Here is a 57,671-nt window from a genome sequence, read left to right as displayed (position 1 = left end):
CGCCGTTGCACTACCGGATCATCCCGGAACTGGCTTACGACCGCAGTTGCACGGTCCTCTTCGGCACCTCGACCTTCCTTGGCAACTACGCCAAATTCGCTCACCCCTACGATTTCTACCGACTGCGTTACGTCGTGGCCGGTGCCGAAAAACTCTCCGAGGCGGTGCGCGGGCTATGGTTCGAGAAATTCGGCGTGCGCATCTTCGAAGGCTACGGAGCGACCGAAACGGCGCCGGTCCTCGCGGTCAACACGCCGATGGCCTACAAGACCGGCACCGTCGGCAACCTGCTGCCGGGCATCGAACATCGCCTGCAAGCAGTGCCCGGCATCGCCAACGGCGGCCTGTTGCACGTCCGGGGGCCGAACGTGATGGCCGGTTACCTCAAGGCTGATCGACCCGGCGTGTTGCAGCCGCCGGTGTCGGAGGTCGGTGACGGCTGGTACGAGACGGGCGATATCGTCGAGTGCGATGACGAGGGCTTTATCAAAATCGTCGGCCGGGTCAAACGCTTCGCCAAGATTGCCGGCGAAATGGTCAGCCTGGAAGTCGTCGAAAAACTGGCGACCGCCACCTCGCCCGCCCTGGCCCATGCCGCTTCGAGTCAGCCGGACGCCGGCAAGGGCGAGGCGCTGGTGCTGTTCACCACCGATGGCGCCTTGTCTCGCGAGCTGCTGGCCGCCAAGGCGCGTGACCTCGGCATGCCCGAACTGGCAGTGCCGCGCAAGATCCAGCGGGTCGACGCCTTGCCGCTGCTCGGTACCGGCAAGATCGATTACGTCACCTTGAAACGTCTGGCCGAGGTGGCCTGATGCGCGCCAATCTTTCCCGTCATCGCTTTTTTCGCCAGCTCGGCGGAACAGCCGCCCTGAAGCGCCTGCTGGCCTGGCAGGGGCATTCCTTTTCACCGGCGGTTTTCCACACCCGTCGCCTTTTCGCTGCGAGCCAAGCATGAGCGGTCAATTCGGACTCCTGAAAACCCGGCGTTTCGCGCCGTTCTTCGCCACCCAGTTTCTCGGCGCCTTCAACGACAACCTGTTCAAGAACGCGCTGATCGTGCTGCTGACCTTCCAGGCGGCAAGCTGGACGACGCTGCCGCCGGAGCTGCTGGCGAATCTGGCGGCCGGCATCTTCATCCTGCCGTTCTTCCTGTTCTCGGCCACCGCCGGGCAACTGGCCGACAAGTACGACAAGGCGATGCTGGCCCGCCTGGTCAAGGTGCTGGAGATGGCGATCATGGGCATCGCGGCGGCCGGCTTCGCGCTGCACAGCCTGGCGGTGCTGATGGGCGCGCTGTTCCTGCTCGGCCTGCATTCGACGCTGTTCGGGCCGGTCAAATACGCCATCCTGCCGCAACACCTGCACGAGGAGGAATTGGTCGGCGGCAATGCGCTGATCGAGGCCGGTACTTTCGTCGCCATCCTGATCGGTACGCTGGCCGGCGGCCTGCTCGCCGGTTCGGTCGCGCATCCGGCCTGGATCGCCTTGGGCGGCTTGCTCGTCGCGCTGGCCGGCTACCTGACCAGCCGGGGCATTCCCGGCGCCCCGGCCCCGGCGCCGGAACTGCGGATCAACCTGAACCCGATCAGCGAAACCTGGCGCAATATCAATTTCGCGCGCCAGAACCGCGTCGTGTTCCTCTCGATTCTCGGCATTTCGTGGTTCTGGCTGTATGGCGCGCTGTTCCTCGCCCAGTTCCCGGCCTACGCCAAGAACGTGCTGGGCGGTGGCGAGAATGCGGTGACGCTGCTGCTCGCCACCTTCACCGTCGGCATCGGCCTCGGTTCGCTGCTCTGCGAACGGATGTCGGGCAAGCACGTGGAAATCGGCCTGGTGCCGTTCGGCTCGATCGGCCTGACGTTGTTCGGCCTCGATCTCTACTTCGCCTCGCCGGTCGGTCTGGTCGGTCACGGCGCGCATCAACTGCTCGCTCTGCTCAGTCTGCCGGCGATCTGGCGCGTGCTGTTCGACCTGATGATGCTCGGCGTCTTCGGCGGCTTTTTCATCGTCCCGCTCTACGCCTTGGTCCAGATTCGCAGCGCCCCGGAACAGCGAGCCCGGATCATCGCCGCCAACAACATCCTGAATGCGCTGTTCATGGTCGTCGGCGCGCTGTCGGCCGCGGCCCTGCTCGGCGGCGGCCTGTCGATCCCGACGCTGTTCGGCATCGCGGCGCTGCTCAATGCGCTGGTCGCCGTTTACATCTACCGGCTGGTCCCGGAATTCCTGATCCGCTTCATGGCCTGGCTGCTGATCAAAGCGGCTTACCGGTTACGCAGCACCGGCGTCGAGCACATCCCGCACGAGGGGGCGGCGGTACTGGTCTGCAACCACGTCAGCCTGGTCGATGCGGTGGTCATCATGGGGGCCGCGCCGCGGCCGGTGCGCTTCGTAATGGATCACCGGATTTTCCGGACGCCGCTGCTCAGCTACATCTTCCGGCACGGCCGGGCGATCCCCATCGCCTCGGCCAAGGATGATCCGGTATTGATGGAAAAGGCCTTCGCCGAGGTGTCCGCCGCGCTGAGCGATGGCGAACTGGTCGCCATCTTCCCGGAAGGCCACATTACCCGCGACGGCGAACTGCAGCCCTTCCGCCCCGGCATCAGCCGCATCCTTGCGGCCAATCCGGTGCCGGTGATTCCGATGGCGCTGAGTGGCCTGTGGGGCAGCTTCTTCTCGCAGATCGACGGCGCGCTGATGAAGAAACCGTTCCGGCGCGGCATGTTTTCGCGCATCGCCTTGCATGTCGCTCCGCCGGTGCCGCCCGAGGCGGCTACGCCGGCGCATTTGCAGGCCATCGTCGGGCGCCTGCGCGGGGCGACGAAATAATGCGCCGGTCGGCCCGGCCTGGCGCTTTCCGCTTTCCTTGCCGATGGCGGGCGAGTAGGCTGGGTACTAGCCAATAACAACCAGGGAGCGATCATGCATCGAGAACCTCCAGCACGAGATGACGACATTCTTCCCGAGGAAAATGCGATCTTCCGTGGCCTGACCCGTTATGAACAGCAACTGCCGGTCCGCCAGGTGTCCTATTACCTCTGCGGCGACATCCGCGAGCCGCAGTACTACACCGAGTTGTTCTATACCCTGCGCACGGCCAGCGAGACGGATCTGGTCTACCTGCACCTCAATTCTTCGGGCGGCGATTTCAATACCGGTCTGCAGATCATCAATAACGTCCTGGCGTCGAATGCCCGGGTGGTCACCATCCTCGAAGCGCGCGCCTATTCGATGGCCGCGCTGATCTTCCTGAGCGGCGACGAGTTGATCGTTCACGACAATTGCCAGTTGATGTTCCATATCTATTCGGGGATCTTCGCCGGCAAGGGCAACGAGCAGCAGGCTGAGGTTGCGGCGATCGGCAAATGGTTTGAAAAGGTGATGAGCCGCCTCTGTTCGCCGTTCCTTTCCGAAACGGAAATCGGCACCATCCTGAAAGGCTCCGATGTCTGGATGGATTCCGACGAAATCCGTCGCCGCCTGATGCGCATGCAACGCGCTCGAAAGGCACCGCGCAAATCGAGCCCGGCGAAGGGCAAGAAGGTTGCCAAGGCCGATTGACCCGGCTGTCTTTCGGTGCGGGCATTTTTGCCCGGGCCTGCAGTCGGCCTCGTGCTCCGAGGTAAAATCGCCGGATGAACTGGCCCGCGCTCAAAGAAAGAATTGATCTCTACGAAAAGCTGATGCGGCTCGACAAGCCGAATCATGTATATGATTATAAATAATTTTATTGTGTTAATTGTAGTTGATTCAATGGATTAAATTTCAATTCGTTACTTCGGATTGCTTTCGATTTCTTAGGGTTGTCACGGATTGGTGTGACATGGCTGTGACAAGTTAGGTTGGAAAATAAAACCAAGAAAACCTATGTCACACCGCTGCTTGCATTCATGTTCGGCTACTGATAACCTTTCCTTTGGTCGAGCTATAGTCCTTCCCTTTTGGGTAAAACGAAGCCACAAAAAAACTCCCAAGCAGTTACGCTGGCATATTAGCCGGTGGTCATTTTGCGACGCATATTGGCGGAAAAGCGTCCCCGCCACACGCTCGCCGCGCTTGGCGGCATGGGGCCCTCCATGTTCGAAAATATTAGTCCTGCATTTCCTCCGGTCATCGGTGTTGATGGCCTATCTGTGCTTCTCGGTAAGGCACCGGCCAGTATTTTGGCTGATCGTTGTCGTGCTCCGCATCGGTTGCCGTGCGCTTGTACTCCTCCCGGATGCAAATCGCCACGGTGGATTACCGCCGATGTCCTGAATTGGCTGGCGGCTTTCCGTGAGCCGGCGGTCCTCATGGAGAAACCGGTCGCAGTACTTCGTCGTCCTGGTCGCCCACGGAAAACTGAACAAGTCGCTGCTCGTGTCAATAAAGCTAAATATGAATAGGTCACTCTATCCCGTCGAGCTGCTTGATCGCGCTGGGGTGGCTGACCTACCGGCCGAACATAAGCTGGTCACCGTTGCTGCAGCAGTACATCCACGCTTGTCGTGTTGTGCTGTGCTAGTGCTCACACCGTACGTGATGCGCAGCCTGCCGCTCCCCGCCGATGTTTACCTTGGCATCGTGGAAGACCTCTATCGCCGCGGAATTGTCACCTTCGATATAGAAACATCCGAGGTCTACCTTCATGGCTCGTTTACTTGGCATCGGGTGCCGGGCAACGATGAAATGGACCCGTGGTCGCGCCAGGTGCGTGCGGCCGTCAGAAATATACAGTCGGCCCGGGTTCGCAATGCTGTTGAGACAGATCTGTTGGAGCCTCCTCTTGCCCGGGTGCCTGCTGTGGTTGTGCACAGCAATCTATTGACAGCCTTACCTTCACGCGGGGGTCGAAGTGCTTGGTCGGCAAGCGAAATGCTTGTTGCATTTGCGCTGGCAATCAATCCCGAGCAGACCCCCGCTGGAGTTTTCCGTCCGTCCTCAATGGACAGCTTGGCAGCTTTTGCCAGCCTACCGCCGGCAACGCTTATTGAGTGTGTAAACAGTCTGGCAGCTTTAGGTGCAGTAGCTTACGACCCGGATACCGGAGAGATTTTTTCCGCAGCTCGATTGCGATGCGCTTCAGGAAGAGAACATAGCCGAATCGCAGCCATAGGAAACTTGATAGATAGCCACCTTGTTTTTCATGCATTTGCGGCTTGGTGCGCAAGGCTGAGAATCAAAATAAATAAAAATCAGTGGCTTATCTCCCAGGTTAAGGCAGTTGATTCAATTTTAGGAGATGTCATTCCCAACCTTGATGCGGCAAGGAAATTCCACCTGCGCCACGGACTGTTCAAGGAGGGCCATGGAGTCTGAGGGGCGACAACTTTGGTTGCTTCCAGCCAAGAGATGAAGGGAGGCGATTCACCTCGCCTTCATCTCTAGAATTCTTACCCTTAGATTCCTAAAGGCAGCTAAGGCCGGAGGCTGTGTGGAAACGTTCGGAAATTTTGGCTGCTACAGGTTGGGTGCAGAAATTCTGCCTACTAATTTCGGGTTTTCCGGTTGGCATTCCGAATAAGAAGGGCAAAAAGGCCCGGTTAGGCCTGCATGGCTGCCTTTAGGTCTGCAATGCCGATGATCTTCATGACTCGTTTCAGATTGTAGGCAAGGACATGCAGGCTCATTTCGGTACTGACCCGTTCCAGGGTCCGAGTCAGGAAATGTGTGGCCCCCATCCAGTCCTTCAGCGTGCCGAATGGATGCTCAACGGTTTGTCGTCGCGTGCGCATGGCTTCGGGTTTCTTATCGAGGCGTTTCTGCATCGCTTCCAGGCTGGATTCATATTCCCCGCGAGCAACGCGCCGATAGGGGCTTGGCGTACATTTCTCCTTCATCGCGCAGCGTGGGCAATCGGAGCTCCAGTATTTATGGATCAGCGCGCCACGTTCAACGGTTGAGAAACGCCAGATCAGTCGGCTGCCGGCCGGACACTGATACTCGCCAGTCTTTGGCTCGAAGACGAAATCCTCCTTGTCGAATCGGCCATTTGCTTTGGCTAAGGAGGTCATGGGCTTCGAAACAAACGGGGTGATGCCCGATTCCTCACAGGCGTGAATTTCCTCGCCGTGGTAATAGCCACGGTCCGCAATGACCTGGAGATCGGGCGCAGCCATCGCAACCTTGGCTTGCCTGGCCATCTTTGCCAGCTGGCGCCGGTCGCTACCGATATTGGTGACCTCGTGAGCAACAATGAGATGGTGCTGGGTATCGACGGCTGTTTGAACGTTATAGCCCACTAACCCTCGACTGGTACTGGTTGCCATGGCACGAGCATCCGGATCGGTGAGCGAGATTTGCCCGGTGGGCGACTGGTCCAATTGAGACTGAATTTCCTTCAGTTGCTCCATCCTGGCCTTCAGCGTTGCCATCTTCTCTTTGAGTCGCGTCGTTCTCGCTTGGGCAATCTCGGCAGGCTGGCGATCGGCGGTATCCATCTCGGTCAGATAGCGCTCGATGCAACGGTCGATTTCCTGCATCCGCTTTTCGAGTTTGCCTCGTGTGAAGTTGCGGTCATGGGCGTTGACCGCTTTGAACTTGCTGCCATCGATGGCCACGACCGCCTGGGCAAAGAGATTCAGTTGGCGGCACAGCACGACAAACTGACGACAGGCGTTGCGAATGCCTTCGCCGTTGTCCCGCCTGAAGTCTGCAATGGTCTTGAAATCCGGAGATAGCCGCCCGAGCAGCCACATCAATTCGACATTCCGTTGCGCCTCCCGCTCTAGCCGGCGGCTTGATTGAATGCGATTGAGATAGCCGTAGACATAGAGCTTCAGCAACGTCGACGGGTGATATGAAGGCCGTCCCGTAGCGGCGGGCTCGACAGAGAAACCCAAGCCGCCAAGATCGAGTTGGTCGACAAACAGATCAACAACGCGGACCGGATTCTCCGCATTGATGTACTCGTCGAGTGATTCCGGCAGGAGCGTAATCTGCTGCCGATTGTCACCCTCAATGAAGCGCTTCATGCCAGCCTCCAGACATCCATCGTCATAGAGGATTTAACGCATCAACCACCTGTTTGGAGTACACAGTCCGGGTGTTTTCACACAGCCTCGCCGATCAACAGCCTCATGCCACTAACAACAGGCAGAAAATCGGCCAATATAGTTAGTCCATGCAGTCTCCCATGCGAAGACGCTCTTCACCTTCCTTGGTATGAGGTCGGAACGAAATGTATCCTTTGGTTTCAGGGTCGGGCAATCAGTGTGTAGGGTTATCCACGGTTGGCCGCCAGCGCGCCTCTAACGCTGGCGGGCGGCCAGCGGTGGATAACCCGTCGGTACAACCTGAGAAATTTAGAACCGACCTGCTGGCTGTTCGGCAGCATGGCCCCAAAGGGAGCATTCCGTTCCGCTTTCCGTGATACTGACCACAGCCGGCAGGTAGCTGCTGGTGAAAGCGGGATATGCACCTGCGGATTACGAATTACTCGGCCAAAACATCCGATGTTCACGGCTTTGGTTTCGAATTCGCAGGTGTGCTTGAGCGCGACAACGAATACTCAGGGCTTGCCGTTGCACCGGCTCTCTATATTGCCTTCGCAGCGCCCAAGCAGGCACATCCCGTACCGCTACCTTAGCACTTCGGAGGTCAGCCATGATGACGCACACGACCGAACATTCTGAGCCGGAATTTGCCGCTTATATCGGCATCGATTGGGCGGACACGAAACACGACATTTGTTTGCAGGCTGCCGAGAGCAGTCAGCGTGAATTTGCAGTCTTGCCGCATCGCCCAAGAGACATCGACGAATGGGCTGGCTCGCTGAGACGGCGTTTCCACGGCAGACGGGTGGCCGTCTGTATTGAAACATCCCGCGGCGCGTTGGTTTATGCGCTCCAGAAGTATGATTTCGTGGTCCTGTTTCCCATCAATCCGGCCACGCTGGCGAAATACCGTCAGGCCTTCAAGCCCAGTCGCGCCAAGGCCGATCCCACCGATGCGCAAATCGCCCTCGAGATTCTTCTAGGCCACCGTGACAAGTTAAAAGCCTTGCAGCCGCAAAGCCCGGCCGTCCGTGAATTGGCCATGCTGCTTGAGGAGCGGCGCCAGATCGTTGATGATCAAAGGCGCATCATCAATCGCCTGATCAGCAATCTGAAGCATTACTACCCGCTGGCCCATGATTGGTTCGAGGACAAAGGGACGGTCCTGTTCTGCGATTTCCTGACCCGTTGGCCAACGTTCAAACAGTTACACCAGGCCCGCAGAACAACCCTGGAGACCTTCTTCCGAACCCACAATTGCCATCACCCAAAATTGATCGAAGAGCGACTGGCGACGGTCAGAAATGCGGCGCCACTCACGGAAGATCCAGCCATCATCAGACCAAAACAACTGCTGGTTGAAGGCTTGGTAGAGCAATTGCGAGCGACCTTGAAGACCATTGCCCGCTTTGATGCCGAGATCGCCCGTTTGGCGCCGACGCTACCGGACTACGAACTATTCCATGCATTGCCTGGCGCAGGTCCTACCTTGGCGCCGCGCTTGCTCGTTGCCTTTGGTGAGCAACGCGACCGTTACGCCAGTGCCGCCGAACTCCAGATGTATGCAGGAATCGCTCCGGTGACCGAGAGCAGCGGCAAGCAGCACTGGGTGCACTGGCGAATGCAGTGTCCCACTTTCCTGCGTCAGACGTTTATCGAGTGGGCGGCCTTGACGATTCCGCGCTCCTTCTGGGCCAAGGCCTACTATCGCCAGCAACGGGCAAGAGGTTGTGCGCATCAGGCCGCTATCCGAGCCTTGGCCTTCAAGTGGGTCAGAATCCTGTACCGGTGCTGGCTGACCCACACACCCTACGACGAATCAACATACCTGAATGCCTTAAAGCGTCGTGGATCACCTTTGCTTGCAACTCTCACGGCGTGATCAAAAATTGCTTGACGACAATCTCAGGGCACAAAGCCGCAGGTGCCGCTGGCTCGGTTGAATGACCGGTGTCGAGCAAGTTGCCGACGTAGAGTCGGTCCACATACTAAATGGCCGCGTTTGTCAGCAGCGAAAGACCGTAGCGTTCCTAAAGCTAAGGTTTTTGCTGTCAAAAGCTGTCATTCAATGTCTTGCGAATAAGGGGCACAAGATAGACGAGGCCCAACCAAGAGTTACCGCCAGTTATATCGGCTTGTTGGTCAGCACTTTACCTCTCAGCGCGCTCAAGAATGAATGCTCGTGCTTCCTCGGGAAGGGTCCAGAGATGCTCAGAGGGGCGCAGGTACCGCACTACATCGCCGGCAGACCAAAGATCATATAGCTTGAACGCCTTGTAAAGTTGGGTGAGACCATCAACGGCATCGATGCCGTCTTGTTCTCTCTTGAAGCTGCTGCTGGCGGCGAATTCCTCCGGGTAAACCTCCGCAAGGGCGGCAGCAGCAAGCCAATCTGGGAGCGTGAAGTGTGGATGAGTCTTTCCTTTGCGCCATTCCCTGTTGGTGCGTGCTTTCCACCAGTCGAGAGCACCTAGCTTGGTTTTAAGGCCGATCGAAGTGTTCTCTTTCTCAATGTGGATTCCGATTGCTGAACGATATCGGACGAATTCAAGAAACTTGGAGCCTTGTGACGCAGGGAGAGGCTTACCCGGGACTGCGCAATCAGGACTCTTGCCGGGAAACCGATCCATAGCAACGAAGAGCCGCCTATGCTCGGGTTCGAGACAATAACCGGCTCGGAGAAGCCCAAAGTTAATGGCTAAAAAGTAGTACTCCAGCGCTACTGCCTGCGCGAGATCGATGTGCTGATCCCCGAAATGCAGACGCCAAGTGCCATAGTGGGATTGCACATGCGTGTTGGGTAGCTCTTCGAGAAACGACAGGCCCATGTTTGCGGCATTCAATTGAGTGTCAGCCAGGAAGAACCCCGAGAGAACGAGTCCTCTGTTCTTCTGTTTGGCCAGCCAATCGGCAAGCTGCCGTGCGCGAGTACCCTTCAGATTTGACTGATAGTCTTTGTACTGCTTGATGGGGAGATCAAGCATCGGGCTACCGCGCTTCCATGGAAAAATTACAGCGACCGCCAGGCCTGGAAGGTCATCTTTCTGTATCGATTCCGAAGGCTTCGCATCGGCGTATCCGTGCCACACGGGTGGTAAGTATTCCATCGAAATCCATGTATGTTGCAGGCTGATCGTGTTATTAAATCAGGCTCCCACAGGTATGTAACCGCCATGCGAACTGCAATGCTAGAACTCTCCGCGATAGTTACGCACAGCTAACGTTGCGAGGCGCACGAAACTGAGGAATTGAGCCTCAAGATGAACCACCGTGCCAACCAAGGAAACTCCGGGTATGTTCGCCTCGGAAACGATAGAAACGCTTTGTTGGTTTCTATTCTTTGCGAGGTCTCCATCATGGTGGACAGCAGCATTTCTGATGCAAGCGAGTGCGTCCATTGCTGCTTTGCTTATTCCTCGCGCACTGAAGGATGCTTGGGGAGGTGCTGGATAACAAGCGACAAAGCTATCAAAGTCTGGATAGCTGGCTGATGGACTGCTCCAGGAAAACGAGCCATCTTCCCCTTCAAGGAATGCCATGCACCCTGCAAGGTAAAAAGCGTTACCGTGATGAACAAAAACTGGATGTTCAGCGGCGAACTTTCCTTCGAGCGTGCCATCAGGGCCATTCCTAAATGCGCTCTCCAGTAAACCGCTTAAACGTCGAAGGTGTACTAGTAGTTTGATGCGATCAGCCATTTAGATTCATCGGTGCTTAAAAGGACGGCTAACGACCTATAGATTGAAAAACAGGATGTTGAAAGAATAGTTGTTCGCATTATTTTGATGGCTACTTCCAAGTGGTGCCATCAAGTTCATAAACTGAATCCGCTCTCTCCTTGAGCGCCTGATTGAAGCCATCAGAAAAGGCTGAAACGTAGACGAGAACGCCTGCTCGCCTAACTTCATCTAGTAAGGGCGCGTAGTCGCCGTCGCCACTCAGAAGCAGCACTGAGTCTACGTTGCCCCGAAAGACATGGCTAAGCATATCGACCGAAAGTTGGATGTCGACGCCCTTGCCGCTTCTTGAGCGGTTGTCCTTCTTGAAAATGCATGGCGTCAGCGTGGTCGGAAGCAGTGACGCCATATGCTTGGCAAAAATTTGGAGCTGCATTGCGTTGCGTACTGTAGCAACACGCTGATCATCACCTACGACATACGTGTAATAGGTGACCCTTAAGATTTCATGCTGAAGTGCTAACTGCGTGAAACTGGCGTTCCAGACATATGTATCTGGATCATGCACAAGATCGTCCCGAGGGATGAAGCCACGCTTCAGGGCGTGTCCGGAATTTTGTGTAAACGGGGTTTGAATTAAAGGTTGTTCATCCGGTCTTCAAACTGGATAGTAAATCGGGTCAGCGCGGCCTTCCAATCCCGAATCGGCATGGTCCATTTCTGGCTGATGTTGCGTAGCGCCAGGTAGAACAGTTTCATCAGCGCCTCATCGCTCGGAAATGAGCCGCGGTTCTTGGTGATTTTGCGCAAGCTCATATTCACTGATTCAATTGCGTTGGTCGTATAGATGACTTTCCGTATCTCGGGCGGGTAGTCAAAGAACGGCGTGATGCGCGGCCAATTCCTGCGCCAGGACTGGCTGATGGGCAGGTAGGCATCGTCCCATTTATCTTCGAACTCACCGAGCATCTGCTCGGCTTCGTCGGCGGTGGCGCTGGTGTATATCCGCCGCAGGTCAGCGGCAACCGCCTTGCGCATTTTCCACGAGACGTAGTTCAGGCTGTGCCGGACCATATGAACGACACACAGTTGAACGGCAGCGTGGGGATAAACGGCCTCAATGGCTTCTGGAAATCCCTTCAAGCCATCGACGCAGGCGATGAAGACATCCTGAATGCCTCGATTCTTCAATTCCGTGACTACTTGCAGCCAGAATTTCGCGCCTTCCGTCTGTGCAATCCACAGGCCAAGCACTTCCTTCTCTCCGGCCAGGTTGAGTCCAATCGCCAGATAGACGGCTTTGACGCGCACGCTGCCATCCCTGACTTTGACATGGATGCAGTCCAGATAGACGATAGGGTAGATGCTGTCCAGCGGCCGTGACTGCCAAGCCTTGGCCTCTTCAATCACGGCATCGGTAACCGATGAAATCAGCGTCGGCGACACCTCTGTGCCGTACATCTCTTCCAGGTGCGACTGGATTTCGCGGACCGTCATCCCTCGAGCGTACAGCGACAGAATTTTGTCGTCGAAGCCCATCCAGCGGGTCTGATGCTTGGGAATCAACTGTGGCTCGAAGGTGCCCTGGCGGTCACGGGGAATCTCTATCGGCAATTCGCCGAACTCCCCTTTGAGCGTCTTCCGGCTCTTCCCGTTGCGCGTATTGCCGGCCGGATTCTCCACGGCCTCGTTCTTGCCATGGCCGAGATGCTCAGACATCTCTGCTTCCAATGCCTTCTCGACCAGCAACTTGGTGAGCTGCTTGAGCAAGCCATTCTCGCCAATCAGGTCTTCCGGCTTCCGATAGTCAGCCAAAAGGCTATCCAGCAACTCCTTGGGTACTGCTTTCTTTGCTACGGCCATCATCGCTCCTTGGGGCGCGGCAGTTTCCTGCCAAATGACCGTTTACACAAAAATTCTTACACGCTCACGCTTCAGCATATTCTGATATCGGAAGACCAAGTTTTCGCCATCAACGAACACCATCATCCGTCGCGTAGGACGCGTAAACATCGCCTGCTGATAAGGATCAATCACTTGATGCCCTCGACGTAGATTAAAGACCATTTATTGTTGCCTTGTTTTAGGTAACAGAGAGCGCGACACATGACTGCCAACGGATCACAACACGGGGTGATTAATACGCTAAAAGCTACTCTAGATATGGTCGTAGTCATTTAGGGCGGCACGACTGAGCTACGAAGAAAGCATACACTAGCAATGAGAGAACGGTTATTTAAAGGCCATATCTTAAAGAAGCTCCTTTGGCCTGAAATACGCGCGATCAGGCTCAATCTCTATAGCAGCCGTAGCCAGATCCATGGTTACAGTAACGACCGCTTTGGAGCGCCAGGTTGAACTCACCCAACCGGCCATGACCGGCCGTTCGCCTATCCTCCAGAGCAGTCACCAGAACGGCCGCATGACTCTGAAAGCTGACGTAAAGCCTACTCCAGCAAATCGGCCTTTGCGGCCATTGGGTTGCCTCCCAAGCTACGTCAGCAATGTGGCCGGTTGCAGCCTGTGGCAGTACCGGTTGGTGCTGAACGCCAAGCGCAAGCGCCCCATCGGCCCGCGCTTCACCGCTGCTGGTGGCGGCCGCGACGACTCGGTCGAGTCGTCGAAGGCTGTACTAACCGCATCCAAGACTACGCATTCGATTTTGTTGCCTACCCTTACCCACTTCTCCTTCGCAGCGACTTGGCTGAACACAGGCCTCGTTATTGGTGACGTTTTTTGCGTGTTTGCAACCGCTCCGTGAGGCGTTTCGCGTAGGGTCGCTTCTTCTGTGCTCTCTTGAGATATCGATTGAGATATCGATTGAGAAGCCAGAAACCGGTGAACACCACGAGGATCATCGACCAAACCAGAAGTACATCGGTCAGCGTGTATGGCCCGGATGGCAAGTGTTTGAGTTGGGGCATGGCAGCGTTTTAAGAGTTATGACTCAGCAACTGGCAGGCAATGCTTTGTAGACGAATGGCCTGACTGTGTTGTCATCACGATGGACAGGGTACCTTGGCCATCCAGATGAAATCCCGATGGCCGAGGTGTCGCTGTTGCTTCACTTTATAACGAATCGCGCCGTTACCGCAGGTCCGTCCAGGCTCACTTGCGCTACGGCTTTGGCGCCCGGTGTGATGGCAAATACTCCCTTGGCGAGGAAGCGATCTCCGTCGGGAAGCAAACTGATCTCTTGCTTCTGGTTACCGGACAGTACGGTGAGTTTTGCTGACCCCTTCGAGATGTTGGCAGGCTTGCCGTGGTCTCGTACAAACAACTGGATCTGTTCCGGTTTGGCGACCAGTTCGTAGTCAATGTCCTTGACCTCGGTGACGATGCCGCCGTGCAGCGGCTTATGCTCATGGTCGTGACCTCCTGCCGCAAAAGCAAGTCCGGAGAGTCCCAGGGTAATGGTGACAATCAAATGAATCGGTTTCATGGGTTTTCCTTTCGTTGAGAAATAATCAAAGCGCACCGGCATCGCGGTCTGCCATCAGGCGTTCCACATCCTTGCGACCAAACAGCCAGAACATGACAGGCGTCAGGAAGGTGTCGAGCAGGGTTGAGCTAATCAGGCCCGAGAAAATGACCACGGCCACCGGATGTAGGATTTCCGTGCCCGGCCGTTCGGCCTCGAACAGCAGCGGCGCCAGCGCAAAGGCCGTCACCAGCGCCGTCATCAAGACGGGCGCAAGACGTTCCAGCGAGCCGCGCAGGATCATCTTATGGTCAAAGTTCTCGCCTTCCATGCGCATCAGATTGATGTAATGGCTGACCTTGAGAATGCCGTTGCGCACCGAGATGCCGGCCAGCGTGATGAAGCCGACCAGCGCGGCGACCGAAAGCGGCTGCCCGGAAATCCACAAGCCGAGCACCGCGCCGACCAGCGCCAACGGAATGTTGGCCATAATCAGCGCCGACAGCACGACCGACTGGTAGCGACTAAAGAGCACCACAAACATCAGCACCAGCGAGACGATGGAGAGCAGGCCAACCAGCCGCGAAGCCTCTTCCTGCGCCTGGAATTGTCCGCCCAGCGTGATGAAGTAGCCTTCCGGCAGCTTGCTGTCGCCGACGACCTTGCGGATGTCCTCGACAATCTCGGACAACGCCCGTCCTTGCGCGTTGGCCGAAATCACGATGCGCCGCTTTCCGTCGTCGCGGCTGACCTGATTCGGCCCGTCGCCATCCTCGATGGTGGCGATTTTTGACAAGGGAATCGGGCCGCCGGGCGTCTCCAGCAATATCTGCCCCAGCCCTTCCAGCGAGCGCGACGACTCGGGCAAGCGCACGACCAAGGCAAAGCGCCGGCCGCCCTCGACCACCTGCGTTACTTTTTCACCTTCGACCAGGCTTTGCAGCGTCGCCAGAATCTGCGGCGTCGGCACGCCGTATTGCGCCGCCGTCGCATAGTTGACGCTGACCTTGATCTGCGGGGCCAGCACCTGCTTCTCGATTTCCAGATCGGCAATGCCCGGAATACCGGCCAGCCTGCCGCGCAGCGCGTCGGCCTGACCGCGTAGCGTGTCGAGGTCGTCACCAAAAATCTTGATGGCGATCTGCGAACGCACGCCGGAGAGCATGTGGTCGATGCGGTGCGAGATGGGCTGGCCAATGGCAATCGCCGCCGGCAGATTGATCAGGCGGGCGCGAATGTCAGCCGAAATTTCGCCCATTGAACGTGTCATTTCGGACGCCGGCTTCAGGCCGACATCCAGTTCGCTGACGTGAACACCTTCGGCATGCTCGTCCAGTTCCGCCCGGCCGCTGCGTCGCCCGACGTGCACCACTTCCGGCACCGCTTTGACCAGCACCTCGGCCTGTTGTGCCAGGGCCGACGACTCGGCCAGCGTGACGCCGGGGTTGAGGCGCATGCCAATCAGTAGCGTTCCTTCATTGAAGGGCGGCAGGAAGGTCTTGGGGAAGAACGGCACCGCGACTGCTGCCACCAGAATGGCGACGGCACCTGCCGCCAACGCCGCTTTGGGACGGTTGAGTACCGCCTGCAAACTGCGGCCATAGCTGGCCTTCAGCCAGGCCAGCAGTTTCGTGTCGCCATGATCGAGCGACTTCATGCGTGGCAGCAGGTAGAAGGAAAGCACCGGCGTCACTGTCACCGACACCACCAGCGAGGCCAGCGTCGAAACGATGAAAGCGATACCGAGCGGCACGAACAAGCGCCCTTCCATACCGGGCAGCGCGAAGAGCGGCAGGAAGACCAGCACGATGATGATCGTTGCGTAGAGGATGGCCGAACGCACTTCCATCGTCGCATGGGCTACCAGTTCAATCGGGTGCATCCGATGATCGTGGTGCTTGGCCCGGTCTTCCTTCAGGCGCCGCAACACGTTCTCGACGCCGACCACAGCGTCATCGACCAGACCACCGATGGCGATGGCCAGGCCACCCAGCGTCATGGTGTTGATCGACAGGCCGTAATAGTCGAAGACCAGCGCCGTCATGAAAATCGACACCGGGATAGCGGTTAGGGCGATCACCGTCGGGCGCAAGGTGCCCAAGAAGAAAAACAGGATGACGGCGACGAAGACTGACGCACCGATCAGCTTGCCTTGCAGCGTGCTGATCGACGACTCGATGAAACTCGCTTGGCGGAAGGTGACCTTGGGCGCCTCCATACCGGCTGGCAGCGACTTCTTCAGATCCTCGATTGCGGCCTCGATACTCCGGGTCAAATGGATGGTATCGGCCGTCGGCTGCTTCTGGATGCCCAGAATCACCGCCGGTTTGCCCTCGAAACCGGCGTCGCCGCGCTTGATAGCGGGCGCAAAAGTCACGTCGGCGATTTGCCGCAATAAAACGGGTTGACCGTGGCGGGCCGTCAGCGCCAGGTTTTTCAGGTCGTCCAAACGTGACGTGCGGCCGAGATGGCGAATCAGGTATTCGCGGCCATTGAGTTCAAGGAAGCCGCCGGAGGTGTTAGCCGAGTAGCCCTTGAGCGCCCCGGTCAACTGCTCGTGCGAGATGCCCAGTTCCGCCATGCGGGTCGTGTTCGGCTGCACCTGGAACTGCCGCACTTCGCCGCCGATGGGAATGACCTGTGCGACGCCGGCGATGGCCATCAGCCGCGGCCGCAGCACCCAGTCGGCGTATTCGCGCACCTGCATCGGCGAAATCTTCGCCGTGTCGATGGGAATGGCGATCTGCATGATTTCGCCCATGATCGAACTGATCGGCCCCATGCGCGGCGTGACGCCCGCTGGCAAACCTTCCTCCATCGAGGAAAGACGTTCAGACACCATCTGCCTGGCCCGGAAAATCTCTGTTTTCCAGTTGAAGGTCACATAAATGAAAGAGAGGCCGGCACTGGACACCGACCGCACGCTTTCCACACCGGGCAGACCGTTCATGGTCGTTTCCAGCGGGAAGGTGATCAGTTGCTCCACTTCCTCGGCGGCCATGCCACCGGATTCGGTCATGATGGTGACCGTCGGTTTGTTGAGGTCAGGAAACACATCCACCGGTGTGCGGGAGAGCGTGAATGCCCCATAAGCCATCAGCACCAAGCTGGCGATGATGACCAGCAGGCGATTGGCCAGGCTGTTGTCGAGAAGCCACTTGAACATGATTGGCTCCGCTCAGCGTATCTGGTTAATCAGAGTGGCCGCGCGGACGGCAACCCGATCCCCGGCTTTCAGACCGCTGGTCACTGCCACGTGGGTGCCGTCCAGCGGCTCGGCGGTGACTGTGCGCGGCTCAAAGCGTTCCGGCGCGGTCTTGACCCAGACGATGCCCTGGTTCGCCGGGTTCTTCATCAGCGCCGCCATCGGCACGCGGATGCCCGGCACCGTGCTGCGCGTCTGCACGAAAACCCGAACCGGCTGGCCGACGGCCAGCGCTGCCAAAGCGCCGCCTTCACCCCGGAAGGTCAGTGGCAAGGCTTGCTCGCGCAGGCTGCGAGCGACACCGACCAGGCGTAGTGGCAGCTTCTGCTCACCAACGGCGACAAAGGCCCCGGCCACATCGCTGGCGATGGCCATATCGAAAGCCAGCGCCTCGATCAGCAGGCGTTCCGGATTGACAATCTCGAACAGGGTTTCGCGGGCTTCGAGCACCTGACCGGAGACGACGTTGGCCGAGGCGATAACACCGCTGACCGGCGCCACCAGTTGCTCGTTGGCCACGGCGGCTTCTGCTTCCTCAATGAGCTTGCGCGGCACGGTGTCGGCCAGTTCGCGCAGGCGGCGCAGGCGGCTCTCGGCCAGCGAGCGGCTGTTACCGCCGACCTCCGGCGTCACGTAAGCGAGCACCTCGCCTTTCTTGACCTGCTGGCCGGGCAGCGGCAGACCGCGTGGTCCCGGTGTGACACGACCGGCGACGATGGCCTGCACTTTGCCGCCGGCGTTCGGGTCCATGACCACCTTGCCGGCCAGTTCATGGGTGCGGGGCAGTTCGCCTAGCTCAACCAGCAGGGTGCGAACACCGATCTGACGTTGCGCCGGTTTGGGCAGGAAGACGCTGCCATCCGGCTGACGCTTGGGGCCGTTGCCGCTGGCAGCGGGCGGGGCATCGCCGTGGTCATGGCCGTCACCGGCCCGCACTAGCGTTGAGGAAAACAAGATGGAAAAGCAAAGAGCACTTATTAACAGACGGGGCTTCATGCGGCACCTCCGAAACGCGGGTTGCGGGAAGCGCGCATGCGGCGCAATAGAGCGGCAAGGAGCAGCAGCGCCCCACCGGCGGCTCCAGCCCACAGGGCGTATTCCTTCCAGCCGTGGGTGTGGGCAGTAGTTTCGGCATGTGCCTCTTCGTGGACGTCGAGTTCGCCAGCCAGCAAGTCGGTTTCCTCGCCGGCGATGACGGTCGCCGCGACCGACACGACCCCCGGCTTGAGTTCCTGCGCCAGCGTCGCCTCGAACTCCCCCTCGGCATGCGGTTCGACGGGTACTTTGACGCCGCCGAGTTCCAGTTCGAGTTTGGCATCCTTGACCGGACTGCCGTCGGCATAGCGGTCGAGATAGAGCGTCAGTTGCTTGCCATTGACGACGCCGACCAGTTCAAAGGTTTCGGACGTTGCCGCAAAACGCGGCGCGGCTGGACCGGCGGATGAAGCAGGCGCCTCGCCATGGTCGTGCCCGTCACCGGCCCAGGCCAGTGGCGCGGCCAGGGCGATCCAGGCGGCCCATCCCAAAGGGGCCAGTGTGTTTGTTGTTCTCATGTTCGGGTTCCTCATTTTTGTTCGGGGAGCAGGCCCATGGCCTGGCGCAGGGCGGAGATCGCGGCGGCCAGATCAATCCGGGTGCGAGTGCTTTGCCGTTCGGCTTCGACGGCTTCGAGTTCGATGCGCAGGCGGGTCGGCAGGTCGCTTTCGCCCAGGCGGAAGGACTTATCAAAAAAACCCCGCGACTCACGTGCCAGTTGGGCGCGTTTCTCGGCGGCCGCCAGTTGCGTGCGACCCGATTCGACGCGCACCCGCGCCGCTTCCAGATCAGCCGCCAGGCGCTCGCGTTCGAGGCGAAGTTGCCCTTCGGTTTCGAGGGCTTCGGCACGGGCCAGGCCGAGTTTGGCGCGATTTCGGCTATCCGAACCAAACGGGATGCGTACGCCGAGTGTGACGGTCTGCTGATAGTCGTCACCGAAAGCACCCCGCTCGCGGGTGGTGGCCAGCAAGAGTTCGGGATTGTTCCTGGTCTGCACGCTGGCCAGATCGGCACTACGGCGAGCGACTTCGGCCCGGTCGAACAGTTCGAGAACCGCCGGGTGGGTCGCATCCAGGGCGGTGAAGTCGGCTGGCACCGCCGGCGGGGTTTCCGGCCCGTCGGCTGCTTTCTCGTCCGGCAGCCTGCCCATCAAGGCGCGTAGTTGCTGGGTGGCTGCGGCCAGCAGGCTAGCGCTTTCCGCCAGCGTTACCTCGGCGCTTGCCGCCGCGCCATCTGCTTGATGCTGGTCCGAGCGGGCCAGGTCGCCGGCCTTGGTTCGGCGGCGGACATCTTCTGCCAGATTTTGCGCGCTGACCAAGCGCTCGCGGGCCAGCGACTGTTCGCCACGGGCCCGCTGCCAGTTCCACCAGGCATCACGCACGGCGGCGGCAGTGCGCAGTTGCGTGGCTGTTACCCGGCTATCCAGAGCTTTGGATTCAGCATCGGCCAAGGCGCCCTGACGGGAGCGTTCGCCCGGAAGCCACAGGGGCAAGGCGACGCCGGCCATGTATTCACGGCTACCTTGATTCTTGCTCAGTTGGTCGGTCTTGCCGGACAGATCCAGCGAAGGCGGTTGGGCCGTCCAACTACCGGCAACTCGCCGACGCGCTTCGGCAGCATCGCGCCGCAGATCGAGGGATTGTGCCTCAGGCTGGCGCGCCCAAGCAGCAGCAAAGGCTTGCGGCAAGGTAATCGCAGCGCCGGCGGGTGCTGGCGTCGATTGCGCCCATAGATTGCCGGTCGATAGCGCAGCGAGCGAGCACAGCCCGGCAGCGAGTAGACGGGCCGGTAATAAGGTCGTTCGTGAAACCGATTTGCTTCGAGACATCCAATTCTCCAGTGATGAAAAGACACACGGGGAATCGGCGAGGTGCGACCGGGAAGCGTCGCAATGCGTCAGGGCGGATCAGTCCACCGAAGCCGCAAGGGAGAAGCGCAGAAAAGTGCTATCCACCCCGCCGATTAGGCGAGGACGGACCAGTTGGGGCGTTCGGGGTGCGCGAGAGCTGGTGCGGTCAGATTCCCCGGCAACCAGGGAATCGCAAAGGACGCGCTGCTTGAAGCCGGCAAGGAGGCCATGCTAAAAATCGCCGCAGCACAACTTGCATGGCAGGCGACGCAATCGCCGTCGATGCCGCCACCCAGGGCTTTGGCATCCGGCGCGCCCTCCTGATCGGCAGCGGCCTGATGCTGGTGGTCGTGATGACCGAAGTGCTGTGCAGCGGCCCCGGTCTCGTGCTGGCAATAGCCGGCCACCGCTGCCCAGGAGAACTGGAATGGCAGAAAAACGAGGATGAGGATCGAAAGCCAGCGGCGCATGGGCGGGATTGTATCAGTGTCCTGCTAAGGCATATAGCCGTAGCGACGTTGGCTGGTCATCAAGAATGCTCGTTTTCGTCATCCCTTTAATTTTGCTTCAGAATTCCAACACATCAGCGCTGCCACATGTACTGCTGGTGCTGCATCATCTGGTCCATCATCATCTGCTGCATGCCCATGTGGCGATCCATCATGTACTGCCGTTGTTTCATTTGCTCCGGGGTGAGCTTGGAGTAATAGCTGCCCATGTGACCCCAGCCCATCGTCGGATCGCCCATCATCATGCCGTGCCCCATCATGCCACGGCCACCCGTACAGCAGTCCATACCCCCCATGCCGCCGCGACCCCACATGCCGTGCATCATCTGCATATTGCCTTGCATGGTGGCCCAATGGTCTTGCAGCAGCTTCTGACGCTCCTGCGGATCTTGGGTCTGGCGAATCTTGTCCATCTGCTCCTGCATTTTCTTCATGTTTTCTTGCGCCTGCGCCATCTGCTTGTCGTACTCGGCCACGTTCGGCACAGATGGTTTCGCTTGGGCCGCCTTGTCGGCAGGTGCTGCGGATTCCGCAAACACCGGTGTTACTGACAGCATCAAGGCGGACATGACAGCAATCAAGATAGTCTTTTTCATGATCGATCTCCTTCGGGTTTGATTTATTCAGCATAGGCCGACATACTTAACTTCGCAACAACCGAAGGCCATTGGTGACCACCAGCAGACTCGCGCCCATGTCTGCGAACACCGCCATCCACATGGTCGCATTGCCGAAAATGGCGAGTCCAAGAAAGATCGCTTTGATGCCCAGGGCCAGCCCGATGTTTTGCCAGAGCACCGCATGGGTGCGTCGGGACAGGCGAATGGTCTCGGGAATGCGCCGCAGGTCGTCGTTCATGATTACCACGTCGGCCGCTTCCATTGCCGTGTCCGTGCCGGCAGCGCCCATGGCCACGCCGATGTCGGCACGGGCCAGGGCTGGTGCGTCGTTGATGCCGTCGCCGGTCATCGCGGTTGGGCCATAGCGACGTTGCAAATCTTCGATGGCCGCCAGTTTGTCCTCTGGGAGAAGATTGCCCCGGGCGTCGTCGATGCCGGCCTCCTTGGCAATGCTCGCGGCCGTCGCCATATTGTCGCCGGTCAGCATGACCGAGACGACACCGAGACGGTGCAGATCAGCCACCGCCTCGCGTGAACTTTCTTTGATGGTGTCCGCCACCGCAAAAATCGCCAGCACCTGCTGTTCCGACGCCAGCATAGTCACCGTCCGGCCTTGCGTCTCGTGCACCTGAAGGCGAACCTCGATCTCGGCGCTACACAGAGCGCGCTCCTCAATCAGGCGATGATTGCCGAGGATCAGCAGTTGGCCGTCGGCACGCGCTTCCACACCCCGTCCGGCAAGGGCGAGAAAATCGGTCAAGCCATTTTCCGGAAGGTTGAGACCGGTCGCAATCGCTTTTGAGACCGGATGGTCCGAGTGCCCGGCGAGGCTGGCCGCCCAAGCTAGCACCTGGGATTCGGGGACCCTCGAGGGAAGTATTTCTGTGGCGACCAGACGGGGTTTGCCTTCGGTAATGGTGCCAGTCTTGTCGAGGGCAATGACGCGCAGTTTGCGGGCCTCCTCAAGATAGACGCCGCCCTTGATCAGGATACCGCGCCGGGCCGCCGCCGCTAGGCCGCTGACCACCGTCACCGGCGTGGCGAGCACCAGCGCGCAGGGGCAAGCGATGACCAGCAGCACCAGGGCCTTGTAGAGCGCCTGCGTCCAGGTCCAGCCGAAGAGCCAAGGGGTCAGAATGGCCACGGCAACAGCGATGGCGAACACGGCCGGGGTGTAGATTGCGGCAAAGCGATCCACGAAGCGTTGGGTTGGCGCTTGCGTCCCCTGCGCCTGTTCGACCGCGTGGATGATGCGGGCCAACGTGGTGTTGTCGGCAGCGGCCGTCACACGGAACTCCAGGATGCCGGTTTCGTTGATCGTGCCGGCAAATACCGGGTCGCCCGCCACCTTGTCAATCGGGATGCTTTCGCCGGTGACCGGCGCCTGATTGACAGCACTGCTTCCTGTCGTCACCTGACCATCGAGCGGTATCCTGGCGCCGGGTTTGACCCGTACGCAGGACTCCAGCTTTACCTCTGCGGCCGGCACTTCCAGCCACGTCCCATCAGCCTGCCGGACTTCCGCCGTCGCCGGCGTCAAGTCGAGCAGGCCCTTGATGGCGTTACGCGCCCGATCCACGGAGCGGGCCTCGATTAATTCGGCAATGGCATACAAGGCCATGACCATCGCCGCCTCGGGCCACTGTCCAATGAGGAAGGCACCGGTCACGGCCACACCCATCAGCGCGTTCATGTTCAACTGCCCGCGCCGTAATGCCGCCACGCCTTTGCTATAGGTAGAAATACCGGATAGCCAGATGGCAACGACGGCTAATGCCATACCGAAACCCTTGAAAGGCAATGTGTCGGGAGCGAAGAAATCGAGGGCTTCAGCGCCGACGGCCAGCCCCAGCGCCAGAACACTTCGCCAGAGCTCACTGACGCCGACGTTTTTCGTTTCCGCCTGATCTGCCGAGACCGCTTTGGGGCTGAACCCCGCCTTGCGGATGGCGGCCAAGGCTGCATCGAGGGCATCTGTCGTCGCATCTATCGAAATTGTGCGTGCAGACAGTTGGAAACGCAGGGAACGGATGCCATCGATACCGGCCACCGCACGACGGATATCATTCTCTTCGTTCGGGCAGTCCATGGTTGGAATCACGAAGACGGGCACGCCATCGCTTTGAGCGTGATCGGAGGCTCCCGGGATTTCTGCTGCGGAACATCCCCCGGTACAGCCGCTATGGGCGGTTTCCTGACGGGGCTTCGGGTTGGGATCAAGACTCATGGCGTTCTCCTTGTTTCCCACATTAGAAACCCTTGAGTGACTACAGAGTCAAGCGATTACAATAAAAGAAAATAGTCGGAGCCGAAGCAATGCTTGAGTTCGCCAAAGTTCTGGGATTGTTCGCCATAACCGCGTTGGCCGAAATTCTCGGCTGCTATCTGCCCTTGCTGGTGTTGACCCAGCAGCGTTCACCTTGGCTGTTGATCCCCGCCGCCGTTTCCTTGGCGCTGTTTGCCTGGCTGCTGACCCTGCACCCAGGTGCCGCCGGGCGAATCTACGCTGCCTATGGGGGTGTCTACGTGGCGATTGCCCTGATCTGGCTATGGCGGATCGATGGCATTGTGCCGACTCGATGGGATCTTGTCGGCAGTGCGGTCACGTTAGCCGGCATGGCGATCATCATGCTCCAACCGGCCCGGTCCATTTGATCGTCAGGAGGCGAATGTGAAAATCGGCGAGCTGGCCCGCCTTGCCGGGACAAATGTGGACACGATCCGCTATTACGAGCGGGATGGACTGCTGCCAGTACCGGCCCGCAGCGAAGGCAACTACCGCATCTATGGGGAAACCCATGTCCAGCGACTGTTCTTTATTCGGCGTTGCCGCAGTTTGGACATGACGCTGGATGAAATCCGGGTCTTGCTGCACTTCAAGGAGTCACCGCAGGAGAACTGCGCGGATGTGAATCGACTGCTTGACCGACACATTGGACACGTCGCCCAACGGATGCAAGAACTCCAGGAACTAGAGAGGCAACTAAAAGACCTGCGTGAGCGGTGTGGCGAGGCGCGAGATGCAGCCCACTGCGGCATTCTTGACGGCTTGTCTCAAGCGATTGTGCCTGGCGGCAAGACTGCATCCCATGTTCAGGGAACGCATCGGCATGCTGCAAACCGCAGCTTGGAGAAGGAAACTCAAGGCAAATAAGGTTGATGAGATTTGTTTAGCATACGGGTTATTCCGTTGTCTGTGCTTTCCCTTGATACAAACAAGCAACCGTTCAGGCACCGTTCCATAAACGTCAGCATCCTTCGCAATAACGGTCGTTCAATCCAGCCAACGCCACCGGCAGCAATGGCCGATGAGGTCTCAGTGGTCGGACAGCCCGAGTGACTGCTGCACTCAGAGAGCTGCCGCTGGATGATCGCAATGACGAATGACGGCAGTGGGCACAAAGTGTGAGTAGCGGAGGTCGAAAAGCTGCCGCTCAGATTCGTCTGGCCCGAATTTTCACGCCGGGCGTACTTGACCGGCGGCATACCAACGCAGAGCCGTCGCTCAATCGGCTCGCCTCCAATGGCTGCTGAGGCCGACCTCCGGTCAATCGCCTGAATTTTCCATTCGGCGGTAGTTCGGCCAGTGTTGCCGTTGGGGTAGGTCGCCGCCAACGGCAGCAACCTGACGGTCAACGGCCGTAGTCCGGCAAATTGGTCTCTACGTCTGCTTCCCCGCATGCGCTACAGTCGGATCGTGCCCTTATGTGGTATTCCACATAACGACACGGTTGGTGCCACTCGGGTCTGTCTGGTGAGTAACGGCTGCCGCGGCAACCAGTCATTCGTCTATGAGCGGAACAGCTTCAGATGCGCGGATTCGATATCGGCGGCGGTGATATCGACTGCGTCCTTCACGCTCAAGGCCCGCTTCATGAGGGCCAGATCACGGAGGAACGAGGGCGCGCCTGAGCCGCTATAGATTGCGGGCATCAGCAGGTACGCTCCACTCTGCCGATAAGCGGCGAGAAAGCGGGACAGATTGACATCGTCCGACGGATGCATGATGTTCGTACGCGATGCGACCATCGACAGGCGTTCATCATCATGCACCTTCGACGTGACGATCAATCCATAATGCTTCGGATGCTCCTCCGAGAACTTGCGAACGATGCTGATATAGATTTCTTCATCCTCGTCAACATCGCCGAACCGCTCCCGCCAACGCTCGAAGATCCTTGTTCCGGCATCCCCGTGTGTGAACATTAGGCCGAACCAGGGCGGCGCATGTGGGCCCAAATCACCGAAGGCGGCGCCGATCCAATTCGCGCGATCCCAAAGGTGCACGTCGATCACCGATCGAACGCGCATGTCGCGATGGTCATGGACCGCCGGGCGAGCTAAGGCCCCTTCCTCGTCGTCCTTCTGCGACTCGCCGCGCCTCATCGCGGTAACCGAGCGGAGGATGCGCGGCCTGCTCGGCAGAACGTCGTAGCGTTCAGGCGAGTGCCGATCCCACGCGGCAAGGCGGGACACGCCGCCGAAGATTCGTGCGCGGCCAAGGCAAACAGATCCCACCATGGCGACGCGATCGATCGCCGCGTCGTTCTCGAACAATCGCGGCAGCGCTGCCTTCGGGTTGATGATGTGACAGGTGGAAGAGAGCACCGCGCTAGCCACCTCCAGCAGCATGTCGTGGTAGTCGTCGTAAGACGATGCCGGGCGGGGAAGGAGGCCGCGGGGCCATTGCACGGTCAGCCCCGTCTGATCGGCGTCGATCGAAACCTCGTACCTGGCGACATCGGCCTCAACAATGCGCGCGCTGAAGCGTTCAATGTGTGCCGCAGCCTCGATTTCATAGGCGGTGGCGAAGAGCGCTTCAATGACGCCGACGGCGGCTTCGGCCAGTGTGATCGATGCGTCCGTCGTGTCGTGCACGACATCGACGCGGACCCCGAGTACGGAGGTGGAGAAGGTTTGCCTGCTTCCGGCGTTAAGAACCGAGGGACGCCATACCGCGTCAGCGGCCGGCTGATCGGCCAACGTCTGAAAGAGCTTGGCCGCGTCGGATGCCGACTCCTCCGCAGGAATCGACCCGTCCGACCGCAGGAGGTTTTCGTGACCGAGCGCGTAGAGCAATGCGGCTCGGCTGACGAAGAGACCCAGCCCCTCCAAGATGTCCGGCGCCGTGCGAAGCCCTTCAAGGTCGGTTTCACCGAGGTTGATGATCTGGCAGGCGAGCACCCCGTCGAAGTCCTGCAAACGTTCCTGGGCGGCTTTCGCTGATTCATCGCTGAAAGGGAGCGACGATAAACAACCGCGCGCGATCTGAATTGCCTCCAGCGCCTCCGGGAAATGCTTCAGTTCGACCGCGATCCATGCCCCGACCATCAACGTTGGGAAGACCTTCGCGGGAACGCTTCCGGATTCATCGCCTTCGATGAAGAGGCTTGCCACCGCCGTCGTAAACGCTGCGCGCGCCGCCCAAAGCAGGCCCGCGCTGCGATAGGCGATCGCGAGGAGCGACATCGTTTCGATGAATTGCTCGGCGTATTCCTTCTTGTTCAGCCGTCGCCCGGCCTTGCCGAGGAGTCGGATCATCTCCATGCTCTGCTCGGCGTCGGCGAGCTGCTTTGCGCGTCGGAGAAGGATCAACGCGCCCTCGCCTTCGCTGGTCCTGTTGCCGACAAATTCGGAGGCCTGGTCGACAAGATCGCGGTAGCCGCTATCGTTCCCGGCGACTTCGCCGAACACCTGGATCATTTTGACCAACCGGGACCCTTCAAACTCGCCCAGTCCTTCCGCCTTCAAGAGTACGTCTGAAAACTCAGGCCACAACGAGGACAGATCGGCGGTGGCGTCATTGACTATCGCTTCATTGACTCTCACGATTAGCAGCGACGTGCGGGCCTGAAGGGCGTTGTTTGGTCGCTCGGCTTCATTGGCCAGCTGCGCGAGTCGCGTCTTCAGCCGAGCGACGCGCGCTTCCAGTTGCGCCTTTTCCCGGGGCCAGCTATTCCGGAAGACTGCGTTGAAGAGCAGCTGCGCGAGGTTGCATAGGAATTCCAGGTTCTTGGCGTTGTCGTCTTCGATGACCTCGGCTTCAAACTGATCGTATCCGGCAACCACGGCGTCGATGTCATCAAACCACCAGAAGACCGTCCATAGCCATTCGTAGCGCGCCTCAAGCTTTTGGCGCCGCGTGCCACCGTTGTCGGCGACACGAACGGCCCTCAGGAATCGGCCATCGACGTCAGTTCGAGGAAATCCGAGGCTGCGCGAAAGCTTGGCGGCAACCAGTGATTCCGTCGCAAGGTGCATGGCCATGCCCTCGAACGCCGTCGGATCGTCCAGCTCGCGTTCGATGTCGGCCAGTTGTTGCGTTCGGGAATAGTCCTCCGGCCCGAGTTCGCTCTCGGTCCCTTCTTCGCCGATGGCGAGATAGTTGAAGGCGAGGTCTCTGCGGTTCTTGTCGATGACTTCGCCAATGATCCATGCCCGGTCCAGGATCGTGACCTGCAGACCATGTTCGCGCGAGAGTTCGTCCTCGACGCGCGCCCGATCTTTGGCGCGCGCAGCCCGCGAGGTGACAAAGAAGATCTTGTGGTAGCCGCGCCGGGTGGCGACGATCCCCTCAACGTCGGAGCGGGCCTTTTCGGCCCATTTCTGTTTCGCACTGAAAGCGAAAGCCCAGCGCTCCCGGCCGCCATTGGCTTGGCCGACGATGTATTGTAGCTTGGCGATTTCATCAGCAACCGGGATCGTTTCCGTATCGGCCTTGCTGTCGCCACCCCCCTCGGGGCCAGTCGCAGGACGCAGATTCGGGCAGATCGTGCGCTCGCAAAGTTTGCGGCAGAAGATCTCGAAATCGTGCGTCTGATTACGCTCAGTGATTGTGTCGAGGTGGTGTGACAGGATCTCGGGCTTCAGCCGGTGCGATGTCCGCGAAGTGGAGTCCGAGTAGAGTTCCGGCCGTAGCTGGCGCATGTATTCGGACGGCTTGGGACCTATTCCCATCGGGTTCTTCGCCATGGAGTGCGTATACCTTCCCTGATGTTTACTTGCTTATACACGTGCCGTCTTCCGCTCGAAAGTGACAGCATGATCAGTTGCGAGTGCGGCAGGCAGGTATCATGCCACGGACATTGATGGATTTGATCTGGATACGGAGACCCATGATGACAGACAGGAATGAGGTTGACGCCCGCACTGCCGAGCGGCTATTGGCCGCCTGGCGGGCCTTGCGTGAAGGCAAACTGAAGGTGGCTCCGCAGTTCCGTGAACTTGCCGAGGAGTTGATGGCCGCGCCGCTGAACATTGTGGGTCTTGTCGACACGAGCCGCATGTCTAAAAGAGCAATTTCCTTCGGTCGAACCTCTGGCATGACGCTCGACTTCATGGCACAGCGCGAGCCGGAGCCGCTTCCCCCGTCATCCTTGCCCATGGCTGAGGCTCAGCCCGAACTTTTCCGGCTGTTCGCGCAGCTCTTTGCCGCCTTGACCGGCAGAGCGGTCGCACTGGTTGCGAACGAGCAGGAAATCAAGGACCGGATGCTCTGGCGGTTGAAGCATGAGCCCGACGCGATGGCCGAGAGAGCAAACGCGGCATTTGATGAGCTGGCGGCGTTCTACAGCGCCAACGCGGTCAAGCTCTTCCAGCATGCAAAGACGCTCGGTGGCATGCGTCTAGTGAGCGGCGGGCAACGTGCCTTCGGTCCGTCCGCACTCAATGCCGTCCGCATCACGGGTCTCTACGCCGACACACAACTGCTCCCCGATCCGGTGTACCCCTATCTTTCGGCCGACCTGCACCTGAACGCCAAGCACCTCCAGCTCGCAAATGCACTCTTCTACATCCTCCAGTTGAGCCCGCTGGTCGACGCCGGGCTGCCCGTTCCTCCGGTGTTTGTCTTCCCGAGCTTCGAAGAAGGCCTCGAAGAGCACGACGCCCACACCAAGCATGGCATGGAGCGACTGGCCGTTAGGATGGTCGCCCCACTCTGCGAAGGCACTGTTGCGTCAGTGGGCGAATTGTTCGAGTACGCGAACAAGCATGGCGAGCCATTTGCACAGGCGCTTCTGGCAAGCGGGCTGTTCATCCCACCAGGCGCGCAACCCGACCAACGGTTTGGCGTAACGGAGGCAGCGAAGGCGTACATCGCGGCACTCGAAGGCGTGCGGTCCGAAGAGATGCTCGCCAAAATGAAGAAGCTGCCGATCAGCGTTCTGCTTTTGAACGGCGTTCTCGAGCGGGTACGTCCACACTATCACCTGCTCGAAAACGCCACTGAACTCGGTGCGCAGCCTCTTCTGTCACAGCGCGCGCACTGGCACTACTTTGAGATGTGCGCGCAGGCGAACGCGGAAGACCTCCTGCGCAAGAGCGTCCTGTCCGAGCAAGCGTTTCAGACCCTGCGGGCCGTTCAAGATGACAGCCTATCCTGGCTGGCGACGATCCCTGTCCAGACACTCACCGAGCTGATCGCCAACAACGAGCATCGCTGGCTCCGCGAAGAACTGAACAAGTACACGGCGCAGCTCGCTGGCGGCGCGGCCATCGATACCAATGACATGGTGCGTGAAGTGAGCTTTGGCCTCGCTTCGTTGGTCCAACGGCAGCAGAAGGCCATGAGCGAGATTGAGCGCAAGTACGCGCCTAAGAAGATGGCGGCGTACCTCGGCGGCGGATTAGGCATCGCCATAGCGGGCGTAGCCGCGTTGCTTCCAAGCCTTTCTCCGCTGCTCGGTGTTGCGATTCCTGTCGCGGCAGCTACTGCGGCAGTTGGTGGCGGCGTACTTGGCTTCGGCAAGGAGAAGGTCGGAGAACAGGTGGAGAAGCGCCAAGCCGAACGCTCGATGCTCGGTGTCCTTGCCACGGTGCGTCCCCGCTGAGCTGGATCGGCGTACAGCGTTGCTGGTTTGGTTCGCGAGACATGCGCCGATCGCGAGCGATGGGCCGGTTTCGGACAGCAGGGATCCCAGCAAACTATCAATACCAGTCAGGCTGAATATTCGTCGTTATCGGTGATGGCCCCCGACGCGCCATACCGCTATCGAATGATGGCAAGACGACCGATATCGTGGTGAATCCAGTGCGCCATTCAGAGCGGCTGCAAACGGTGGTTATGCCGCTGGTGGCGCAATTGTGGGCGGCTTGTAGCTCTTACGGTGAAGCCGACGTAGAGACCAACTCGCCAGGCTACGACCGTTGACGGTCAGGTTGCCGCCGTTGGCAGCGATCGAAGCCAACGGCAGCTTCGGCCGATTATGTAGACCCGGCGATTATGGAGAGCGGCGGGTTCACGCCACCTTGGAAGGCACACAGCCAGCTGGATTTCAAACGGTGCGATGACATCATGCTCAACATAATTTCCAGGGTAGCGAAGGCGCCGACTGCAGAAAACCCAGCCGTAGATGTCGCACTGGAATTGGCCCAAGGCACGTATTACCGTTGCCAGTAACCGTTGTTTGTCGTGTTCACGGATTGCTCGGAGACACGAATTACCCAAAATTATGTTGATCACCCGTCCGCCGAATTCCTTGTGCCCCAAGGACGTGAAGGCGCTTCATGACATCAGGTCCACATAATCGTGCGGTCTACATAATCGGCCTTATGTGGAGCTCCACATAAGGCCGAGCAGCGGCCTGATGCAAACGACAACAGGCAGAAAATCGGCCACAACGGCCATTGGGATGAGGCGCCACCAACGGCCGCAATGTGTTGGTCAGATGTCGTAGACTTAAACTCTGGCCGAATGACCGGTTGGTACTTCAGGCTTTAGCCGGATCCGACCTTTGCTACCCCTTGGAACCTTCGTTCTCCAAGCCCCAAAACAGACGTTCAGTAAGCATCGCGTCGAACACACGGCGCTGGACTGTTTTCGACAAAGCCAAATTGACGAAGGTCATCGTCTCCGGTACTTTCGGATTCTGTCGGGAAAATAACTCGGCACACCGAAGAGTTCTGCGGCATATCAGGTATATGTAATGCAAATAGATCAGTCGAAGCTGCCGGCGCGTACTATGACTGACCGCCCGCTAAATTAGGAACTCTTGACCGTGTTTTCAATACTCCACATCTCTGACCTACATCGCACACCAAATGCGAAGATTTCGAATGCGGAGCTGCTATCAGCGCTCGTCAGGGACCGCGACTCCTATACGCTAGGCGACAAGCCCATTCGCCCGCCGGACGCAATCGTCGTAAGCGGAGATGTCGTGCAAGGAGTACCACTGAAGGCGCCGAATGGTCAGGCCACCTTGCAGGCCCAGTATGAGGAAGCTGAGGCGTTCTTGGTAGACCTCGCCGCAGAGCTGCTGGGAGGCGACCGTTCCCGTGTCATCGTTGTTCCCGGAAACCATGATATTGACTGGCAGCTGGCAAAGAGTGCAATGCAGCTGGTTGAGTTGGGTGATCTACCCGAGAACGTGCTCAGCGCTCTGCAGGAGCCGGACAGCCAGTTTCGCTTCTCGTGGGCCACGAGGGAGGTGTTTCGTATCGTAGACCCGGCGCTGTACTCCAAGCGGTTTGACGCCTTCTGGAAGTTCTTTAGGTCGTTCTATTCTGGAGTGGGCGGATTGCTACGGGTGGATCCGGGAAGCGACGCCAATCTGTACTCGCTACATGGTGGTCGGATTGGAGTTGCCGCGTTCAACTCCTGCCACGGGAACGACTGCTTCGCGTTTCACGGCGCCATTCCTGCAAGGGTTATCTCGCAGACCCATCTTGATATGCGCACCCTCGGGCCATTCGAGCTCTCTATTGCAGTCTGGCACCACAACCTGGAGGGCCCCCCCTACAGGACCGACTACATGGACATTGAGATAGTGCGTGCCATGATCGGACGCGGTTTTCGAGTCGGGATGTATGGGCATCAGCACCGCGCCCAAGTGTCCGCGCAATCACTGCGCCTAGCAGCATCGGAGACTATGGCGATCCTCGGCACGGGTGCCCTGTGCGCCGGCGGGGCAGATCTACCGAGCGGCAGCCACCGACAGTACAGCATCATCGAGATCAGCGACGACCTTCGCAGCGCAGAAGTCCACGTGCGCGAGATTATGGACTCCGATATGTTTGGGCCAGCCTCGCTGCCAGCGTTTGAGCGCCGTGGTTCCAGGGAAGTCACGTGGGACCAGCCCACGAATTCACTTGGCTCGCCGATTGACACTGCCAAGAGAGCCATCACAGCAGCCATTCAAGTAGCCGAGATGCTTGTGAAGACTTCTCACCATCCTGAGGCGGTGGCCAAGCTCTGGCCCTTACGCAATCAACTCTCCGGATATGGACGTAAACTCTTGCTGGAGGCCACTGGATCCTCCCGGGACTGGACATCTCTCGTAGAACTCACGCTTGAGCCCGGCAGCATCGAAGAGTTGGTTATGGGAGTTGAAGCGCGGATTCGTAAAGGAGATTGCTCTGTTGCCAAGGCGTATTTGGATCAAAATGCGACCCGCCTGTTGCTCCCTGAACATCAGGTGCGGGAACTCTTGAGCCGCATCGCAGCCGAGGAAGGGCTAAGTAAGAAATGAACACACAGCCAACCGAAAAGTTCGTCTTTGAGGTCGACATCAGCAAGATGATCGAACTACTAGCGGCACAGATCTACCCATCACCGCTGGCGCTGCTTCGCGAGAACATCCAGAACTCGTTTGACGCCATCTTGCAGCGGCGACATGCAGGTGACTCCTTCGAGCCGCTCATTGATGTCACGATTACGCCCCACGACATCAAGGTCACCGACAACGGGAAAGGAATGTCCGCTACGGAGCTCAGAAACAACTTTTGGAAAGCAGGGTCGAGCAGTAAGAACACACCGGAGGCTCAGGCCGCCGGTGTCGTGGGAACCTTTGGCATAGGCGCGATGGCCAACTTTGGAATTGCGAGCTCTCTGTCGGTCGAAACCGAGAGCTTCGCATCCCGCGAACGCACAGTTTGCTTTGCTGAGAAGGCGAGCCTCTCGGTGACTGAGGAATGCATCACATTTCAATCGGCCGAACCTACTGGCGAATTTGGCACGACGATCCATGCCAGTATCGCTACTGGCTCTGAAGTCGATGTGCACGCTGCCACCGAATACATCCGCGAGTTCGTCAAGTACCTACGGTTTCCTGTAAGAGTAAACGGAGCCGTTGTCAGCCTCAACGACATAAGCAGTGCAGTGCAACACTTTCCTCAGGCATCGAAGAGTTCCGGTAGCGGCGTTGCATTCGGACAAGGTGTAGTAGGCGACTTCGAGTTGGAAGTGGCCGGCACGGGTGACGTCCGAATTGCGCTGAGCAACATTACAGTGGATTCGACTCCGTTCGAAGGGCGTGTAATCCTTCGCGAAAACGCAGGGAGCATCATGACCTACCGCAATGCGTTCGGGCTTGCGACGACTGCAATAGCGAGCCGCTACAACTTTGGTGGCGTTGCGGACTTTCTCTTCTTTAAGCCGACCGCAGGTCGGGAGGCATTGACTGCCGGGAGCGTGGCAATGCTCCAGAAGATTCTGCAACCGCTCGATGAGTTTGTCTCGCTAATCCTAGCGAAGCGGCCAGAGTCAAATCAGAACACCAACTTCATCTCGTGGGTGCATTCACACGGCCGGTATGAACTCTGCGGATTTCTGCGAGTGCGTATTGAGCCGGGAGATTCCGAGACGCTCGAGGATCTGAAGAAGCGCTCGCTGGCAAAACCTCTGCTGGTGTATGCGGGTAACGATCAGTCGATCATCAACTTGGGCTCATCGGAGCAGCCCATGGTCATCCTCGCGCGCCAAGCCGCCCGCCGAGACTGCGAGTACCAATACCTAACAAAGTATTGCCAGATCGAGGAGATTAGCAACGAGCCCAAAGTCCTGAGCACAGCTTCCGAGATAGATTATTCCCTGGCCGAATCTGCCTTTACATTCCGTCTCTCTACAATTGTGTCGGGCGACTATTTCGTTTCAGCCGACATCAAACTCGGAGACATCTCTCACGGCCTTCCAGTGCTTGTGCAGGAAAAAGCGAAACCGGTCCAAATTGTCCTTCAACGATCTAGTCCGACGCTTCAGGTAATTAAGCGGGTGTACGAGAAGGAGTACGGCGCCTTCGAGCACATGGTGAAGGACTTCGTCCGGAATATCATCTTTCCAAAAATTTCGCACCTCGTTCCGAGCGCCACACGTCAGGGAGCTGAAGCGTTTCTGAATACGATTCAGCGTAATCGAGAGGTGTTCGAGTATGAATACGATGATGTCGAAAGCCTGACCAAGGTCTGGAAGGATTACCTCGATGGCAAGATCACCCAGCCACAGGCTGCGGCGCGCGCTGGTGCAATGGCCAAGCGCAGCCGCCAGGTGATCGATGCCGGAGTTGCTGGATCGGTCAGCGAAGTTGTACCGGATGTAATCGAGAACGAGCAGGCCATCCCGGGAGAACGTGACAGCTCAGGTGCACAGCCACCGATTGAGCGCCTCGATATCGAAACCCCTCGTAAGCTCTTGACGATCGGCACCGGCGAGCCAGCACTGCGCGGCTATCGGTGTTTTCTGGCATTGACGGACAGGATACGCGACGAGCGGGGAGACTTCTTTCTTCAGCCCCACCGCACCTCGATAGTCTGGGGAGGGCAGAAGGCACTTTTCATCTTCGAACATCACTCCGGCGAGTTTGGGCTTTACTACGAGATTCAGACGATGCTGCCAGTGAGTTCCGTGTCTGGCGGAGGGTCGGTCGAGACTTGCACCATCGTCATGAAGAATCGAATATTCATCCCGATACCTGCCCACCTTGAGAGTTGCTTTGTTCCCGATGCAGGAGAAAAAAAGCGCTTAGATGTCCGATGCGAGTTGCTTTACATCGACAGGAAGTAGGCTCTATGGCGAAGGGTTAGTGCTCGCGGAGTATTGATGAGTACCATTCCACCTAGCTGTCGTTGGTAAATAATCGCTAGTGGCCAGTAGGTTGAGGTCGCCAACGGCCGCTTCGTAGAATTCCGCTTCGCTGAAATTGAGATTGGCCCAATGGCGGCATTGGAGAAAGCTGACTGACCGCAAACGGTCGGAGTTCGCGTTCGCTAGATCGAGAAACTGCCGTTCATCACGTTTTACGGCTGAACGGCAGGTCACCGGCACATTCCCGACTGAGTTTGGCTACAAGCCCAATGTCAGCATTGGCCGGAGGCTGTGTGGAAACGTTCGGAAATTTTGGCTGCTACAGGTTGGGTGCAGAAATTCTGCCTACTAATTTCGGGTTTTCCGGTTGGCATTCCGAATAAGAAGGGCAAAAAGGCCCGGTTAGGCCTGCATGGCTGCCTTTAGGTCTGCAATGCCGATGATCTTCATGACTCGTTTCAGATTGTAGGCAAGGACATGCAGGCTCATTTCGGTACTGACCCGTTCCAGGGTCCGAGTCAGGAAATGTGTGGCCCCCATCCAGTCCTTCAGCGTGCCGAATGGATGCTCAACGGTTTGTCGTCGCGTGCGCATGGCTTCGGGTTTCTTATCGAGGCGTTTCTGCATCGCTTCCAGGCTGGATTCATATTCCCCGCGAGCAACGCGCCGATAGGGGCTTGGCGTACATTTCTCCTTCATCGCGCAGCGTGGGCAATCGGAGCTCCAGTATTTATGGATCAGCGCGCCACGTTCAACGGTTGAGAAACGCCAGATCAGTCGGCTGCCGGCCGGACACTGATACTCGCCAGTCTTTGGCTCGAAGACGAAATCCTCCTTGTCGAATCGGCCATTTGCTTTGGCTAAGGAGGTCATGGGCTTCGAAACAAACGGGGTGATGCCCGATTCCTCACAGGCGTGAATTTCCTCGCCGTGGTAATAGCCACGGTCCGCAATGACCTGGAGATCGGGCGCAGCCATCGCAACCTTGGCTTGCCTGGCCATCTTTGCCAGCTGGCGCCGGTCGCTACCGATATTGGTGACCTCGTGAGCAACAATGAGATGGTGCTGGGTATCGACGGCTGTTTGAACGTTATAGCCCACTAACCCTCGACTGGTACTGGTTGCCATGGCACGAGCATCCGGATCGGTGAGCGAGATTTGCCCGGTGGGCGACTGGTCCAATTGAGACTGAATTTCCTTCAGTTGCTCCATCCTGGCCTTCAGCGTTGCCATCTTCTCTTTGAGTCGCGTCGTTCTCGCTTGGGCAATCTCGGCAGGCTGGCGATCGGCGGTATCCATCTCGGTCAGATAGCGCTCGATGCAACGGTCGATTTCCTGCATCCGCTTTTCGAGTTTGCCTCGTGTGAAGTTGCGGTCATGGGCGTTGACCGCTTTGAACTTGCTGCCATCGATGGCCACGACCGCCTGGGCAAAGAGATTCAGTTGGCGGCACAGCACGACAAACTGACGACAGGCGTTGCGAATGCCTTCGCCGTTGTCCCGCCTGAAGTCTGCAATGGTCTTGAAATCCGGAGATAGCCGCCCGAGCAGCCACATCAATTCGACATTCCGTTGCGCCTCCCGCTCTAGCCGGCGGCTTGATTGAATGCGATTGAGATAGCCGTAGACATAGAGCTTCAGCAACGTCGACGGGTGATATGAAGGCCGTCCCGTAGCGGCGGGCTCGACAGAGAAACCCAAGCCGCCAAGATCGAGTTGGTCGACAAACAGATCAACAACGCGGACCGGATTCTCCGCATTGATGTACTCGTCGAGTGATTCCGGCAGGAGCGTAATCTGCTGCCGATTGTCACCCTCAATGAAGCGCTTCATGCCAGCCTCCAGACATCCATCGTCATAGAGGATTTAACGCATCAACCACCTGTTTGGAGTACACAGTCCGGGTGTTTTCACACAGCCTCGCCGAACTCCTGCCAGTGGCACGCTGGCGCCAAAATCCCGAGCTATTGGGGCGGCCTGTCGCACAGTCGCAGCGACCGCTGCCGTCGCGCAAGCGAGTCGCAGACGCGCTGCCAAAGGCTGATCTGCTGCGCGTAGACACCTTCGGCAATCTTCCCGCCCTCAAAGACCTGAAGATGCCCGTGTCGAACCGGCCCGGCCGCCTGCCGTTGCAGCTTCTGTTCAATTATCTCGCTGATCCACATGGTGCTTCTCCCATCCAATGCGTTGTTGAATAAGTATCGAGAGTGACGGGCTCTGCCGCGTCACTCACCACAAACCTGAGCCATCGCCAGGTCAATGTCGCGGGCGTTGACCACGGCCAAGCCCGTCTTTGCCGGTACTCGACCAATGGCCAGATTGACCGCCATCTGCAGGATTTCCTGAACATTGGCCAAGGGCTGACCCGCCAACTGCTGGGCAGTTTCTACCAGAGACAAGTCGGGCGCCATCCGTGCTTTGGAGCGCTGCTGCCATTGGTGCAGGTAGTCGAGCACCGTGGCTTGATCCGGCAAACAAAACGCCACCTTCTCGGTAAAGCGACCACCCCGGAGCGCGGCGGCATCCATCGCCTCCGGATGATTGGTCGCGGCGATGAACAGCACATCCGGAATCCGCCCCGCCGATCCATCGATAGCTGACAGCAGCTTGTTGGTCACGACTGAGGTTTGACTCATCCGCCGATCAGCCAGGACGTCGTCCGCCTCGTCAATAAACACCACACACGGACGCAACTCGCTCGCTTCGTCGAGAATTTCCTCGATCCGCTCCGGATTCGACAGCAAGTCCAGGCCGCTGACCGGCAAGAATGCCCACCGCGCCGTCTTGGCCAGTGACCGGGCGCACAGGGTCTTGCCCGTGCCGGGTGGGCCGTAGAACAGCACCCCGTGCGGCACCGACCCGCCCATGGCTTCAATATCAACGATCCGGGCCATCCGGTGCGCCAGCGAGTCCAGACGCGTCCGCGCCTCGCTCGCCAGAACCAGTTGATCCAGCGTCGGTGTATTTTCCGGAAAACGCCCGGCACGTCCCTGCAAGGTGCGCAGGGCGACCTGCAGATCGTCGTAGGTAATCGACTGGCTGCGGTCTGGCCGACGATTGGCTTCGTTCAGAATGGCGGTAATCCGCGCCACCGAGAATCCAGCCCAGCGGTCGGTCGCCACCGTCAGGGCTGAAGGCGCCAACGGGCCCCGGGCATGAGACTGGATCAGATGGCGGCGGGCCGGCGCGTCGGGAGGCGGGATCTCAATCTTGAAATCAAAGCGCCCTTCGCGAACCGCCGCGCTGTCGAGACGATCCAGGTGATTGGTCGCCGCAACCACGATGACACCCGTCCCGCGGATATCCACCAACTCCGTGAGCATGATATTGACCGCCTTGATGCTGTCGCCATCCGCGTTGGCGGTCTCCCGCGACGCCAGCAAACTGTCCACCTCGTCGAAGAACAGCACACAGGGTGCATGGGCACGTGCCTCCTGGAAGACCAGCGGCAGGCGCGACGGCATATCGCCGACCCACTTCGAGGCGACATCGCCATAGGTCAGCGTCAGGAAAGGCAGGTTCAACTCACCGGCCAGTGCCTCCGCCAGATAGGTCTTGCCATTGCCCGGCTTGCCGGTGAGCAGGATGCCGTTCCGGGGGGAATGGCCGGATTGCCCACCTTGAATGACTTCCTGGCCGGCGGCCAATAGCCGATCCTTGATCGCCTGCATGCCGGCGACCTCGGCAAAGCGGATGCGTGGCCGACGCACATCACAGCACCGGCTCTCCGGCGAATTCTGCGCTTCGGCCTCTGTCGTACCCACCTGGGGGCGGGCAGTGCGCTGTCGCTCCCGGGGTAGGGCGGGCCGGGCCAGCAGCCAGTGCTGGCGAACGTAGGTCAGCAAGCAGATACCGCTGATCACCCAGATTTCGGGGAATTCGTCGGGCTGCCCCCAGACCCGGAACAGCATCAGGCCGCAGAGGACCAGGTGCAAGGTGGCGATGGCTCGTGAAACGAAGATCGGTTCGAGGAGCAGCCCCCAGATGACCAGGAAGCTGACGAGAAACAGCCACAGACCGAAGATGCTCGTGAAGGTCGCGAACTTGCCGGGCTCCGGCAAGGGGCTGACGTTGCCGATCAGGGATGCCAGCACCAGGACCATACCGGCGAGCATGGCCCAAACGTTCAGGGAGTGCGTCGCCCGGACAAGGTAATGCTGTAGCCGTTCACTCATAGCGGACCTCCAGGCGACGGCCGGCCCACCCCCAACCGGCCAGCCAGCTTCGACTTGCCTGCCGGTCATCGATGGCTTGGAGGAGTTGCGCCGGAGCATCGCCCTTACGCAATTTCTTGTCCATGATGATGCGGATGGCGACTACCCGGCGCTGCAGGGCCTGGTCGTAGCGATGAGAAAAGGACATGGCCTTGCAGCCGACGGTGGCCGTGCACATTGCGGTCGCCTCGTCCGCTAAGAGCGGAAAGGGCGGACCGTCCATCTTCCGGACATAGAACAGGCTACACAAGGCGATCAGGATCCCGATCATCGGATAGCGAATGGTGCGGGCGAGGGTGGTCAGTGATTTCATGTTGGTGCTCCAGTACTACCGACTTTACCGGGCGAGTCTCGGCTTTCAAGCCCCCAAATTGCCCCGCCCGACCCGGCATGGCAGGACGATTTACCGATCGCTGAACGCCAAATTGACTTCCCTGGCCTTCAGGATTTCCCGGATCGCCTTGTAGATCTGCCAGGGGCCGACCAGCCAGCCGAGCATGGCCGAGAACACCAGATGGGCCGATAGCGAGATGAAGCGCATGAGCGGATGGTAGTAGCTGCTGCCTGAGTGGAAATATCGGGACAGGGCGCTCCAGCCAAAGGGCAGGAAGGTCAGGGCTAACGCCCCGATGACGATCTGATCCCAGCTCAAGGCCGTCTGGCTCAGGAAAAACAGGCTGGCCGCCAGGATGACCCCGCTGATCGCCAGTTGCTTGTAGAAGTGGCCGGCCACTGCCTGGTTATGAGCAACCAGACAGTCACGGCACAACACTTCGCGGTCGCCGATTTGGCAAGCCGGACACAGCGCGCGCTGGCAAGCTGTACATAAGCCGATCGCGTCGGTGTCCGGATGATTCGCACATTTCATGATTTGCTCCCTGATTGAGTTGTTGTAATCCCAGAACGCCTGCGATTGTGACGTAAACACGGCTGACGTAAAAGCAACCAACGGCGACCATCCTCCGATGGTTGACGCCGGTGTTCCTCCATTTGATGCTGATCTTCGCCAGACCCTCGGCGAGAACCTGCGTCGTCTGCGCGCGCAGCGGGACTGGTCGCAGGAAGATCTCGCCTTCGAGTGCCAACTGCACCGGACTTTTGTGGCGCACGTCGAACGAGGCAAACGCAACATTTCGCTCGACAACATCGCCAAGTTGGCCCGTGCCTTGGGTGTTCCCGCCTACCGCCTACTCGTTCCGCCGGCCGACTGAGAATCCCAAGCCCGAAGGGGAGGCGCTAGGTCAGGATGGCCAGATAGAGCGCTATGCCGGCGGCCATTCCGAGCAGGGCCGTGCCGACCCTGCTCGTTTGCGCAGCACAACGCGCCAGGGGTTCCCGGTGCCGATAGAGCCAGCGGCTCAGGTAGCGGTAATCATCCGGCGCCTGTTGGCCGCGGCCGAGCAAACGGCTTACACCTTCGAAGAATGCATAGGCTTTAGGGCGCCAGCTTTGGCCACGCAGGTGGGCATGGGCACTGCGTGAGTCGAGTGCTGCAAAATCCCTCATGAAGCAGTGCTGCTTTGGGTGTGACGGGTTTGTCATGGTGACTCCTCGGTAATTTGACCTTTACCGTTTTACCCATTTCTTGCGCGCTTTCTACCCCCCAAATGCAAGCGAACGCTCCATGGGATGCGGCACGCCGAATACCATAAATCGCTGCCGTTTCAAGTGGCGATATTTGCCTTTGCGCCGCCATTTGGGGGCTTGAATCTGAAAGATTGCCCTGTAAAACAGAGGGAAGCGATGGGCTCAATTGCATTGCCCATCGTCAACTTTCCCTCGTTCAAAGGAGCTTTCATGAAAACAGCAAAGCATCACCCGCCGTATCGCACCCTCTTGCCGACGGAAATCCGCTTCCGTCCCGATGTCGAGTTTCGCGCCCGGGAATCGCGTTTGATACACCAGATGGCGCGCAATACGCCCGCTGAAAATCGGCGTCTCGGTAAGGAGATTGCCCGACAACGCCATCGCCTGCGTCATGCGCTTGGCGTGGTTCGCCGTTACGCCCGCAGCATCGCCCGCTTGAGCCTCCCTGAACAGCAGGCGATTCGCCAGCTGCAGGATTCGCCGTTCTACGTCGGGCTGGGCGCTGCCGCGGCCTTGCAGCGGGACGACACCGATGAAATGAACGATATCGATGACCTTGATTGGCTGTTTGATGAGGAGGAGGTGGGTGATGCCTGAAAAACTTCCGTTATTCATACATTCGCTCGGACCATGGCTCTTTTGGGCCGTGCTGATTTTGGGTGTCAGCGTTCTGCTGCTGATCGAAGTCGAATATCGGCAGTCAGGAAAGCCACGTCGGGATCTCTGGCGTGCCGTCGCCAATGGCATATGGTCCGGTTTCCGTTCCGGCGTACGGGGCTATTTCGCGCCCTTCCACAAAGCCCCCTGGCTGGCGGCCTGGCGCGCCTATCAGGATCCGGCGGGACGTTGGTGGTCGCCGCTGGCAGCTTGGACCAATGCGATTGAGCGGATCGCCTTTGGCAAAGCCCCCTCTTCGACCCGGAATGGTGAACGCAATGGACCGGCGGCGTAGAGGATCGTCCTGCAATGCCCAATTTCGGATTATTCCAATCAGAAATCGCGGTTTTAGCTCAGGGACGCCCACATTGTGAAGGGGTACTGTGTTCCCGATAGCTTTTTTCTGGCGGTAATGAGGGGATATTTGTATGAAAGAACATGAAGTCCAGCAAGAAAATCCTGTTGCGACTGAATTTCAGCGCGGCCAAGACGGATTGTTTGCAACCTGCGATAGCTTGCAAATGAAAAGTGATGACGAACGTCTAACAATTTCTTGGTGGAAAACGACCAGCCCGGTAACAAGTCCAGACTTTGACACGCCTGCATGCAAAGCTTGGTTTAATGGAGAAGAGGTTTGGGAGCCAGTATTTCTACTCCGAGGATGAGGCCATCAAAGGTGGGGTGTTGCCTACGGTTAACGCTATCGCACATAAACTTGCGCGATATACCGACCTCGGCCATCCCCATGGCCGAGATCGGTTGATGTCAGGGCAAGGGATTCAGCCTTGCTGTATCCCAAAGCTAGATAGGCTTCAATTTGATCGCGGGCAAACGCATAGCGCAGCGCGTGGCCACTTTCCTTTCCCTTGAATCCAGCGCTGGTCATGACGTTTTTGTAGCGATTCATGGCCGACTTTTCATCCGGCTTATTGATCAAAACCCCGTTTTGGCAAGCGGCCAATTCCTGTGCGGCCTGCACGGCATCAATCGCGCGTTGTCGGTTTGCGGGATGGACAAGCCGAGGACGGCCGCCCTTGGTGCCAAAAATGACATGGACCGGCTTACCGGAGGCCAGTTGTTTTGCCCAACTGATTAGCGATTTGCAGGATTTGACCGCTTCCTCAGCCCGCAGACCAAGCGCACGTTCCAGATCAATACAGGCGCACACACCGTGGTCGAGAGCGAAAACTGCGGTTCGCAGGGTGGCAAATCGGGCGTCAGACATCGCTGTCTTGGTACCGTCTCGACTTGCGCCTGAAATTCCAAGGGCCTTATTGTCAAGCTGTTCGGCTAGTTTGTTTCTGCCTACCGCACGCAGCGTGCAACGAAGTGCCGTCACCTCATTTTGCAGCGTGCGTATGCCGATTCCGTTTGCTTTTCGGAACTGGACATAAGCCTGGATATATTTCCCTTTTATTTGTTCGATCGAGCGAATCTGGATGTTCTGTGTTTTCAGAAAATCATGAAAACGGGCAACGACAATTTGCCGACCTTCACGGGTCTTGAAACTGCCGCCCGCATCAAAGGCAGCGTTTTGAAGCTGTTCTCTTAATGTCTTCACGTTCACTCTCCTGTGTTCCCCATCGCGCACGGCAAAATTCCCCCTGGTTTGGCTGAAAGCCGGATCCTTTCTGGGTCTGATGAGCGGGGGGAACGATCGAGCGCGCGAAGGTGCTACAGCAGGTTGAGGTCTCGGGGCCGGTTGAGGTGCGTCGCACCGCCGTCACGTACGTGAAAAGCCCATCCGAAAATCGGATCCTGCTCGATCGTTTTAAGTCCGTCAGACTGAAATAGCCACCAGTGGGTGGGGGCATTCGCCCTGTCTATGAGTTTTCTGGGTGGAGATTGAAACTGAATGTCCGCACTTCATAATCCTGAACGGATATTGAATTTCCGCGGGTAAACAGGCGCGCAGAGCGCGCGTCATTTTCTAGATCGCGGCTAAAGGCCGCTCTGGGTATGGTGTTGGGCGCCGCTCGTTGGCGGCGTCACTTTCTGACCTGCGGTCCAAAAAAGTGACGCCTTGACACTCTCTGCCTTGCTTCGTGGCAGTTTTGGCACGCGGTGATCTGTGGAACAGAGCTTATATGGGCTGGCTTGTCGGGGTTCTCCCTTTCGGTGCTACCAGCTACCGCTTTAGCCTCCATCGGAGACCATCAGTGTTTCCATTCTAGCTCAATATTGTTCGTCTATTCAAGCAACTGTCTATCTAAAACTTTCAGGATGACTCAACAATCTTTCAAGGCATTTCGGTGTGCGGCCAACGGCACGCAAATTGTGTTTTCGTGTCAAAAACCGTTGATTTAGCCGGGCGACAGTGGAAAGGTCAATGAGTATTGTGAGCGGGTAGCAATGTTTACTGACCACACAAAGAGGACGCTATGTCTAATTGCCAAGTAAAAGTTTATGTGCTCCCCGCCGATGTGTATGGAGGCTTTGAGGTCGATGAAGATTTTAAAAAGTTGCCGTTAATTGCACAGCTGGATATCCAGAATGAGTGGCTTTCGCAGATACAAAGACGTTTTGAACATACTCTGGTGTTATTTTGTTTTGAGATCATTGGAAGTATTGGTACAGCTCGGAGTTGGGACGATAAGCTGAAAATGTTCGGTGCATTGGTTAAATCTTCCGGCTTGGAATTGCCTCATAACTTCGAAGAAATCGCACGTAAGCATCTTGTCGTGCCGATAGTTCGTGACCATGTCTCTTGCATAGCCTGCCGTACACAGGAGCATTAAGGAGGCGAAGTTCTGCCGCCTGCAAATAAAAAACTGTTCTTTTGCAGTGCGTAACAATATGCCCCTGCTGTTTTCGGCAGGGGCGTTTATACGTTTCGGTAATTGATCAGTCGATTAGTCCAAACTCTGCTTGCAAGGCTGAGAATGGGGAAGCTGCTGCACTAACCTAGTTTTCTTACAAGATCAGCATCGTCCTGTTTGTAGTATCGCATCACAGAACGGGGTGATCGATGACCAACCATCTTCGCTAGTTCGTGCATGCTGAGCTTCTTTGCAAGCATTGAGACAGCGCAGTGTCGTAAGTCGTGGAAGTGAAAGTCTACTATTTCAGCGCGTAGCACTGCGCGCTGGAAGCCCGCTGTAACTGCAGTCGTGCTTGAGGCGAAGACTTTGCCGCTGATGTTGCGTGGCAGTGTTTCTAGAATAGTAACTGCGCGGCGAGATAACGGTACAGTACGAGAATCGCCATTTTTTGTGTCTGCTAGGAATGCGAGCTGTTTTCTTAGATCGATATTCTTCCAAGTTAGGCCGAGGATTTCACCCCGGCGCATGGCGGTCTCCAGCGCGAGCTGAACGATAGATTTCAAGTGAAGGCCGCGAGACTTGTTTAGAGATTCCATTAAACGTTTTTCTTCATCGTTATCAAGGATGCGATCACGCTCGTTTCGAACCACGGGCTTGCGAACATTGGCTACCGGATTGCCAAGAGGAAGAGGAATGCCAAAGTCTACGGCAGCAGCTTTGTATAGGCGTCCCAGGGTGGCGGCGTAATGCTGTACCGTTTGAGGACTGCGAGTTTTGCCTAGTTCTTTCATCCATTCGGCAACCATCGAGGGAGCAATCGCGGAAAGATGGTACTTGCCGAATTTCTTGGATATGGCATTGACGCGTTGTTCTTCCTGGCGCTTGCTTTTCATATTACGGGCTCGTTCTTCTAAGTAACGCTCGGCTAGCATGGCTATCGTCGTGCGTTCGGCTTCGTCCCGTGGAATGAAGGTGCCTGTATCCATTTCTCGTTCGATTGCACGTACCCATTTCTCTGCATCTTTGCGCGTGTCGAATGTTTTCGACTGTGCGGGATATCCGGCTCGACGAACCTGAGCTTGGAACTGATAATCTCCCCTATTGCGAATAGTGCCCATAGTGACGATCTTCCTGTTTTTTTGTGTGATGTGACAAGGCTGTGACAAATATTACCAAAATCCGTGAAAAGCTCGATGTATACGAACAATTGATGCGGCTCGACAAGCCGATCGGCATTCTGCTGCTCTTCTGGCCGACCATGTGGGCGCTCTGGCTGTCCTCGCTCGGCAGGCCGAATTGGCTGGTGGTCTGGGTTTTCGCGCTCGGCACCGTGCTAATGCGCTCGGCCGGTTGCGTCATCAACGATTACGCCGATCGCGAGTTCGACCGCCATGTCGAACGCACCAAGGATCGTCCGCTGACCGCTGGCAAGGTGACGACGAAGGAAGCGTTTGCGCTGTTTGCCGGCCTGTCGCTGACGGCCTTTGCGCTGGTCGTGATGCTGGGCAACAGTCTGGTCGTCTGGTTGTCGCTGCCGGCTGTTTTCCTGGCTGCCAGCTATCCCTTTACCAAGCGCTTTTTCGCCATTCCGCAGGCTTATCTCGGCATTGCCTACGGTTTTGGTATCCCGATGGCCTATGCGGCGCACCTCGGCAGCGTGCCGGCCGAAGCCTGGTGGCTGTTGCTCGCCAACATCTTCTGGGCGGTGGCCTACGATACCGAATACGCGATGGTCGACCGCAACGACGATCTGAAAATCGGCATCAAGACCTCGGCCATCACCTTCGGGCGTTTCGACGTGGCGGCGGTGATGTTCTGTTATGCGATGACGCTGGGCATCATCGGCTGGGTCGGCACCAGCTTGCACCTTGGGTGGGCGTTCTACGCCGGGCTGCTCGTCGCCGCCGGGATTTTCGGCGTGCACTACATCTGGATCCGTGGTCGCGAACGGATGGCCTGCTTCAAGGCTTTCCTGCACAACAATTGGGCCGGGCTGGCGATTTTCGTCGGCATTGCCGTGGATTTTCTCTTTTCTGGAAGGATCTTCGGATGAGGCTCTTTTCTTTGCTGTCCAGCGGCGCCTGCCTGGGCTGTCACTCTTCGTACCGGACCCGATGAAATATCACGACTTGCGCGACTTCCTGTCGCAACTTGAAAAGACCGGCGAACTGAAGCGGGTTGGTGTCGAGGTCGATCCGCACCTCGAAATGACCGAGATCTGCGACCGCGTGCTACGTGCCGAGGGGCCGGCTATCCTGTTCGAGAAGCCGAAAGGCCATACCATCCCGGTGCTTGCCAATCTGTTCGGGACGCCCAAGCGGGTGGCGCTTGGCATGGGCGAGGAGTCGGTGCAGGCCCTGCGCGAAGTCGGCAAGCTGCTCGCCTACCTGAAGGAGCCCGAGCCGCCGAAGGGACTGAAGGATGCGTGGGACAAGCTGCCCATCCTCAAGCAGGTCTTGAATATGGCGCCGAAAACGGTGTCGAGTGCGCCCTGTCAGGAAATCGTCTGGGAGGGTAAGGATGTCGATCTGGCCCGTCTGCCGATCCAGCATTGCTGGCCGGGCGACATCGCGCCGCTGATCACCTGGGGTCTGGTGGTTACCAAGGGGCCGCACAAGAACCGGCAGAATCTCGGCATCTACCGCCAGCAGGTGTTGGGGCCGAACAAGGTGATCATGCGCTGGCTGGCCCATCGCGGCGGGGCGCTCGATTTTCGCGATCACCAGATGGCGAAGCCGGGCGAACCTTTCCCGGTGGCCGTCGTGCTGGGCTGCGACCCGGCGACCATCCTCGGCGCCGTGACGCCGGTGCCGGACTCGCTGTCGGAATACCAGTTCGCCGGCCTGCTGCGCGGCGGCAAGACCGAGCTGATCAAGTGCCTCGGCTCTGGTTTGCAAGTGCCGGCTTCCGCCGAGATCGTCCTGGAAGGGGTGATCCATCCCGGCGAGACGGCGCTTGAAGGGCCGTATGGCGACCACACCGGTTACTACAACGAACAGGCCGAATTCCCGGTGTTCACCATCGAGCGCATCACCATGCGCCAGAATCCGATCTACCACAGCACCTACACTGGCAAGCCGCCCGACGAACCGGCGGTGCTCGGCGTGGCGCTCAACGAAGTCTTCGTGCCGCTGTTGCAGAAGCAGTACCCGGAAATCGTCGATTTCTACCTGCCGCCGGAAGGCTGCTCGTACCGGATGGCCATCGTCAGCATCAAGAAGCAGTACCCCGGCCACGCCAAGCGGATCATGTTCGGCATCTGGAGCTTCCTGCGCCAGTTCATGTATACCAAGACCATCATCGTCGTCGATGACGACATCGACATCCGCGACTGGAAGGAAGTGATCTGGGCGATGACGACGCGCATGGATGCCAGCCGCGACACCACGCTGGTCGACAACACGCCGATCGATTACCTCGACTTCGCCAGCCCGGTGGCCGGCCTCGGTTCCAAGATGGGGCTGGATGCGACCAACAAATGGCCGGGCGAAACGACGCGGGAATGGGGGCGGCCGATCGTCATGGATGATGGGGTGAAGCAGCGGGTCGATACGATGTGGGGCGATCTCGGGCTATGACCCTCCGGGTCGCCGCCCTCGACCTCGAACAGCAGGCCCTTGCCGCGGCCTGGCTGGATCTGCTCGATCACTATGCCCGCGACCCGATGGGCGGCGGTCAGGGGCTGTCGGCTTATGCCAAGGAGCATCTGGTCGAGGCGTTGAAAGAGCGGCCCGGTTTCCATGGCGCGCTGGCCTTTCAGGGCGACAAGCCGGTCGGGCTGATCAACTGTTTTGCCGGCTTTTCCACGTTCGCCGCCCGGCCCTTGCTGAATATCCACGATATCGTCGTGCATGCCGAGCTGCGTGGTCAGGGCATCGGTCAGGCGTTGCTCCACTGGGCCGAACAGCGGGCCAGTGCCCTGGGTTGCTGCAAGCTGACGCTGGAAGTGTTGTCCAACAACCGGCGGGCGATGGCATCTTACGAGCGGGCCGGTTTTGCCCCTTACGTGCTCGATCCGGCAGCCGGCCATGCGCTGCTGCTGCAGAAGTTGATCAAGGAGAACTGAACCATGCCGGAACCCGTACCTGTCGTCGATCTGCAAGGCGTCCGCCCGTCGCTGGTCCAGCTCACCCATTTCATCTACGGCCTGCACGCCATCGCCGTGCTGGTCGGCGTCACCTCGGCGGCGACCATCGCCGGCGGTTTCGTTTTCGGCTTGCCCTCGCTGTGCGCGGTGTTTCTCAATTACCTGAAGCGCGGCGACGTCACCGGCACCTGGCTGGAAACGCATTTTCGCTGGCAGATCCGCACCTTCTGGTTCACCTTGCTGTGGCTGGTAGTCTATGGCCTGCTGGTGATCACGATCATCGGCATCCCGGTGGCCTGGGCCGTCATCGTCGTTCTCGGCTGCTGGGTCGCTTACCGGGTATTTCGCGGCTGGGCCGCGCTGTTCGGAGTGCGTCCGGTCGGCTGAGCGCTCACTCGTTGTCGAGCCGGACGGCCTGCTCACCCGCCCGGCGCTCGGCGACCCAGACGAGCAGCGCATCGATTGCCGCAGCGCCGGCCTGGGAACGCGGGTGATTGATCAGGAAGGTCACGGCGTAACGCCGCCCCTGGGCATCCAGCGCATAGCCGGCGGCGGTCTTGACGCCGTCGAGCGTGCCGGTCTTGATGTGGGCGCGGCCGGTGGCTTGCGTACCGTTCAGGCGTTTTTTCATCGTCCCGTCGATGCCGACGATCGGCAGGCTGGAGACGAATTCCGGCATCACCGGGTTTTTCCAGGCATCCAGTAGCAGGCGGTTCAGACTGCCGGCGCTGATCCGTTCGCGGCGTGACAAGCCGGAACCGTTTTCCAGTTCCAGTTCGGCAAAGCGCAGGTTGCGCCCGTTCAGCCACTCGCCGATGCGCTGCTGCGCCCGCTCGGCGGTGCCTGGCTCGGTGCTGTTGCCGAGGGTGAGAAAAACCTGCCGGGCCATCACGTTGTTGCTGAACTTGTTGATGTCGCGCACGGCATCGGCGAGCGGTGCCGATTCGTGCTGGGCGACCAGCTGACTGCCGGTGGCGACGCTGCCGCTGCGCACCTGGCCGGCCAGGCTGCCGCCGAGTTCCTTCCACAGGCTGCGCATCAGGCCGCCGGCCTGGGCATCGGCCGGGAGCGGCGCGAGATTGAGCGGCTTCTCGCCGCACAGTGCGCTGTAGGTGCCGGTCAATTCGAGCCGGTTGCCGCCGTTTTCCGGAATCAGCCGGGCGGTAATCAGGTCTTTCCAGTTGCTGCTGCAGGCGCCGTTGCCCGAACGCAACTGGTTGTCGACGCGCAGGTTGTCGCTCGGCGTTTCCATCAGGACGCGCGGCTTTCCGTTGTCCGGCAGCAGCGTGAAGCGCAGGGCGCGGAAATTGATCAGCAGGCCGTCCGGGCCGACGTTGTAGGGGCGCATCGGCTTGTCGTCGAAGGCGCCGGGGTCGATGCTCGGGACGTCGAAAGCGGTACGGTCGAGGACGACATCGCCGGCGATGTGGGCGATGCCGCGGACGCGCAACTGGCGGAGTAGGGCCGCCAGGTGTTCGATGGCAAAGCGCGGGTCGCCGCTGCCTTTCAGATAAAGGTTGCCGTTCAGGACGCCGTCGACCGGGGCCGCGTCGATCCACGCCGTGGTTTTCCAGGTCCACGCCGGGCCGAGCAGGTCGAGGGCGGCATAGGTCGTGACCAGCTTCATCACCGAGGCTGGATTCATCGGTTGCGCCGCGTTGTGGGCGACCAGCGGCGTCGCCGCATCGACCGGCTGGACGACGACGGCCACGTTGGCGGCCGGAATCTGCGCCGCCTTCAGGGCTTGCAGCACCGTCGGCGGCAGGCCGTCGGCCAGGGCGCCGAAGGAGAGCATGGCGCCGGCCAGCAGCGCGTTGAGGCGCTTCATGTGCTCAGCGTCGGGTAATCGAGGTGGCCGTGCTGGCCGCCCTGGTGGAAGGTGCCGGCATCGGCCGCGTTGAGGCCGCCGAGGCGAACCGGATCGAACAGGGTGGGGGACATGGCAGAAAAATGGGGGCGGCAGAGCCCCCATTCTACGTGCGCCAACTTAGTTCCGGTACAGCTCGAAGCCGGAGATCAGGCTGTCCAGCTGTTGTGCCGTGACCAGCAAGTCATCGACGGCGCGCTTGGCCGATTTGGCCGAGCTGGTGTTTTGCTCGATCAGGTCGGTGATCTGCTGCATGCTGCCGGCGACTTCCTCGCTGGCTACGCCCTGCTGCCGTGCCGCATCGGAAATCTGGCTGGCCATCCGCGAAACCTGGCTGGACGACTGATTGACGCCTTCCAGGCCGGCGACGCTGTCACGCAGCTTGCCGATGCCGGTTTCCACTTCCTTGGCTGCAACGCTCATGCTGGCGACCGCCTGGGCGGTGACCGACTGGATTTCGTTGACGGTGTTGTTGATGTCGGCTGTCGAAGTGGTCGTCCGTTCGGCCAGTTTGCGCACTTCGTCGGCGACGACGGCGAAGCCGCGGCCCTGTTCGCCGGCCCGCGCCGCTTCGATGGCGGCGTTGAGGGCGAGCAGGTTGGTCTGGCTGGCAATGTCGGCGATGACCTGGGTGATGTCGCCGATCTTGGCGATCGACAGGTTGAGTTGGTCAATGGTCGCATTCGAGGCATGCACCGCATCGACCACCCGCGCCGTGGCATCCATGCTCTGATTGATGTTGGCATTGCTATGGCTGACCTGCTCCTGCGAATCGCGGGCCGCGGCCGCCGTGTCCTGGGCATTGCTGGCAACTTCCTGCACCGACTGGCTGAATTGCTCGGTTGCCGCGGCGACGCCTTCGACGCTGGCCTGTTGCTGTTCCGACTGCTCAGCCACCCGGAGCATTTGCGATTCGAGTTCCTTGCTATGCACGTCGATGGCATGGGAGGCCGTGCCAATTTCGTCGAGCATGACTTTCAGCGTACCCTGCATGGTCGCCAGATTGCACAGCAGCACGCCGCACTCGTCGCGCCCGGAAACATCGATCTCGTCGGTCAGCTTGCCTGCGGAAATGCGCTCGAAATGCGTCGCCGCCTTGCGCAGCGGCCGGGTAATGGCAGCGACCAGCAGGGCTCCGCCAATCAGCGCCAGGACCATGGCGAAGAGCATGCTGCCGATGCTGATGTTGCGAACCGTGCGATAACGCTGTTCCGCCGTCTGGAAATTGTGCTCGGCACTGCTGGCTAGTTCCTTGATAAGGATTTCTCCGTTTTGCCGCATCTCGGCAAACAGCGGGTTGATCTTGAGCAGCAGCAAGGTATTGCCTTCCTGGTACTTGCCTTCTTTCAGCAGTTCGCGGGCGAGGTTGATCCCTTCCTTGGAAAAGCGCTCGCGGGTCTCGCTGAATTTGGCAAGCAGTGCCTGCTCCGTATCGGTGAATTTCAGCCTTTTCATCTCATCGAGCAAGGCGTTGATTTCCTGACGGTTCTTCAGGGTTGCCTCGATGTGTCGGTCGAGCGGGTGATCGTGCAGCTTGGCATTCGGGTTGGACGGATCGTGCTGCAAGGCGAGCATGATCTGCGAGCGATTGTCGGTAAGCAGCGCCATCATCCGGTTGGCGGAGTTCGACGGAAGCAGCTTCTCGCGGTACAGGGCGGCCATTTCGTCGTTGGTTTCGGCAATGCCGCGGATGCCCAGCACGCCAACCAGCGTCATCAACGCCAGAATGACGGCGATGGCGACCCACAATCGCGTGACCAGGGAAAGCGAGCGCTTGCCGGATTGGGGCAGCTTGCCCTTTTGCCCGGCGGCTGTATAGGCGGCCTCGGCGGCCGTCCGCTTGTCACGGCTGACCGGCGTTCGAACCGATTGGTAGCCGGTGATCTCGCCGTTCTTTTTGAGCGGGACGACGAAGGCCTCAACCCAGTAATAGTCGCCGTTCTTGCAGCGGTTCTTGACCATGCCTCGCCAGGGCAGGCCGGATTTGACGGTGGTCCACAGATCGGCAAAAGCAGCTTCCGGCATGTCCGGGTGGCGAACGAGATTGTGGTTTTGGCCGAGCAATTCATCGCGCGAGAAGCCGCTGATCGCGACGAATGCATCGTTGGCGTAGGTGATGCTGCCTTTGAGGTCGGTACGTGAAACCAGATAGCTATCGGGCGGGAAGGGAACTTCTCGTTGGCTGACCGGCTGATTGTTTTTCATGTTTTTGGGAATTGTTCTTTTTGGAAACCTGCCGTCGAGGCGCGCTGGAGCTGGCGTCTTGGGCAAACATGCGACGAATCTAAACACAGAAACACTGAACGCCGTAGGGTTAAATTTTTCGTTTTCATTTGTCATTTTGCGATTTATGAAAACGGAATCCAGAGGCGATGGCGAATCGTCGGTCGGAACAAAGTGCTGTTTCTTTGCCGTCAGGCGAGCATCGACAAATTCATCCGCTGAGCTCGGTGTCGCCAGTCGGTGACAGTTTTATCCGATAAAAAACAGTTGCTTGGGTTTATTCAGGGCCTGGCTGTCGCCAGACCACGACAGAATTTGCTGCCCTCGCGCTGTCGATCTGAAAAAACACCCGATAAATCAATTGGATGGCCTCTGGTATGGCATTTGCTGTTGATGTAGGCATCACCGTACTGCCTGGGTGTTTTGGCGACCTTGCCAACGACACCTTGCTGTTTTTCGATTCAAAGTAATAAGCAGGAGGACTGCCGCCGATGTCTAATAATCCGATTTCCATTGCGCCAATTGCCAGCCTCGTTCGACGTCACCTGGTCGCCAGCCTGGGGTCTTTCAGGAAAAAGAAGGCCGCCAGAACAGCGGGTGTTGCCAAGGATCTTTGGCTGAGCATCCCGAGCAGCGAATTCGACCAGGTCGGGTCGACCGGATTTGCCGGGGACGACGACGAAGATGTCAGCCCGCTGACCGAGGCGGAAATTTACGTCATCTTTGGCCGGCGGAAGGATGCCGAGGCGGTTCTCGGCTCGGCCTTACGCAGCGGGCGAATCAAGGCCGAAGAAATCGCCGCCTTCTGGCTCCGGATGGCCAGCGAGCGCGATTGCCCGGCCAATTGCTGATTTTTTTCAGCCTGCCGCCTATTGGGTTTTGATCTCGCCGATGGGGGCGTCTGACGGTTCGTCGTCATCCAGGCTCATGAAACTTCGCCGGGGAGTCTGCTTGGCCTTTTCCATCGCTTCGCGGCGTAACGCCGCTTCTCTCGCCCGCTGCTCGCGCATTTCCTGTTCTTTCGCCAGGCGCAGTCGTTCATGCTCGAAATAGACCTTGCTCTTGAATGCCGCTTCGCCAAGAAGCAGCAGGAAGCCGAGCACGGCAAGCGCCGTCACCATCGTCCAGAACGGCTTCTCCAGCGCGGTATAGAGGGCGATGCCGGCAAGCAGGGCTCGCCATGCCAGGAGCCATGCAAAACTGGCATGGGTTTTAAGACTTGAATGATCCATAGCGGTGCCGCTTACTGCGAAAACAATCCCTTGTGTTGGTGTCCGTGCGCCAAGCGGGGCGGATCAGCAGATCGATGGCCCCGGGCGACAGCAGATGGGTCGACTGTCGCGATGCCCAACAAAAAGCCGAAAACCCGTACCTTCTGGAAGTTTTCGGCCTTCTGCGGTCTTGCTTGCATTCGAGTTGGTGGAGTAAATCAGAACTGTAATCTTTCCCTTGATCGCTGTGCCTGATACTGCGTATCCTTTGGGCAAACCGACGCAATCCTATATAGCCAAATCAGACGTGTCGACTCTGCAGCATTGTTTGAACTGCATTGGAAACAAGCAATAATTCCGTGCGTTTTTTAATTTTAACTCCAGCATCGACGTACTGCGGCATACTCGTCAAGTATTGAGAAAATTTCTCGTACATAATCCGCAGAACTCCATTGCTGAGCACGGATATGCCCCAGTTCGATCTTTTTCTGGCGCAAGCTGGTATCTTGCAACAATTGTCGAACTGCAGTGGCGATCGATTCCGGCGCCGTTGTGTCGACATATAGAGGCGCATCCTCTAATTGTTCCCGGGCGCCGTCATAGTCCGACATGATCACTGGGCAGCCGAGGGCAAAGGCTTCCAAGGGAGGCAGATTGTCGGGACCGAATAGGGTTGTGTAGGTAAGAGCGAATGCCCCTTGATAAAGCGCAATCAGGTCTTCACGAGTAACAAAGCCGAGAAATAGCACCTGTTGCTCTATGCCAAGGGTGCGCGCCAGCGATCGCACGTAGTCAAGGTTTCCGTGATCAGAACCGACTAGCGCGAGCTGGAACGGCTCAGTCTCACCGTCATTGAGCAAGCGCAGTGCGTGCAACAAATTAGCGTGGTTTTTGTGTGCCCAGAATTGTGCCGGATAGAACAAATAGCGGCCCGTAATCCCCAAAGCCGAGAGTCGGGATAGAAAGTCGGATTGTGGTTGGTTTAAGCAAAAACTGGGTGTCGGTAAGGGAAGAACTCGGATTCGCTTAGCGGGAACTCGATAAAATCTTTCGATCTCGCGACGGCCCTCTTCGGTGCCGGTAATGACATATGCAGCTCGCCTGACATAGCGACTAAAAAACTCTTCGCGGATATCCCAAAGGCCCCCTTGGCTGACTTCAGGAAACCATGGCTGCAGCCGGTGTTGAAGGTCAAAAACGGTGGTAATGTAGGGCACGTCAAAAGCTTCGTGCTCATAGTGTCCTATCGACCAGGTGAATTCGATTTCATTACACGCCAAGACATTTGCGGCACGACTGATGGTTTCTTTTTTGTCGGCAAGTGCTGTGCTGTGTCTTTCTAGAACACGCCGCAAGAATCGCATTACGCGCCGGCGTGGCGTGAGCGGTGGCTCAGGTGCTGCCATGGGAGAGACATGGACGTTAAGAGGATGGCCCGGAAGGGCAGAAAAATCCTTATGTTTGTCATGCTCGCAAATAATGTGGAACTCGTGCTTTGATTCCGCTGCCAACTCCAGAAAGGATCTAAAGACATCCTGCTGGTAGGTAAATACGCCGCCAGAATGCGGGGAAAAGTCATTAAAGAAGAACCCGACCTTCAACCCGCGCTCCCTGAGTGCTGACGGCTAAGAGGCAAAGCCTCAGCTTTGCCCGGCTTTTTTCGCACGACGTAAGTCATGTTCCAATCATCGCTAGCCAATGTCTGATCCACCTCCAAAAAGGGGCATCGGAAAAGAACCTCAAAACCAAGGGCCGATAACAGGTCGGTCATTTCTTGAGGAAAATAAAACCGCACATGATGGTTTTCACTGAAACGCTTCACCGCGCCATCGGCATACTCGACCTTGAATTCGAACCTTACGATAGCTTGTTGCGTAACACCATCCAACGTCGTACGGGAAATTCGCTCCACCTTGCGCTCGTCATCCTCATCTTGCCTGACCTTGTGAGGGGAATACTGTGTTAGCACCGCGGCACCGTTCCATACATCGAAAATGAAAATGCCGCCTGGCGCAAGCTTCTTTGCGACATTGTGCAAGGTCAGCGAAAAGTCCGCGAAATCAGTGAGGTAGCCGAGCGATGCAAACATAGCCAACACAACGTCAAAAGAGCCCGGAATTGCGTTGGCAGTCTGAAAGGAATACTCATGAAATCTTATATCCAACCCGCGATCAACCGCGTTTTTGCGGGCCACCGCAACCATTCCTGATGAGATATCGCTGCCCTCTACAGCAAATCCCATGGCCGCTAACTCTAGTGCATGGCGCCCAGTCCCACAGGCCATATCCAAAATCCGGACCGATGCGTCATTTTGCGGCGCGTAGCGCCGTAGCAAAGCGGCGACAAACTCAGCTTCACTAGCGTAGTCCTTATTGCGATATATCAGGTCATATATTGCGGAATATTCGTCGAACGGAATCGGCTCATGTTCTTCAGCCGTCGCGAGCGCAACTGCACTCATTGGTTCAACGCTTCGATTAGGCTCTGACATACGTAATTAATGTCATCATCAGAGATTGAAGGGCCGCTAGGCAGGTAAAAACCCCGCAGCCCAAGGTCATTCGCAACCGGGCATTCATCGGCCCGGGTCCAGCCGCGATTGATAAAAATCTCTTGCATGTTGTACGGCAGAAAGTTCTCGCGGCTTTCGATGCCCTTTTGTGCTAGCGCACGCATCACTTCTGCGCGCCGACCAGCATTGCGGCCTTTGACGAGCACTATATACATCCAGTGCACACTACGGGCATACGGCTTTTCAATCGGCAACTGCAGGTCATCGCGGCTGTGCAGGCGTTGGTTATACTTCTCAGCGATCGTCCGCTTGGAACTGATGATCTGTTCGATTTTACCGAACTGGGCATGCCCAATCGCCGCCTGAAGATTTGTCATGCGGAAGTTATAGCCAATGTCCTTGTGCATGAACTTGTTTTGGTCGCCGAACGCCAATCCCTTGAGATTACGTGCGCGGGCAGCCCACTCGGCGTTGTTCAATGTCAGCATACCGCCTTCACCGGTGGTGATCACCTTGTTGGCGTAGAAACTGAAGCAGCCGATGTCGCCGATGCCGCCTACCTTGTGACCTTTATATAAAGCACCATGAGCCTCCGCACAATCTTCGATTACATAAAGATTGTGTTCGCGCGCAACCTCCATGACAGGGTCCATGTCGACCGGGTGGCCAAACAGGTGAACCACCAGGATTGCCTTGGTCTTGGGAGTGATCTTCGCCCGCAATAGCGCTGGGTCAAGATTCAAAGTGTCGGCCTCAGCGTCAATCGGCACAGGGTGAGCGCCCTGATATAGCACCGCGAAAAACGTTGCCATATTGGTCAGAGAGGCGACTAGCACCTCGTCGCCAGGACCGATCGACAGGGTAGCTAGTGCCAAGTGTAGCGCGGTAGTTCCGCTGGACACCGATACGCCATGAGCGCAATCGCAATAGGCCGCAAATTCCTGCTCGAACATCGGCAGGTAGTCTCCAAAGAAACCCGAGATGGCACCCTTGGCCAAGGCTTCATTGACGTGATGGCTCTCTTCTGCCCCTAGTAAAGGCTGCGAGACTGGTACGCGACGCATGGGCGCGGACGATTGTTGATGCGGTTGCACGGACATGATGTCTTTCAAAGGCCTGTAGTCAGCGGAACGTCAAGACGGAAGGTGTCGCTTTCGTATTCCTTACCTCCACGCGGTCCCTTGGTAAAGACAAGGAGTTCCGCCTCCTCCAAGCCAACAAGAGCATGGCGCACATGGGGGCCGGTAACAATGAAATCACCAGGCTTCATGACCGTCTCAACCGCTGGCTCACCGGGTATCTGACTGACCAGCTTGATACTGCCGGATATCAGATAGTTCCACTGGGTGGTTTCCTTGTGATAGTGGTTGGCGCGTACAGCACCTTTGCTGAACGTGATACGGGTAATTGCGTTGATAGTCTCGTTTTCGAGAAGATCAGTAATTTCACCGCGAGCATCC

General features: G+C 58.3%; 51 protein-coding genes (2 of these 51 only partly in view). 23 read left to right on the top strand and 28 right to left on the bottom strand.

What is annotated here, in order from left to right:
- From aas to KI611_RS20000, 5 genes are all read left to right on the top strand, one after another.
- Nucleotides 1-812, top strand: partial view of a bifunctional acyl-ACP--phospholipid O-acyltransferase/long-chain-fatty-acid--ACP ligase gene (gene aas, locus KI611_RS20020; protein ID WP_226417407.1) — the 3' end only. Its footprint begins 1,330 nt before the window's first position; only the last 812 of its 2,142 coding nucleotides appear in the window; its start codon lies beyond the left edge, outside the window; it ends in the stop codon at nt 810-812.
- Nucleotides 812-955: a hypothetical protein gene (locus tag KI611_RS20015; protein WP_226417406.1), complete on the top strand. Its 144-nt coding sequence runs from the start codon at nt 812-814 to the stop codon at nt 953-955. The genes aas and KI611_RS20015 overlap by 1 nt, the downstream gene beginning before the upstream one ends.
- Nucleotides 952-2,832, top strand: coding sequence for an MFS transporter (locus tag KI611_RS20010; RefSeq protein WP_226417405.1), 1,881 nt, complete (start codon nt 952-954; stop codon nt 2,830-2,832). Before KI611_RS20015 ends, KI611_RS20010 begins: the two co-directional genes overlap by 4 nt.
- Nucleotides 2,833-2,925: 93 nt before the next feature.
- A complete protein-coding gene (locus tag KI611_RS20005; protein ID WP_226417404.1) occupies nt 2,926-3,564 on the top strand; it encodes a Clp protease ClpP in 639 nt (212 codons plus the stop codon).
- A 957-nt stretch (nt 3,565-4,521) separates the two neighbouring features.
- A complete protein-coding gene (locus tag KI611_RS20000; RefSeq protein WP_226417403.1) occupies nt 4,522-5,301 on the top strand; it encodes a hypothetical protein in 780 nt (259 codons plus the stop codon).
- Between the two features lie 224 nt (nt 5,302-5,525).
- Here KI611_RS20000 and KI611_RS19995 read toward each other — a convergent pair whose 3' ends face one another.
- Nucleotides 5,526-6,956, bottom strand: a complete 1,431-nt coding sequence (locus tag KI611_RS19995; RefSeq protein ID WP_226417383.1) for an IS1182 family transposase — start codon at nt 6,954-6,956, stop codon at nt 5,526-5,528.
- A 634-nt stretch (nt 6,957-7,590) separates the two neighbouring features.
- On the opposite strand from KI611_RS19995, the gene KI611_RS19990 reads away from it, so the two are divergent.
- Nucleotides 7,591-8,859, top strand: coding sequence for an IS110 family transposase (locus KI611_RS19990; protein ID WP_226419953.1), 1,269 nt, complete (start codon nt 7,591-7,593; stop codon nt 8,857-8,859).
- A 268-nt stretch (nt 8,860-9,127) separates the two neighbouring features.
- Here the strand turns inward: KI611_RS19990 and KI611_RS19985 are convergent, their stop codons facing one another.
- The 4 genes from KI611_RS19985 to KI611_RS19970 form a co-directional block, all read right to left on the bottom strand.
- Nucleotides 9,128-10,084 (bottom strand): hypothetical protein, encoded by a 957-nt coding sequence (locus KI611_RS19985; RefSeq protein ID WP_226417402.1) that lies wholly within the window; start codon nt 10,082-10,084, stop codon nt 9,128-9,130.
- Between the two features lie 81 nt (nt 10,085-10,165).
- Nucleotides 10,166-10,675: a hypothetical protein gene (locus KI611_RS19980; protein WP_226417401.1), complete on the bottom strand. Its 510-nt coding sequence runs from the start codon at nt 10,673-10,675 to the stop codon at nt 10,166-10,168.
- Between the two features lie 91 nt (nt 10,676-10,766).
- Nucleotides 10,767-11,222: an NYN domain-containing protein gene (locus tag KI611_RS19975; protein WP_226417400.1), complete on the bottom strand. Its 456-nt coding sequence runs from the start codon at nt 11,220-11,222 to the stop codon at nt 10,767-10,769.
- A 68-nt stretch (nt 11,223-11,290) separates the two neighbouring features.
- Nucleotides 11,291-12,517 (bottom strand): IS256 family transposase, encoded by a 1,227-nt coding sequence (locus KI611_RS19970; RefSeq protein ID WP_226417399.1) that lies wholly within the window; start codon nt 12,515-12,517, stop codon nt 11,291-11,293.
- Between the two features lie 559 nt (nt 12,518-13,076).
- Here KI611_RS19970 and KI611_RS19965 point away from each other — a divergent pair.
- Nucleotides 13,077-13,415 carry a hypothetical protein gene (locus KI611_RS19965; protein WP_226417398.1) on the top strand — a complete coding sequence of 113 codons (339 nt, stop codon included), beginning with the start codon at nt 13,077-13,079 and terminating at the stop codon, nt 13,413-13,415.
- Nucleotides 13,416-13,718: 303 nt separating this feature from the next.
- Here KI611_RS19965 and KI611_RS19960 read toward each other — a convergent pair whose 3' ends face one another.
- The 8 genes from KI611_RS19960 to KI611_RS19925 form a co-directional block, all read right to left on the bottom strand.
- Complete coding sequence (locus KI611_RS19960) at nt 13,719-14,096, bottom strand: hypothetical protein (RefSeq protein ID WP_226417397.1); 378 nt, start codon at nt 14,094-14,096, stop codon at nt 13,719-13,721.
- 25 nt (nt 14,097-14,121) lie between these two features.
- Nucleotides 14,122-17,241, bottom strand: a complete 3,120-nt coding sequence (locus KI611_RS19955; RefSeq protein WP_226417396.1) for an efflux RND transporter permease subunit — start codon at nt 17,239-17,241, stop codon at nt 14,122-14,124.
- Nucleotides 17,242-17,253: 12 nt separating this feature from the next.
- Nucleotides 17,254-18,276, bottom strand: coding sequence for an efflux RND transporter periplasmic adaptor subunit (locus tag KI611_RS19950; protein ID WP_319002312.1), 1,023 nt, complete (start codon nt 18,274-18,276; stop codon nt 17,254-17,256).
- Complete coding sequence (locus KI611_RS19945; protein WP_226417394.1) at nt 18,273-18,833, bottom strand: hypothetical protein; 561 nt, start codon at nt 18,831-18,833, stop codon at nt 18,273-18,275. Before KI611_RS19945 ends, KI611_RS19950 begins: the two co-directional genes overlap by 4 nt.
- An 11-nt stretch (nt 18,834-18,844) precedes the next feature.
- Nucleotides 18,845-20,143 (bottom strand): TolC family protein, encoded by a 1,299-nt coding sequence (locus tag KI611_RS19940; RefSeq protein ID WP_226417393.1) that lies wholly within the window; start codon nt 20,141-20,143, stop codon nt 18,845-18,847.
- A gap of 134 nt (nt 20,144-20,277) precedes the next feature.
- Nucleotides 20,278-20,634: a cation efflux protein, CzcI family gene (gene czcI, locus KI611_RS19935; RefSeq protein WP_226417392.1), complete on the bottom strand. Its 357-nt coding sequence runs from the start codon at nt 20,632-20,634 to the stop codon at nt 20,278-20,280.
- Nucleotides 20,635-20,747: 113 nt separating this feature from the next.
- Nucleotides 20,748-21,269: a hypothetical protein gene (locus KI611_RS19930; RefSeq protein WP_226417391.1), complete on the bottom strand. Its 522-nt coding sequence runs from the start codon at nt 21,267-21,269 to the stop codon at nt 20,748-20,750.
- A 46-nt stretch (nt 21,270-21,315) separates the two neighbouring features.
- Nucleotides 21,316-23,520, bottom strand: coding sequence for a heavy metal translocating P-type ATPase (locus KI611_RS19925; RefSeq protein ID WP_226417390.1), 2,205 nt, complete (start codon nt 23,518-23,520; stop codon nt 21,316-21,318).
- Nucleotides 23,521-23,609: 89 nt separating this feature from the next.
- Between KI611_RS19925 and KI611_RS19920 the strand changes: the two genes are divergently transcribed.
- Both KI611_RS19920 and cadR read left to right on the top strand, forming a co-directional pair.
- On the top strand, nt 23,610-23,948 hold the full coding sequence (locus KI611_RS19920; RefSeq protein ID WP_226417389.1) for a YnfA family protein: 339 nt from the start codon (nt 23,610-23,612) through the stop codon (nt 23,946-23,948).
- Between the two features lie 16 nt (nt 23,949-23,964).
- On the top strand, nt 23,965-24,447 hold the full coding sequence (gene cadR / locus KI611_RS19915; protein ID WP_226417388.1) for a Cd(II)/Pb(II)-responsive transcriptional regulator: 483 nt from the start codon (nt 23,965-23,967) through the stop codon (nt 24,445-24,447).
- A gap of 635 nt (nt 24,448-25,082) precedes the next feature.
- Here cadR and KI611_RS19910 read toward each other — a convergent pair.
- Nucleotides 25,083-28,265, bottom strand: coding sequence for a tetratricopeptide repeat protein (locus KI611_RS19910; RefSeq protein WP_226417387.1), 3,183 nt, complete (start codon nt 28,263-28,265; stop codon nt 25,083-25,085).
- A gap of 143 nt (nt 28,266-28,408) precedes the next feature.
- Between KI611_RS19910 and KI611_RS19905 the strand changes: the two genes are divergently transcribed.
- From KI611_RS19905 to KI611_RS19895, 3 genes are all read left to right on the top strand, one after another.
- Nucleotides 28,409-30,124: a hypothetical protein gene (locus KI611_RS19905; RefSeq protein ID WP_226417386.1), complete on the top strand. Its 1,716-nt coding sequence runs from the start codon at nt 28,409-28,411 to the stop codon at nt 30,122-30,124.
- A 1,167-nt stretch (nt 30,125-31,291) separates the two neighbouring features.
- Complete coding sequence (locus tag KI611_RS19900) at nt 31,292-32,761, top strand: metallophosphoesterase family protein (protein WP_226417385.1); 1,470 nt, start codon at nt 31,292-31,294, stop codon at nt 32,759-32,761.
- Nucleotides 32,758-35,070 carry an ATP-binding protein gene (locus KI611_RS19895; RefSeq protein WP_226417384.1) on the top strand — a complete coding sequence of 771 codons (2,313 nt, stop codon included), beginning with the start codon at nt 32,758-32,760 and terminating at the stop codon, nt 35,068-35,070. Before KI611_RS19900 ends, KI611_RS19895 begins: the two co-directional genes overlap by 4 nt.
- Before the next feature lie 423 nt (nt 35,071-35,493).
- On the opposite strand, the gene KI611_RS19890 is transcribed toward KI611_RS19895, so the two are convergent.
- Nucleotides 35,494-36,924 carry an IS1182 family transposase gene (locus tag KI611_RS19890; RefSeq protein ID WP_226417383.1) on the bottom strand — a complete coding sequence of 477 codons (1,431 nt, stop codon included), beginning with the start codon at nt 36,922-36,924 and terminating at the stop codon, nt 35,494-35,496.
- A gap of 71 nt (nt 36,925-36,995) precedes the next feature.
- On the opposite strand from KI611_RS19890, the gene KI611_RS19885 reads away from it, so the two are divergent.
- Complete coding sequence (locus KI611_RS19885) at nt 36,996-37,289, top strand: hypothetical protein (protein ID WP_226417382.1); 294 nt, start codon at nt 36,996-36,998, stop codon at nt 37,287-37,289.
- A 27-nt stretch (nt 37,290-37,316) separates the two neighbouring features.
- Here KI611_RS19885 and KI611_RS19880 read toward each other — a convergent pair whose 3' ends face one another.
- From KI611_RS19880 to KI611_RS19870, 3 genes are all read right to left on the bottom strand, one after another.
- On the bottom strand, nt 37,317-39,266 hold the full coding sequence (locus KI611_RS19880) for an AAA family ATPase (protein WP_226417381.1): 1,950 nt from the start codon (nt 39,264-39,266) through the stop codon (nt 37,317-37,319).
- On the bottom strand, nt 39,259-39,618 hold the full coding sequence (locus KI611_RS19875; protein WP_226417380.1) for a hypothetical protein: 360 nt from the start codon (nt 39,616-39,618) through the stop codon (nt 39,259-39,261). Before KI611_RS19875 ends, KI611_RS19880 begins: the two co-directional genes overlap by 8 nt.
- A 90-nt stretch (nt 39,619-39,708) precedes the next feature.
- Entirely contained in the window at nt 39,709-40,173 is a 465-nt protein-coding gene (locus KI611_RS19870; protein ID WP_226417379.1) for a B-box zinc finger protein, read from the bottom strand.
- A gap of 97 nt (nt 40,174-40,270) precedes the next feature.
- Between KI611_RS19870 and KI611_RS19865 the strand changes: the two genes are divergently transcribed.
- On the top strand, nt 40,271-40,516 hold the full coding sequence (locus tag KI611_RS19865) for a helix-turn-helix domain-containing protein (protein WP_226417378.1): 246 nt from the start codon (nt 40,271-40,273) through the stop codon (nt 40,514-40,516).
- 25 nt (nt 40,517-40,541) lie between these two features.
- On the opposite strand, the gene KI611_RS19860 is transcribed toward KI611_RS19865, so the two are convergent.
- Entirely contained in the window at nt 40,542-40,811 is a 270-nt protein-coding gene (locus KI611_RS19860) for a hypothetical protein (RefSeq protein WP_226417377.1), read from the bottom strand.
- 123 nt (nt 40,812-40,934) lie between these two features.
- Between KI611_RS19860 and KI611_RS19855 the strand changes: the two genes are divergently transcribed.
- The 3 genes from KI611_RS19855 (at nt 40,935) to KI611_RS19845 (ending at nt 42,214) form a co-directional block, all read left to right on the top strand.
- Nucleotides 40,935-41,489, top strand: coding sequence for a hypothetical protein (locus tag KI611_RS19855; RefSeq protein WP_226417376.1), 555 nt, complete (start codon nt 40,935-40,937; stop codon nt 41,487-41,489).
- Nucleotides 41,482-41,844: a hypothetical protein gene (locus tag KI611_RS19850; protein WP_226417375.1), complete on the top strand. Its 363-nt coding sequence runs from the start codon at nt 41,482-41,484 to the stop codon at nt 41,842-41,844. The genes KI611_RS19855 and KI611_RS19850 overlap by 8 nt, the downstream gene beginning before the upstream one ends.
- A 133-nt stretch (nt 41,845-41,977) precedes the next feature.
- Complete coding sequence (locus KI611_RS19845) at nt 41,978-42,214, top strand: hypothetical protein (protein WP_226417374.1); 237 nt, start codon at nt 41,978-41,980, stop codon at nt 42,212-42,214.
- Between the two features lie 35 nt (nt 42,215-42,249).
- On the opposite strand, the gene KI611_RS19840 is transcribed toward KI611_RS19845, so the two are convergent.
- Complete coding sequence (locus tag KI611_RS19840; protein WP_226417373.1) at nt 42,250-43,110, bottom strand: integrase domain-containing protein; 861 nt, start codon at nt 43,108-43,110, stop codon at nt 42,250-42,252.
- Between the two features lie 820 nt (nt 43,111-43,930).
- Between KI611_RS19840 and KI611_RS19835 the strand changes: the two genes are divergently transcribed.
- The gene (locus tag KI611_RS19835; protein ID WP_226417372.1) at nt 43,931-44,287 is read left to right on the top strand and encodes a hypothetical protein; all 357 of its coding nucleotides are present in this window, start codon (nt 43,931-43,933) and stop codon (nt 44,285-44,287) included.
- Nucleotides 44,288-44,448: 161 nt separating this feature from the next.
- Here KI611_RS19835 and KI611_RS19830 read toward each other — a convergent pair whose 3' ends face one another.
- On the bottom strand, nt 44,449-45,429 hold the full coding sequence (locus KI611_RS19830) for a site-specific integrase (protein ID WP_226417371.1): 981 nt from the start codon (nt 45,427-45,429) through the stop codon (nt 44,449-44,451).
- A 41-nt stretch (nt 45,430-45,470) separates the two neighbouring features.
- Between KI611_RS19830 and ubiA the strand changes: the two genes are divergently transcribed.
- From ubiA to KI611_RS19810, 4 genes are all read left to right on the top strand, one after another.
- Nucleotides 45,471-46,364 (top strand): 4-hydroxybenzoate octaprenyltransferase, encoded by an 894-nt coding sequence (ubiA, locus tag KI611_RS19825; RefSeq protein WP_226417370.1) that lies wholly within the window; start codon nt 45,471-45,473, stop codon nt 46,362-46,364.
- A 61-nt stretch (nt 46,365-46,425) separates the two neighbouring features.
- Nucleotides 46,426-47,889 (top strand): 4-hydroxy-3-polyprenylbenzoate decarboxylase, encoded by a 1,464-nt coding sequence (ubiD, locus tag KI611_RS19820; protein ID WP_226417369.1) that lies wholly within the window; start codon nt 46,426-46,428, stop codon nt 47,887-47,889.
- On the top strand, nt 47,886-48,377 hold the full coding sequence (locus tag KI611_RS19815; protein ID WP_226417368.1) for a GNAT family N-acetyltransferase: 492 nt from the start codon (nt 47,886-47,888) through the stop codon (nt 48,375-48,377). The genes ubiD and KI611_RS19815 overlap by 4 nt, the downstream gene beginning before the upstream one ends.
- 3 nt (nt 48,378-48,380) lie before the next feature.
- Entirely contained in the window at nt 48,381-48,785 is a 405-nt protein-coding gene (locus KI611_RS19810) for a DUF4870 family protein (RefSeq protein WP_226417367.1), read from the top strand.
- Between the two features lie 4 nt (nt 48,786-48,789).
- On the opposite strand, the gene dacB is transcribed toward KI611_RS19810, so the two are convergent.
- Nucleotides 48,790-50,226 (bottom strand): D-alanyl-D-alanine carboxypeptidase/D-alanyl-D-alanine-endopeptidase, encoded by a 1,437-nt coding sequence (dacB, locus tag KI611_RS19805; RefSeq protein WP_226417366.1) that lies wholly within the window; start codon nt 50,224-50,226, stop codon nt 48,790-48,792.
- Nucleotides 50,227-50,385: 159 nt separating this feature from the next.
- Complete coding sequence (locus tag KI611_RS19800; RefSeq protein ID WP_226417365.1) at nt 50,386-52,470, bottom strand: methyl-accepting chemotaxis protein; 2,085 nt, start codon at nt 52,468-52,470, stop codon at nt 50,386-50,388.
- 509 nt (nt 52,471-52,979) lie between these two features.
- Here KI611_RS19800 and KI611_RS19795 point away from each other — a divergent pair.
- Nucleotides 52,980-53,339: a hypothetical protein gene (locus KI611_RS19795; RefSeq protein WP_226417364.1), complete on the top strand. Its 360-nt coding sequence runs from the start codon at nt 52,980-52,982 to the stop codon at nt 53,337-53,339.
- 18 nt (nt 53,340-53,357) lie between these two features.
- Here KI611_RS19795 and KI611_RS19790 read toward each other — a convergent pair whose 3' ends face one another.
- The 5 genes from KI611_RS19790 to KI611_RS19770 form a co-directional block, all read right to left on the bottom strand.
- Nucleotides 53,358-53,720, bottom strand: a complete 363-nt coding sequence (locus KI611_RS19790; protein WP_226417363.1) for a hypothetical protein — start codon at nt 53,718-53,720, stop codon at nt 53,358-53,360.
- Nucleotides 53,721-54,073: 353 nt separating this feature from the next.
- Nucleotides 54,074-55,300, bottom strand: a complete 1,227-nt coding sequence (locus tag KI611_RS19785) for a glycosyltransferase (RefSeq protein ID WP_226417362.1) — start codon at nt 55,298-55,300, stop codon at nt 54,074-54,076.
- Nucleotides 55,297-56,160, bottom strand: a complete 864-nt coding sequence (locus KI611_RS19780; protein WP_226417361.1) for a class I SAM-dependent DNA methyltransferase — start codon at nt 56,158-56,160, stop codon at nt 55,297-55,299. The genes KI611_RS19785 and KI611_RS19780 overlap by 4 nt, the downstream gene beginning before the upstream one ends.
- On the bottom strand, nt 56,157-57,311 hold the full coding sequence (locus KI611_RS19775) for a DegT/DnrJ/EryC1/StrS family aminotransferase (RefSeq protein ID WP_226417360.1): 1,155 nt from the start codon (nt 57,309-57,311) through the stop codon (nt 56,157-56,159). Before KI611_RS19775 ends, KI611_RS19780 begins: the two co-directional genes overlap by 4 nt.
- Before the next feature lie 8 nt (nt 57,312-57,319).
- Nucleotides 57,320-57,671 carry the 3' portion of a cupin domain-containing protein gene (locus tag KI611_RS19770; protein WP_226417359.1) on the bottom strand. Its footprint extends 32 nt past the window's final position, so the window shows 352 of its 384 coding nt (coding positions 33-384); its start codon lies beyond the right edge, outside the window; the stop codon is at nt 57,320-57,322.

The organism is Dechloromonas denitrificans (genome assembly GCF_020510685.1).
Classification (GTDB): domain Bacteria; phylum Pseudomonadota; class Gammaproteobacteria; order Burkholderiales; family Rhodocyclaceae; genus Azonexus; species Azonexus denitrificans_A.
The sequence above is the reverse complement of the archived record's forward strand: the minus strand, read 5'-3'. Positions and strand labels throughout refer to the sequence as shown.

What these genes read in the sequence shown, in the direction of transcription:
- KI611_RS19970 (WP_226417399.1), bottom strand. Translation starts at nt 12,517, where the DNA reads ATGGCCGTAGCAAAGAAAGCAGTACCCAAGGAGTTGCTGGATAGCCTT.
- KI611_RS19860 (WP_226417377.1), bottom strand. Translation starts at nt 40,811, where the DNA reads ATGAGGGATTTTGCAGCACTCGACTCACGCAGTGCCCATGCCCACCTG.
- KI611_RS19960 (WP_226417397.1), bottom strand. Translation starts at nt 14,096, where the DNA reads ATGAAACCGATTCATTTGATTGTCACCATTACCCTGGGACTCTCCGGA.
- KI611_RS19790 (WP_226417363.1), bottom strand. Translation starts at nt 53,720, where the DNA reads ATGGATCATTCAAGTCTTAAAACCCATGCCAGTTTTGCATGGCTCCTG.
- KI611_RS19930 (WP_226417391.1), bottom strand. Translation starts at nt 21,269, where the DNA reads ATGAAAAAGACTATCTTGATTGCTGTCATGTCCGCCTTGATGCTGTCA.
- KI611_RS19830 (WP_226417371.1), bottom strand. Translation starts at nt 45,429, where the DNA reads ATGGGCACTATTCGCAATAGGGGAGATTATCAGTTCCAAGCTCAGGTT.
- KI611_RS19815 (WP_226417368.1), top strand. Translation starts at nt 47,886, where the DNA reads ATGACCCTCCGGGTCGCCGCCCTCGACCTCGAACAGCAGGCCCTTGCC.
- KI611_RS19890 (WP_226417383.1), bottom strand. Translation starts at nt 36,924, where the DNA reads ATGAAGCGCTTCATTGAGGGTGACAATCGGCAGCAGATTACGCTCCTG.
- KI611_RS19865 (WP_226417378.1), top strand. Translation starts at nt 40,271, where the DNA reads ATGGTTGACGCCGGTGTTCCTCCATTTGATGCTGATCTTCGCCAGACC.
- KI611_RS19850 (WP_226417375.1), top strand. Translation starts at nt 41,482, where the DNA reads ATGCCTGAAAAACTTCCGTTATTCATACATTCGCTCGGACCATGGCTC.
- KI611_RS19940 (WP_226417393.1), bottom strand. Translation starts at nt 20,143, where the DNA reads ATGTCTCGAAGCAAATCGGTTTCACGAACGACCTTATTACCGGCCCGT.
- KI611_RS19800 (WP_226417365.1), bottom strand. Translation starts at nt 52,470, where the DNA reads ATGAAAAACAATCAGCCGGTCAGCCAACGAGAAGTTCCCTTCCCGCCC.
- KI611_RS19985 (WP_226417402.1), bottom strand. Translation starts at nt 10,084, where the DNA reads ATGGAATACTTACCACCCGTGTGGCACGGATACGCCGATGCGAAGCCT.
- KI611_RS19845 (WP_226417374.1), top strand. Translation starts at nt 41,978, where the DNA reads ATGAAAGAACATGAAGTCCAGCAAGAAAATCCTGTTGCGACTGAATTT.
- KI611_RS19920 (WP_226417389.1), top strand. Translation starts at nt 23,610, where the DNA reads ATGCTTGAGTTCGCCAAAGTTCTGGGATTGTTCGCCATAACCGCGTTG.
- KI611_RS19880 (WP_226417381.1), bottom strand. Translation starts at nt 39,266, where the DNA reads ATGAGTGAACGGCTACAGCATTACCTTGTCCGGGCGACGCACTCCCTG.
- czcI (WP_226417392.1), bottom strand. Translation starts at nt 20,634, where the DNA reads ATGCGCCGCTGGCTTTCGATCCTCATCCTCGTTTTTCTGCCATTCCAG.
- KI611_RS19925 (WP_226417390.1), bottom strand. Translation starts at nt 23,520, where the DNA reads ATGAGTCTTGATCCCAACCCGAAGCCCCGTCAGGAAACCGCCCATAGC.
- KI611_RS20015 (WP_226417406.1), top strand. Translation starts at nt 812, where the DNA reads ATGCGCGCCAATCTTTCCCGTCATCGCTTTTTTCGCCAGCTCGGCGGA.
- KI611_RS19995 (WP_226417383.1), bottom strand. Translation starts at nt 6,956, where the DNA reads ATGAAGCGCTTCATTGAGGGTGACAATCGGCAGCAGATTACGCTCCTG.
- KI611_RS19980 (WP_226417401.1), bottom strand. Translation starts at nt 10,675, where the DNA reads ATGGCTGATCGCATCAAACTACTAGTACACCTTCGACGTTTAAGCGGT.
- KI611_RS19810 (WP_226417367.1), top strand. Translation starts at nt 48,381, where the DNA reads ATGCCGGAACCCGTACCTGTCGTCGATCTGCAAGGCGTCCGCCCGTCG.
- KI611_RS19780 (WP_226417361.1), bottom strand. Translation starts at nt 56,160, where the DNA reads ATGAGTGCAGTTGCGCTCGCGACGGCTGAAGAACATGAGCCGATTCCG.
- KI611_RS19775 (WP_226417360.1), bottom strand. Translation starts at nt 57,311, where the DNA reads ATGTCCGTGCAACCGCATCAACAATCGTCCGCGCCCATGCGTCGCGTA.
- KI611_RS19965 (WP_226417398.1), top strand. Translation starts at nt 13,077, where the DNA reads ATGACTCTGAAAGCTGACGTAAAGCCTACTCCAGCAAATCGGCCTTTG.
- KI611_RS20010 (WP_226417405.1), top strand. Translation starts at nt 952, where the DNA reads ATGAGCGGTCAATTCGGACTCCTGAAAACCCGGCGTTTCGCGCCGTTC.
- KI611_RS19950 (WP_319002312.1), bottom strand. Translation starts at nt 18,276, where the DNA reads ATGAAGCCCCGTCTGTTAATAAGTGCTCTTTGCTTTTCCATCTTGTTT.
- KI611_RS19870 (WP_226417379.1), bottom strand. Translation starts at nt 40,173, where the DNA reads ATGAAATGTGCGAATCATCCGGACACCGACGCGATCGGCTTATGTACA.
- KI611_RS20005 (WP_226417404.1), top strand. Translation starts at nt 2,926, where the DNA reads ATGCATCGAGAACCTCCAGCACGAGATGACGACATTCTTCCCGAGGAA.
- KI611_RS19945 (WP_226417394.1), bottom strand. Translation starts at nt 18,833, where the DNA reads ATGAGAACAACAAACACACTGGCCCCTTTGGGATGGGCCGCCTGGATC.
- KI611_RS19795 (WP_226417364.1), top strand. Translation starts at nt 52,980, where the DNA reads ATGTCTAATAATCCGATTTCCATTGCGCCAATTGCCAGCCTCGTTCGA.
- dacB (WP_226417366.1), bottom strand. Translation starts at nt 50,226, where the DNA reads ATGAAGCGCCTCAACGCGCTGCTGGCCGGCGCCATGCTCTCCTTCGGC.
- KI611_RS19990 (WP_226419953.1), top strand. Translation starts at nt 7,591, where the DNA reads ATGACGCACACGACCGAACATTCTGAGCCGGAATTTGCCGCTTATATC.
- KI611_RS19895 (WP_226417384.1), top strand. Translation starts at nt 32,758, where the DNA reads ATGAACACACAGCCAACCGAAAAGTTCGTCTTTGAGGTCGACATCAGC.
- ubiD (WP_226417369.1), top strand. Translation starts at nt 46,426, where the DNA reads ATGAAATATCACGACTTGCGCGACTTCCTGTCGCAACTTGAAAAGACC.
- KI611_RS19910 (WP_226417387.1), bottom strand. Translation starts at nt 28,265, where the DNA reads ATGGCGAAGAACCCGATGGGAATAGGTCCCAAGCCGTCCGAATACATG.
- KI611_RS19835 (WP_226417372.1), top strand. Translation starts at nt 43,931, where the DNA reads ATGTCTAATTGCCAAGTAAAAGTTTATGTGCTCCCCGCCGATGTGTAT.
- KI611_RS19875 (WP_226417380.1), bottom strand. Translation starts at nt 39,618, where the DNA reads ATGAAATCACTGACCACCCTCGCCCGCACCATTCGCTATCCGATGATC.
- KI611_RS19855 (WP_226417376.1), top strand. Translation starts at nt 40,935, where the DNA reads ATGCGGCACGCCGAATACCATAAATCGCTGCCGTTTCAAGTGGCGATA.
- KI611_RS19905 (WP_226417386.1), top strand. Translation starts at nt 28,409, where the DNA reads ATGATGACAGACAGGAATGAGGTTGACGCCCGCACTGCCGAGCGGCTA.
- KI611_RS19955 (WP_226417396.1), bottom strand. Translation starts at nt 17,241, where the DNA reads ATGTTCAAGTGGCTTCTCGACAACAGCCTGGCCAATCGCCTGCTGGTC.